Here is a 56,660-nt window from a genome sequence, read left to right as displayed (position 1 = left end):
TCCTGGGTCAGAAGTGCCCTGAGCGCGGCACCCACAGGTTCGCCGTCAGGAACAACCATGGTGGGGAAGGTGTCGAAACCGTGTTCCTTAAGCCAATCGAGAATCACCGGCCCTGTTTCGTCGTTGTACAGACCGGCCGCCGCCCGGGTGGAGGCAATCACGACGCCGGCCTTCCGGGACCCGTGTGCGTGGGGCTCGCACGCGCTCATGCGCCCGCCTCCCCGTCACGGGAATGCCCGGAAACATCCCAGCTACCACTCTTGCCGCCACTCTTGGAAAGGACGCGTATGTCGCTGAGCACCGCGTGCTTGTCCACGGCCTTGATCATGTCGTAGACGCTCAACGCCGCCACGGAGGCCGCCGTCAAGGCTTCCATCTCGACGCCGGTCACACCCCGGGTCTTGACGGTGGCCAGGATTCCCACCGAATCGGTAGACAGTTCGAAGTCCACAGTGACCTTTGAAATGGGCAAGGGATGGCACAGCGGGATCAATTCGGGGGTCTTCTTGGCCGCCATGATGCCGGCGACCCGCGCCACTGCCAGGGCATCGCCCTTGGGCAGTTCGCCCGCGCCCAACAGGGCCAGGACTTCAGCGGTGGAGCGGACCGTGGCCGTAGCTGTGGCTTCGCGGGTGGTCACGGCTTTGTCGGAGACATCCACCATCTGGGCAGTGCCGTCCTGCCGCAGATGGGTCAGGCCCGTGGTGCCTGCCGGGTTTTCGGGAGTGTGGTTCACAGCATCCATACTTCCACTTCGTCACCTTCGGTGAGTTCCGTGACGTCTTCGGGAATCTGCACCAAAGCATTGGCACGGGCCAAGGCATGGACCAGGTGGGAGCCTGCACCGCCCTCCATGCGTACGACACCGTCCAAGGCGGTCCCCCGGCGCACCTGATGTTTGCCTTGGGGAGATGTGAGGCCCTCAGCGAGGCGCGCCTTCAGCACTGGCCGGGGTGCGGGGGCCCCGGTCACCTGGGACAAGGCGGGGCGCAGGAACATCTCAAAGGAGACCAGGCAGCTGACCGGATTTCCCGGGAAGCCAATGAACGGTACCCCGTTGTAGGTTCCCAGCCCCTGGGGCCCGCCCGGTTGCATGGCGACATGGAGGAAGTCCACCGGCTGCCCTGCCGTGGCAAGACGAACGACTTCGTAGGCTCCTTTGCTGACTCCCCCGGTGGTGACAATGACGTCAACCGGGGTGCCGCCGTCGTTCCCGCCTGCGAGGTGACGGTCCAGGACCGCCAGCAGACCCTCCGGTTTGTCGTCCGAAATACCGGTGCGGACTACCTCCAACCCGGCCTGCCGCATTGAGGTTTCCAGCAAAGTGCCGTTGGAGTCATAGATCTTGCCAGGTGACAGTTCCGCGCCCGGCTCGAGGACCTCGTCCCCGGTCGTGAGCAGCAGGACACGTACAGGCTCGCGGACCTCCACCTCCACCATCCCCAAGGCTGCCAGCAGACCCAGCTGACCAGGACCCAGCAAAGTGCCGGCAGCCAGCGCCAGCGCACCCTTGTCAATGTCACTGCCGCGTCGGCGCACGTACGTCCCTGGTTCGACCACCGGCAGCCCGACCTCTGCGTCCAGCACGGTCGGCGCCGGGAAGCTGCTGGGCGTCGCCTTCTCGACAGGTACGACGGCGTCCGCGCCCTCAGGCATCATGGCCCCGGTCATGATGGGGGCAGCGTGGCCCGGCTCCAGGGCCGCCGGAGCGGCACCTGCCGGAACGGGCGCCAACACCGGAAGCTTCGCGCCGCCGTCGGGAATGTCCGCGGAACGGACGGCAAAGCCGTCCATTTGGGAGTTATCGAACGGCGGCAGGGCCAGCGGTGCGTGGACGTCGACGGCGAGCGCCTTTCCGAGCGCGTCCACCAGCGGAAGCCGCAGTGTTCCCTTCCTGGCGGTGACGGCCGTCAACAGTTCCACCACTGCCTGGCGATGGGCTGCAACAGATCGGGGCACGGGTATCCTCCTGGGGCACGTGGGCTTCCGGCAAACAACCGGACGTTCCCAGAGTAGATGCTCAGGCCACTTTGACGCTGATGGTGTGGTAGCCCGTGGCGCCGTCAGGGGCAACCGGAGCTTTGTCTTCGGTTTGGGGCTGGCCGCTTGAGTCTGTGGCCCGGACCTGGACTTCGTAATCGCCGGCGGTGAGATCGATCCCGATCTGCCACTGATACCACGTGTCGGTGGAGATGGCGCTCGCAAGCTGTGCTTTCTGCCATGGCCCACGGTTGACGCGCACTTCGACCCGTTCCACGCCGCGATGCTGCGCCCAGGCAACGCCGCCGAACTGCACCTTTCCCGCTTGGACAGTCCGTCCATTGCGTGGCACGTCGATGCGGGACTGTGTCTTGATGGGCCCGTGGTCACTCCAGCCCCGGGTGGTCCAATACCCGGTGTCGTCGGCAAAGCGGGTCACTTTGAGTTCAGTCAACCACTTTGTGGCGGAAACGAAGCCGTAAAGTGCGGGCACGATCATCCGGACAGGGAAGCCGTGTTCCAAGGGCAGCGGTTCTCCGTTCATGCCGACCACCAGCAGCGCGTCACGGTCGTCGGTCAGCGCCTCCAGCGGCGTGCTGGCGGTCCAGCCGTCGTTGCTGGTGGACAGCACCATGTCCGCACCGGCCTTGGGCCCGGCCATGGCGAGCAGCTCACGCACCGGCCACCCCAGCCACAGGGCGTTGCCGATGAGGTCCCCACCCACGTTGTTCGAGACGCAGGCGATGGTGATGTGGCGTTCGGTCATGGGTTTGGCCAGGAGCGCGGCAAAGTCCAGTTCGACTTCCCGTTCCACCATTCCGGTGACTTTCAGCTTCCACGCCGGCGGGTCAATGGCAGGAACCGTCAAGGCGGTGTCGATCCTGTAAAAGTCGGAGTTCGGGGTTACCAGGGCGCTGATGCCCGGCAGGGAAAGCGAGGCCCCCGCCGGAACGGTTTGTGGCGGTGTTGCAGCTGCCGGCAGCTTCAGTGAGCTACGGAACCCCGCGGCCACAGCGGTGGCCCGGGTGAATATCGCTGTCACCGTTCCTCCCACCACAGCGGCAAGGGCCGTTCCGGTCATGGCGTTCAGGAAACCCCTTCTGGCCAGTGGCGCCTGCCCGCCCTCGTGCTCCGGGGCCGTAATGCCCGTTCCCCGGGGAACCCAAGTGTTGAGCCGCTGGATGAGCATCCTCAACAGCAGCATCGTGATGGCGGCGGCGACGATCGGTGCCAGTGCCGCCTGCGGGCTGGTTTGGGCACGGGTCACGACGGCGGTCAGTCCCGCGGCGCCCGCAAGTCCCGCCAGTGCCAGGCCAAGACCGGGGCGTCGGCGTTCAAGGATGCCCGCGAGCGCGGCCAGGAACCCGGCAACCAGCACGATGGAAGCTACCAGGACAACTTTGTCGGCCGTACCGAAGAGCTGAACAGCAAGATCCTTCACCCCCGGTGGCACGGCGTCGATTACAGCTCCGCCGAGGGCCGTCACCGGGGAAACCAAGGGGCTGAGAAGACCGGCAGTGAGCTCCCCTGCCGCAATTCCTGCCGCGCCTGCAACCAGCCCTGCCAGAGGCGCCCACAGCCGCGGGCCGCCCGTGGGGCGCCCGGTTTTAATCGTGTTGCGTACCGGCGTACTCATGATGTGCCTCCACGGACAATGTTCGGTTCAGTCGCGCCCACGGTTTGATTCGTCGCGGCAGCATTAGGAACTGAGTCCGCCGGAACTGATCCCGCCGGCAGCGTGAGCGCGAAGCGGCAACCGCCGTCGACATTGCCCACAGTCACCACGCCGCCGTGGGCGGTGACGATGCCGGCCACCATGCTCAGTCCTATGCCTGCCCCGCTGTAGCTTCCCTGCAGGGCCGCCGCCGAGCCCCGCGAGGGGTCTTTCTGCCACCCTGTTTCGAAAAGGTGCGGAAGGTCCTCTTCCGGGATACCTCCACACTGGTCCTGGACCGCGATGACGGCGTTGCCGTGGTCCCGTCCGACGCTGACATGGACGTCGGTGTCCGGCCGGCTGTAGATGATGGCGTTCAGGAGGATGTTCCGGATTGCCCTGGCCAGGCTCGGCCCGTCGGCCACCGCCATGCACTCACGGGCGCCACCGCCGTCGAGCTTGATGCCGCGCTTCGCTGCCAAAGGTGCCAGATCGGACAGGGCGTCGCTGACGAGGTCGTACAAATCGAGCGCTTCAGCGCGCAGGCGAAGGCTCCCGGCTTGGATCTTGGACAGTTCCAGGAGGTCGTTGACCATCGCGGTCATCTGCTCGGTCTGCCCGATGATTTTCCGGTAGTAGCCCTGGACATCCGGGGCCATTCCGTCTTCGAGGGCTTCCGTCATGGCTCGCATGCTGGCCAGCGGGGTCCTCAGGTCATGCGAGATCCAGGACACCAGCTCGCGCCGGGCCTTCTCAATGGCGGCCTCGCGTTCGCGGGATTCGGCGAGGCTGCGGCTGCTCGCCTCAAGTTCCTGCGCCAGTTCGGCCAGCTCCGATGTCATCGCCGGAGCCGCCTTGCGACCCTCGGCCCGGGAGTGCTCCAGCGTTTCGCCGCGACCGATCCTGCGGGCCGCGTCCACCAACCGTGCCGCGTTCCTGGACACTCCTGCCCCGAGCACGAGGGACAGGGCGACAGCGACCGCCGATGCGGTCGCGAGGATGTACCACATCACTTCGAGGTCCCTGGCAGAGATGAACATCGCGTTGAAGGCACTGACCATACCGGCCACCAACACGGCCACCGTGGCGACCACCACCATGCAGATCTGAGCCAAGACTGAGGCCCTGCGAAGCATCCGCAGCAGGGCGAGGGTCGCGGCGCCGATGAGTACGGCCCAGAAGAGGACCCAGCCCAGGATGGTCCAGAGTTCGCTACCTTCCATGCGCGGCCTCCCGTTTGCCGTCCGGAGACACGTCGAAGCGGTAGCCAACACCCCACACGGTCTTGATGAGTTCCGGTTTGGTGGGGTTGACCTCGATTTTCTCGCGCAGCCGGCGGACGTGGACGGTAACGGTCGAGAGATCCCCGAAATCCCATCCCCACACTGCCTTGATGAGTTCTTCCCGGCTGAACACCTGATGGGGCCTGCGCATCAGAAAGGCAAGGAGGTCGAACTCGCGGGCGGTCAGCGAGAGCAACTGCCCGTCCAGCGTGACGGTCCGCGACGCTGGATCAAGTTCAAGACCTGCTGCTTCGACCGATGGTTCCGGGGCATATTCCTTGATGCTTCGGCGCAGCACCGACTTGACGCGCAGGACCAGCTCCCGGGGAGAGAAGGGCTTGGTCACGTAGTCGTCTGCCCCCATCTCCAGCCCGAGGATCCGGTCATCTTCGGTTCCCAGCGCTGTGACCATGATGACCGGCACGGTCATGGTCTGGCGCAGCCTTCGACACACTTCGACCCCGTCCAGTCCCGGCAGCATGCGGTCCAGGATGACGAGGTCCGGCCTGCGCTGTGCGGCCAGGGTCAGGGCCGTGAAGCCATCGCCTGCCGTGTCCACCTGGAACCCCGCCATCACCAGGTAATCGCGGACGACATCGGCGATCGTCTCTTCGTCCTCGACCAGGAGGATACGCCGGTTTCCGGGTTCCCCTGATGATGCCGTATTAGTGGTCACGCTTTCAGCATAGATTTGCCAACGGTGCCCGGCACGCGATTCCAGCATCAGCGGCCCAACCGTAGGAATTCCGTAAGAACTCCCTGCCTGTAACCGGTGTCACTGATCACGCCCGGGTGGCGTAGCCTGAATTCATGAGTGTTCAGTTGGGCATGCCAATGCCCCCTTCCAGTGGAGCCGTCGGCGGCACGGAAAGCGGTGCGGCAACGCCGCCGCCCCGCCCTGCCGGCACTCCGGCCGGATTGTGGGACCGCCATGGTCGTCGCGCCACTGACATGCGGCTATCCCTGACGGACAAATGCAACCTCCGGTGCACCTACTGCATGCCTGCCGAAGGCCTCGAATGGCTCTCCAAGCAAGCGGTGATGACCCGGGACGAAATCGTCCGGATCGTCCGCATCGGCGTCAACTCGCTGGGTGTCCGGGAACTGCGCCTGACCGGCGGTGAGCCGCTGGTACGTGCCGATCTGGCGGAGATCATCTCCGGCATCCGGAGCGAGCATCCTGACCTTCCCATCTCCATGACCACCAACGGTGTGGGCTTGGACAAGAAGGCAGAAGCCCTGAAGGCTGCCGGCCTGACCCGCATCAACGTCTCGCTCGATTCCCTCCACGAGGAAACCTTTGCCAAACTCACCCGGCGTCCGTTCCTGGACCGTGTACTGGCCGGCGTCGATGCCGCCTGGGCTGCGGGCCTCGGCCCGGTGAAGCTCAACGCCGTGCTCATGCGCGGCATCAACGACACCGAGTCCCCGGACCTCCTGGCGTGGGCTTTGGACCGCGGTTACGAACTACGTTTCATCGAGCAGATGCCGCTGGACGCCGACCACGGCTGGACCCGCCGGAACATGATCACCGCCGCGGAGATCCGGGAGCTCCTCTCCCGCGACTTCGTCCTCTCCCCCGACCCGCGCGAACGCGACGGCGCCCCTGCCGAGAGGTTTGAAGTACGACGCCGGGACACCGGTTCGGCTGAAGCGTCAGGTCCCGTCCTGGGAACGGTGGGCATCATCGCCTCGGTCACCGAGCCTTTCTGCTCCGACTGCCGGCGTACACGCATTACCGCCGAAGGCAAGATCATGAGCTGTCTGTTCTCGCGGGAGGAGTTCGACCTCCTGGGGCTCCTCCGCAGTGGGGCAACAGATTCCGAACTCGCCGAACGTTGGCAGGACGCCATGTGGATCAAGCCCAAGGCCCATGGCATGGACCACACCGGTCTCGGCGCAGCGGACTTCGTCCAGCCGGACCGCAGCATGAGCGCAATCGGAGGCTGAAAAACTTGTTGGTCCGTTACTTCGCTGCCGCGCGCGCGGCAGCGGGAGTCGAAGAAGAACTCCATGCACTTCCGGAAGGCACCAGTCTGGAAGCGCTCCTGGAAGCCGCCCTCGCCGTCGAACGTCCTGTGCCTCCGGAAGGCACGCCGACGTTGGCCAGGATCGTGGCGCGCAGCAGCTTCCTCCGCAACGAAGTTGCGGTGCGGGACCATTCTGCGCCGCTCGGTGCCGACGACGTCATTGACGTTCTTCCGCCGTTCGCCGGAGGCTAGCGGACGGCAGGCACAGCCGTTTTCCTGAAGACGCTTTTCAACAGGGGGCTGAAGGCTGCGTGACCCTCCAACCGTAGATCGGCGGTGTGCACCAGCACGCCGTCCTCAACTCGGAAAGTGTGTCGTGCCACGCCGTCGGCCGTGCGCCGTTCCAACGTCAGCATGCCGGCACTCCACGTCCCCCTGACGGGGGCGGCCGGCGGCTTTCCCATGCTGTCGACGTAGTACCACAGGGTGCCACCGTGATCCCGGTCAACCGTGAACATGCCATGTCCCTCGAAGTGGCTTCCGTCAGGCTCCCGATGCTTGTAGCTCTGGACCACCGCGTGGCCACCGGCGGTCCCGGTGAAAACCACTTCGGCATCGGCTGTCCTAGCGGTCCCCCACGGCGAGGACGCGATTTCCGTAATGCCGGTCCAGTGGCCAAGGAACTCCCGCAGGATATCGACGGCACGACCGGTTGGGGGCAGGTCCATCACGTCTCCAAAGCCAACGGGGCAGCATCACCATCATGCTGCCTCTTTGAGGCCGCGCGCGTCCATAGCCGGTAGAAACCGGACAGGCCTCAGAGCCCGAAAGTCTCCGATTCTTCGAACGGTCCAACCACCGTGATGGTCCGGGGCGCCCCGGCCAGTTCGCGTGCGAGTTCCTGGACCTCCTCCACGGTGACCGCCTGGATACGGGCCAGGGTTTCGTCGATGTCCTGGAACTCGCCGGACACCAGTTCCGCCCGGCCAAGCCGCGACATCCTGGAACCCGTGTCCTCAAGGGCAAGGACAATCCCGCCACTGAGCTGCCCGACGGCTTTCCTGAGTTCCTCTTCCGTAATGCCGTCCTCGGCGAGCTTGTCCAACTCCACGCCCAGCAGATCAAGCACTTGGCGGACCTTGGAGGGCGTGCACCCGGCATACATGCCAAAGTAGCCGGCGTCGGCATAGGCGGCAGTGAAAGAGTATGTCGAGTACACCAGTCCGCGCTTTTCGCGGATTTCCTGGAACAGCCGCGAGGACATCCCTCCGCCCAGAACCGCATTGAGGACACTCATGACAAAGCGGCGGTCATCGGTGGCAACCATCGTCGGGCAACCCATGATGATGTTGGCCTGCTCCACGGGACGCTTGACCACATGGAGTCCCGACGTACCGGTGATCACGGCCCTGTCGGTACCGCGCCGGTTCACCGGAGCGGCATGGGGGTCAAGCTTCCAGCCTGCAGCGGTCAGGGCGTCGAGGACCAGCCCGCAGACGACGTCGTGATCCAATCCACCGGCAGCTGTGATGACCAGCTCTTCCGGGCGGTAGTAGCGCTGGTAGTGCTCCCATACGGAATCGCGTGCGACGGCCTTGATGGCGTCCGGCGTTCCCCCGATGGGGCGGGCCAGCGGATGGTCGCCCAGCACGGCGGCCACGAACTTTTCATGGGCTACGTCCGTGGGGTCGTCGCTGTCCATGGCGATTTCCTCGAGGATGACATCCCGTTCCTGCTCAAGCTCAGCGGGGTCCAGGACCGCACCGGTAATCATGTCCGCAATGACGTCGATGGCCATGGGGAGATCGGTGTCCAGCACCCGGGCGAAGTAGCAGGTGCTTTCCTTTGCCGTCGCGGCATTGGACTCGCCCCCCACCTCGTCGAAGGCGGAAGCAATTTCCAGGGCAGTGCGGCGCTTGGTGCCCTTGAACAAGAGGTGTTCAAGGAAGTGCGTTGACCCGTGCTGGCCCTCTGCCTCGTCGCGTGACCCTACTGCCACCCAGAACCCGATGGTGGCCGAACGCTGACCCGGCATCGCCTCGGTCAAGACGCGGACGCCGCCGGGAAGGACCGAACGCCGAACGACGGAACCGCCCTCGGCACCATGGATCAATTCGCCGCCGGGAAGGGTCTGCTCCAACGGCAAGGGTACGACAGTCATCAAAGCCTTTCAGGTTTCGGGTTAAGGCCGGAAGGGCCGGTGGACCTTTTCAAGTCCACCGGCCCCGCCGGGTGTACTGCTTACAGACTACTCTGCAGAAGCTTCGGCGGCTTCGGCCGGAGCTTCCTCTGCGGTGGCGCCTTCTTCTTCGGCAACAACCGGCGAGAGGGACAGCTTTCCGCGGTCATCGATCTTGGTGATCTCGACCTGGACCTTCTGGCCGACGGAGACGACATCTTCGACGTTGTCCACGCGCTTGCCGTTGGCCAGCTTGCGGAGCTCGGAGATGTGCAGCAGGCCGTCTTTGCCCGGGGTAAGGGAAACGAAGGCACCGAAGGTGGTGGTCTTGACGACCGTACCCAGGTAGCGCTCACCGATTTCAGGTACCTGCGGGTTGGCGATGGCGTTGATTGCCGAACGGGCAGCGTCTGCGGACGGGCCGTTGGTAGCGCCGATGTAGACGGTGCCGTCATCTTCGATGGAGATGTCCGCGCCGGTGTCTTCCTGGATCTGGTTGATCATCTTGCCCTTGGGGCCGATGACCTCGCCGATCTTGTCCACGGGGATCTTGACGGCGATGACGCGCGGTGCGAACTCGGAGAGCTCGTCCGGGGTGTCGATCGCTGCGTTGATGACCTCGAGGATGTGGAGGCGGGCTTCGCGGGCCTGCTTCAGTGCTGCGGCCAACACGGATGCGGGGATGCCGTCCAGCTTGGTGTCCAGCTGGATGGCCGTGACGAACTCGGACGTACCGGCGACCTTGAAGTCCATGTCACCGAAAGCGTCTTCGGCGCCGAGGATGTCGGTCAGAGCTGCGTAACGGGTCTGGCCGTCAACCTGGTCGGAAACCAGGCCCATGGCGATACCGGCGACGGGAGCCTTCAGCGGCACACCTGCGTTGAGCATGGAAAGCGTGGAGGCGCAAACCGAGCCCATGGACGTCGAACCGTTGGAACCGAGGGCCTCGGATACCTGGCGGATGGCGTACGGGAACTCTTCACGGGTGGGCAGAACCGGAACCAGTGCACGCTCTGCAAGGGCGCCGTGGCCGATTTCGCGGCGCTTCGGGGAACCGACGCGGCCGGTCTCGCCGGTGGAGTACGGCGGGAAGTTGTAGTTGTGCATGTAGCGCTTGCGCGTTACCGGCGACAACGAGTCGATCTGCTGCTCCATCTTGAGCATGTTCAGCGTGGTGACACCCATGATCTGGGTCTCGCCGCGTTCGAAGATGGCCGAGCCGTGAACGCGGGGAAGAACCTCGACCTCGGCGGTCAGCTGGCGGATGTCCGTCAGGCCACGGCCGTCGATGCGGACCTGGTCCTTGAGGATGCGCTGGCGCACGACGTGCTTGGTGACCGAGCGGAACGCTGCGGACAGCTCCTTTTCGCGGCCCTCGAACTCTCCGGCGAGTGCACCAAGGACTTCGTCCTTGAGCTCATCGGAGGCGTTGTCGCGCTCCTGCTTGTCGGCGATCTGGAAGACAGCGGCCAGCTTGTCGGCGGCAGCGGCTTCAACGGCAGCGTAGACGTCGTCCTGGTAATCGAGGAAGACCGGGAACTCGACCGTGGGCTTGGCAGCGCGGGCTGCCAAGTCTGCCTGTGCTTCGCAGAGTGCCTTGATGAACGGCTTGGCAGCCTCGAGACCCTCGGAAACAACCTCTTCGGTGGGGGCAGTGGCGCCCTGTTCCTTGATGAGGCTCCAGGAGTTGTCGGTGGCTTCGGCTTCAACCATCATGATGGCGACGTCGTCACCGGCGATGCGGCCGGCCACAACCATGTTGAACACGGCGTTCTCGAGCTGGGAGTGCTTCGGGAAGGCAACCCACTGCGAACCCTGCTCATCGGCGATGAGGGCGACGCGGACGCCACCGATCGGGCCGGAGAAGGGGAGGCCGGAAAGCTGCGTGGACATCGAGGAGGCGTTGATGGCGACGACGTCGTAGAGCTCGTCCGGGTTGATCGCCAGAACGGTGACGACGATCTGGACCTCGTTGCGCAGGCCCTTGACGAAGGCCGGGCGCAGCGGGCGGTCCATAAGGCGGCAAGCCAGGATGGCTTCAGTGGACGGGCGGCCTTCGCGGCGGAAGAACGAACCCGGGATGCGGCCGGCAGCGTACATGCGCTCTTCGACGTCGACCGTCAGCGGGAAGAAGTCGAAACCTTCGCGCGGCTGTTTGCCGGCGGTGGTTGCGGAAAGAAGCGCGGTGTCATCGTCGATGTAGACCATCGAGGCGCCGGCTGCCTGCTTGGCAAGGCGACCGGTTTCGAAGCGAATGACGCGCTTGCCGAACCGGCCGTTGTCGATGATGGCTTCGGAGAACTGGATTTCGGGACCCTCCATGGAGAGTCACCTCCGTTTCTGTTAGCGGAAGTCCACCGCATCAACCCAGGCCCCTTCTTTTTTACTGGCCTGTACTACACCCGGTCATCGATCGAGATCCACGGGCTGCACCTCCTGCGGCACACATCCCGGGAATCACTACCGAGGACCGCGAATGCGCGATGCGGTTGATTCCTGTGTTTAGTTGTTGGTGAAGAAGGCGGCCCGTTCCGCGAAGGACCGGGCCGCCAAAGACAGACTAGCGGCGCAGGCCGAGGCGCTCGATGAGCGAACGGTAGCGGGCGATGTCGGTGTCCTTCAGGTAGGAAAGCATGCGCTTGCGACGACCAACCAGTGCGAGCAGACCGCGCTGGGTGTGGAAGTCGTGCTTGTGCTCCTTCATGTGCTCAGTCAGATCCTTGATCCGCTGGGTCAGGACTGCAACCTGGACCTCGGGCGAACCGGTGTCGCCTTCAGAGGTTGCGTATTCCTTGATGATGGACTGCTTTACAGCGGCGTCAAGTGCCACGTGAACTCCTAGAGTTGTGCCGTGCTTCCCGATGCAGCGCTTCGCTGCCGGGTTGCCCTTGGTGCGTCTCCACACACAAAAACAGGTCCAGCTGCCACGGACTGCGGCCAGAACCATTCACCAGTTTACCGGCAGGCCGCCAGTGTTGTCGAAATCCCCTACCGCGGGGCGAGCAGCTCCCGCGCCTGGGCCACGTCGAGGCACATTTGTTCCACCAGCGCTTCGGGTCCACGGTATGCCACCATCCCCCGCAGGCGCCTGGTGAATTCGACCGCAACGGTTTGGCCATAGAGGTCGAAGTCTTCAACACGCTCTTCCGGACGGTCGATCACGTGCGCTTCGACCTGGCGGCTCACGCCGTCGAAGGTTGGGTTTGAACCCACGGAGATCGCAGCCGGCCAGCGCGTACCCGCTTCGTCGATCAGCCAGCCGGCATAGATGCCATCGGCCGGGATATAGCCGCTTGATTCCGGGGAAAGGTTGGCCGTGGGGAATCCGAGGTCGCGCCCACGGGCAGCACCATGGACTACTTCGCCCCGCATCCGGTGCGGCCTGCCCAGAACTGCGGCGGCCGTGACGACGTCGCCCTCGGACAAGGCCTCCCTGACCCAGGTGGAGGAGCAGCGGCGGTCGGCGTCGCCGTCGTGATGCAGCGGGAAGCCGCCGGCCCCGTATTCATTGACCACCTGCACGCCAAAGCCCAGTTGTTCGCCCAGCTCCTGCATCGTGACAACGTCGCCGACGTTCCCTGCACCGAAGCGGAGATCGTGGCCTACAACAAGGTGCGCGGCGTGAAGTCCGTCCAGCAGGACTTCCTGGACGAATTCAGTGGGCGACATCGCCGCGAGGTCCAGCGTGTACTTCATGACCAGGACGGCGTCGACGCCGGTGTCGGCCAGCGCGTCCAGCTTGTCAGGCAGGCCCATGATCAGCTCAGGCGCGGCCTCGGGACGATGCACCTGGGCCGGGTGGGGATCGAACGTCACCGCAACCGAGGGAATGCCGTACCGCTTCGCGGAGTCAGTCAGTTGCGCGAGGACATGCTGGTGGCCCCGATGGACACCGTCGAAATTGCCGATGGTGACTACGGTAGGTCCGAAGTCCTTGGGGACCTCAGTGGGATCGTTCCAGATGTGGACCATCAACCTCGCCTTTTACTGCAGATGTTCATTGCGTCCGGCAACCTCCCGGGGCCGGAACAATCTAAGGTTACCCGCAAGGGCAGGCGGCTCAGGACGGCCGGCGCTTGTTGAGCCACAAGAGCCCAAGGACCGGCAGCAGCAACGGCACGAAGCCATAGCCTCGCCCGAACAGCGACCACACGGTGTCGTGCGGGAAAGCGACGGGATCGAAGAGGCTGATCGCGCCGACCACGAGAACGCCCACCAGTTCCGTCAGTACGGCAGCCAGCGAGACCTTGAACCAGGTACGGCCCGGCTTCGCCAGCGAAACGGTCGCCACGATATAGACGACGGCGGCAAACGCCGAAAGGATGTGCGCCAGCGGAGCTTCGGCGAACTTGGTGGCAATCTGGTAGCCGGCGCGCGCGGTCGCCGACAGGGCGAACACGGCGTAGACCGCAATCAGCAGACGTCCCGGGCCGGTGTTCCGGGTGTCTTTCTGCTTCGGCTGTTGGCCGGCGGAGTTGGTCTCGGTTCCAGTCACTTCGTGTTCTTCCTTCAAGGTCAGTACCAGATCTGGTTCATGCGGGCACCCATCACAAGGACCGTCACGCCCACCGCCGCGAGGACGAAATTGCTCCAGCGGGTTCGTTCCAGGATGGCCCAATACACCGCACCCAGGGGGATGATCAGCGCGGTCAGCATGTAGCCCCAGAATTCCCAGGGTTCGCCCGCGATCTGCTCGCCCAAGGCAACGCGGACGATCGATCCCACCAGATAGACCAGCAGCACCGCTTCGACAGCCAGCACGGAGTGGATCGTGGGATCGTTCGGCGCCTTCTTCATCAAACCGGCGACGATGCAGATGATGGTCGACACCAGGCCGACGACCAGGAGTGCGTAGAAATACCCGTCCATGCCTACTCCGCCCCGGCCGTTCCCGAAGCGGCGTCCGTTCCGGAAGCGGCAGCCGTTCCCGGGCCTGTCCCCGGCGCAAAGACCAGCACCGGCTTGGCGAAGGCGCCCGTATCTGCCAGCAAGGCCACCAGCTCTCCCGACGGCGCGAATGCTGCGGCGGGTTTGTCGGCTGTCGCCGCGTCCGGAGTGCCTGCTCCAGGACCTGCGGCAATGCGGCGGCCGAAGGAGATCTCCGTGGTTTCTTCCTCGCTCAGTTCACGGTTTGGCATGAGGGCACGTGCGGCCAAGGACATGTCAAGGACTTCGAGTTCTTCTGCCAGTTCTTCGAGGGTCTTGGCCTGCTCGATCGAGTACGGGCCAACCTGGGTGCGACGGAGGGCAGTGAGGTGCCCACCAACCCCCAGCGCATTGCCGAGGTCGCGGGCCAAGGCCCGGATGTAGGTTCCGGAAGAGCATTCGACGGTGACGTCGACGTCGACTACCCTGCCGCCGTCGGGCCTGTTGACCGCATGGATGTCGAAACGGTGGATGGTGACCGGCCGGGCAGCGAGCTTGACCTCTTCGCCGGAGCGGACGCGGGCGTAGGAACGTTCGCCGTTGACTTTGATGGCGCTGACGCTGCTGGGGACCTGTTGGATGGGGCCGGTCAGCGCTGCGACGCCGCCTGCGATGGCGGCATCGGTGACGGCCGCGGCGCTGCGGGCTTCCGTGACCTCGCCTTCGGCGTCGTCCGTGATGGTAGTTTCACCCAGCCTGATGGTGGCGGTGTAGGTCTTGGACGTGCCCACGATGTAGGTCAGCAGCCGTGTCGCCTTGTTGATGCCGATCACCAGCACCCCGGTGGCCATGGGATCCAGGGTTCCCGCATGCCCCACTTTCCGGGTACCGGCCAGCCGCCGCATCCGTCCAACCACATCATGGCTGGTCCATCCCTGCGGTTTGTCAACGATTACCAGTCCAGAAAGCACGCTTACCAGTATATGGGTGGCTAGGATGGCTCCCATGCCTGAGCTTGCCACGCACGTACGCGACGTCCCCGTGAACCAGATCCGCGAAATCACAGAAGCCGCCTGGGCCACCCCCGGAGCGATTGTCTTGAGCATAGGCGAGCCGGGCTTCCCGCTTCCGCGCCACGTCCTGGATGCCGGGATAGCGTGCTTGGACCGGGACGAGACCAACTACACACCCAATGCGGGGATCCCGGCCCTCCGGGAAGCGTTTGCCACCCGGTTCCGGGAACAGCAAGGTGTGGACATCGGCGCCGACCGGGTCTACGTAGTGGACGGCGCGCAACAAGGACTGCATTTCGCCATGAGCCTGCTGCTGTCCCCCGGCGACGAAATCCTCATCCCCAACCCCGGATACCCCACATTCGCCATGACAACCCGGCTGCTGCACGCAGTTCCCGTGCAGTATCCGCTGTACCCGCACAACGACTTCCAGCCGCACATCGAGGACATTGAAGCTCTCATCACGCCCCGGACCAAAGTGTTGATGCTGAACTCTCCGTCCAATCCGCTGGGCGCGGTCATCAGCGAGGAGACCACCCGGCAGCTGGTTGCCCTTGCCGCCAAGCACGATCTGTGGATCATCTCCGACGAGTGCTATGAAGCCTTTACCTTCGACGTCCCGCACGTCAGCCCGGTCCGTTTTGACAGCGCCAAACCCGGCGAGGCCAGGGTGTTCGCTTCACTGACCCTCTCCAAAACGTACGGCCTGACCGGACTGCGTATCGGTGCGCTGGTCTGCCCGCCGGGGTTGGAGCAGAAGATGAACAACGTCATGGAGTCGATCGTCTCCTGCGTGGCCTCGCCGTCGCAGTACGCGGCCTTGGCGGCGCTGACCGGGCCGCAGGAGTATGTTTCCACCGCCCGCGAGCACTACCGGAGCAACCGCGACGCAGCCTCGGCCGTGCTGGTGGAGAAGAACATCCCCTACCTGGGTGCGCAGGGTGCCTTCTACCTGTGGGCCGACGTTTCACACGTGAGCGACGGCGATGTCCGCACCTGGGTGCGCAAGTTCCTCGCGGATTCAGGTGTGTCGTTCGCACCCGGGACGGCCTTCGGGTCGATCGGTGAGGGCTGGATCCGGATTGCGCTGTGCGGTGGCCAGGAGGAACTGCTCGAGGGCGTCAGCCGCCTTCCTGCGCGGCCCGGCTCCGGCACGTCCTGGAACGGACAGCCCTAATAGGCAGTGCGTCGGACGTGGTTCCGCCATGCTTCGAAGGGCTGGTCCGCGGCAGGGATCTCGAAGTGTTCCACGGGCAGAAGCCCTGGCCTGGATCCGCCGAAGTACTCGTAGAACAGTTCATCATCAAAGCCTGCCCGCGCCGCTCCGTGCCTGTCAGCCGCGAAGTAGACGTGCCCGATCCTGGCCCACAGCGTGGCCGAGAGGCAGAGCGGACAGGGTTCGCAGCTGGTGTAGAGCACCGAACCCGAGAGGTCGAACTTCCTGATAGCCGCGGCGGCCCGGCGGATTGCCACTACCTCGGCGTGGGCTGTGGGATCGTGGTCCCTGGTTACCCGGTTGACTCCCTCGTGGGCGGTTCCGTCCGGGGTGACCACGATGGCGCCGAAGGGTCCGCCGCCGTCTGCGACATTCCGGACGGCCAGCTGTATGGCCCGGTTCAGGTATTCATCACGCTGGTGAGCACTGTGCGCCGACATGCTCCGATCCTAACGAGTTTTTGTACAGCAAATGCCCCTAAAACGTGGTCTTAGGGGCATTGGCTGTACAAAAACTCGTCAGGTGCTAGCGGGTGGCGTCCTCGTCGAATTCCTCGTCGTCGACGTCGTCCTCGTCGATGTCGTCCGAATCATCGCCCTTGTACGGATCCGCGTCGCCTGCGTGCTTGGCGCCGGCAGCCAAAGCGGCTACCTCGGCGTCGCGACGCTTGGCTTCGCGCAACAGCTCCTCAAGGTTCGAGGCGTTGACCGGGATCTGGTCTGCCACGAATTCAAGGGTGGGCGTGAGCCGGACAGTGATGTTGCGGCCAACTTCCTGGCGCAGAACGCCCTTTGCCTTCTCCAGAGCCTTCGCGGCGTCGGAGTGGGCAACCTCGTCACCAAACACCGTGTAGTAGATGGTGGCGTGCTGAAGGTCGTTGGTGACGCGGGCGTCAGTGACCGTGATGGACTCGACGCGCGGATCCTTGACCCGGCGCCCGAGGGCCTCGGCGACGACGACCTTGATCCGCTGTGCCAGTTTGGCAGCGCGTGCGGGATCAGCCATGACTTCCTCCTGGAAAGTAGAAACGGGGACGGAACGGGTCCGCCGGGATTACCCGACGGACCCGTTCCCTGCGGAACCTAGACGCGCGGCTTTTCGCGCATCTCGAAGGTCTCGATGATGTCGCCTTCGCTGATGTCATTGAAGGAGCCAAGACCGATACCACACTCGAAGTCGGTACGGACTTCGGTGGCGTCATCCTTGAAGCGCTTGAGCGTCTCAACGGTGAGGTTGTCACCGATGACCTTGCCGTCGCGGCTGACACGTGCCTTGGTGTTACGGCGGATGATGCCCGAGCGGACGATCGAGCCGGCGATGTTTCCGAACTTGGAAGAACGGAAGACTTCGCGGACTTCGGCGGTACCGAGCTGGACTTCCTCGTACTCCGGCTTGAGCATGCCCTTGAGAGCCATCTCAATGTCATCGATGGCTGCGTAGATGACCGAGTAGAAGCGCATGTCCACGCCTTCACGGTCAGCCAGTTCAGCCACGCGCTCAGCCGGCTTGACGTTGAAGCCGATGATGATGGCGTTGTCCACCGTTGCCAGGTTGACGTCGTTCTGCGTAATGGCACCCACACCGCGGTGGATGACGCGGAGCTGAACGTCGTCGTCTCCGACATCGATCTTGAGCAGGGCGTCTTCGAGGGCTTCCACGGCACCGGACACGTCACCCTTGAGGATGAGGTTGAGGGTGTCGATCTTGCCTTCGGCAACTGCCTGGTCGAAGTCTTCCAGGCTGATGCGCTTGCGGCGCTTGGCCAGGGCGGCGTTGCGGTCTGCTGCTTCACGCTTCTCAGCGATCTGGCGGGCCGTACGCTCGTCCGGGGTCACCAGGAAGGTGTCACCTGCACGCGGCACGTTGGACAAACCGAGGACCTGGACCGGACGGGACGGCAGTGCGACGTCGAGCGCCTCACCGTTCTCGTCGAACATCGCACGGACGCGGCCGTGGGCCGTACCGGCAACGATCGTGTCACCAACAGCCAAAGTACCCGACTGCACCAGGACGGTGGCAACGGAACCGCGGCCCTTGTCCAGGTTCGCTTCGATGGCAATGCCTCGAGCGTCCTTGTCCGGGTTGGCGCGCAGATCCAAAGCGGCGTCTGCGGTCAGCAGGACTGCGTCGATCAGTTCATCGATGTTGAGGTTCTGGCGGGCAGAAACCTCAACGAACATGGTGTCGCCACCGTATTCTTCGGGAACCAGGCCGTACTCGGTGAGCTGGCCCTTGACCTTGTCCGGGTTGGCGCCTTCCTTGTCGATCTTGTTCACAGCGACAACGATCGGCACATTTGCCGCCTGGGCGTGGTTGAGTGCTTCAACCGTCTGCGGCATGACGCCGTCGTCGGCTGCGACAACCAGGATCGCAATGTCGGTCACCTTCGCACCACGGGCACGCATGGCCGTGAAGGCCTCGTGACCAGGGGTGTCAATGAAGGTGATGTCGCGGGCCTGGCCCTCATGGATGTGGCTGATCTGGTAAGCACCGATGTGCTGGGTGATGCCACCGTGCTCGCCGGCCACAACGTTGGAGTTGCGGATGGCGTCAAGCAGGCGGGTCTTACCGTGGTCAACGTGACCCATGACGGTGACAACCGGCGGACGCGGCTCAAGGACGTCGTCGCCTTCGGCGTCAAGTTCGTCCTGGATGTTGATGTCGAACTGGTCCAGGAGCTCGCGCTCTTCGTCTTCGGGCGAAACAACCTGAAGCTTGTACCCAAGTTCAGCACCGAGCAGGGCAAAGGTGTCTTCGTCCAGCGACTGGGTTGCCGTTGCCATCTCACCAAGGTGGAACAGTACGGTCACCAGCGATGCGGGGTTCGCATCGATCTTCTCGGCGAAGTCCGTGATGGACGAGCCGCGACGCAGGCGGATGATGGTCTCGCCGTCACCGCGGGGTACTGATACGCCGCCCAGCGACGGAGCACTCATCTGCTCCAGTTCCTGGCGCTTTGCACGCTTGGACTTGCGCTGCTTGCCGCGACCGGCACCGCCCTTGCCGAAGGCACCCTGGGTACCACCGCGGCCACGGCCGCCCTTGCCAAAGCCACCGCCGGCGGGAGCTCCGCCACCAGTGCCTGAACCTGGAGCACCACCGGGACGACCCGGTCCGCCACCGGGACGGCCTGCGCCACCGGGACGGCCAGCGCCACCGGGAGCCGGACGCTCAGTGCGGTTGGGCATCATGCCCGGAGTCGGACGGTTTCCGCCGCCCGGACCACCGGCAGGACGCGGAGCGCCCGGACGGGGTGCGCCAGGACGCGGGGCACCCGGACGGGGACCGCCGGTTCCTGCTGCAGGACGGGGTCCACCCGTTCCTGCTGCGGGACGGGGACCACCGGTACCGGCCGCGGGGCGGGGACCGCCGGGACGTTCGCCGTCATTGCGGCGTTCGCCACGGGGCATGCCCTGGGACGGTGCGAACGGGTTGTTGCCCGGACGCGGCGGACGGTCGCCATCGCCACCACGGCCGCGGGGCATGCCCTGCGACGTAGCGAACGGGTTGTTGCCGGGACGGGGACCGCCCGGACGCGGGGCCTGACCGCCTTGGCGGGCCGGCGAAGGAGTCTCTGCCTTGGGAGCGGGACGTGCGCCGGGCTTGGCCGAAACCGGGGTGGATGCAGCCGGAGCAGCAGGGGCTGCCGGAGCCGGCGCCGAGGGAGCGGGCGCGGCCGGGGCGGGAGCTGCAGGCGCCGGGGCAGCAGCCTTCGGTGTTGCAGGGCCCGGAGCCGGAGCAGCCGGACGGGACACGGGACGGTTAGCCGCGGGAGCGGCTGCAGGGGCGGCAGACTTGGCAGCGCCGGCACCCGGGTAGGCGTCGCGAAGCTTCTTCACGACGGGGGCCTCAATGGTGGAAGAGGCGGAGCGAACGAATTCGCCCAATTCCTGCAGTTTTGTCACTGCATCTTTGGAAGTAATACCGAGCTCTTTGGCGAGCTCATGTACGCGGACCTTGGCCACATTTCTCCTGTCTCGGTCCGCACCGAGCCAGGCACGAACCGTCTACTTCTTACTGCGGGCCTTCGCCGCTTGCGCGCATGAAAGGCCCATTGCAGAGCGCAACAAAGTTGTCATCGTTACGCACTCATCGCTGGGAACTCATCGGGTTTCCATCAGTTTTCTGACCCGCTTTCAGGTTTGGACGGTTTTCCTGTGGGTGCCTCGGCCTCCACAAGTGGCGTACCCGGCATGAGGTAGCGTTCGACGGCGCCCGTTTCAGTTGCGCCCGCAAGGGCCCTTCCGAACGCGCGACGCTTGATCGCCAATGCCAAGCACTTTTCGCTGGGGTGAAGCCACGCACCCCTGCCGGTCATCCGGCGTCGAACATCGACGAGGACAGCAGGTGAACCGCCGCCTTGAGCGACCAGCCGGACAAGCTCGGACCGGGAGCCTTGCTTCCGGCATCCAATGCACGTGCGAACAGGCCCTTGGACGCGTTCAAGCAGTTCAGCCACGACGTGTCCAACCTGCCTTACGCTACTGTCGCCCGGAGTCCAGGCCGGTCAATTCAGCCGTGGCACACCAAAACACATGGATACCGGACGTAAGCCCGGTTCCATCCATTCTAGCCCCCCGGTCCCTGAGTCCTGAAACCAGGGGCGCCGGGAGCGTGGCGTGGATATGGCGGCCGCGGGCGCGCTGCCGGCCGCTATTCGGACTTGGCGGGAGCGGCGTCGGAAACGATATCGATCCGCCATCCCGTCAGCTTGGCCGCGAGCCGGGCGTTCTGGCCCTCTTTGCCGATCGCCAGCGAAAGCTGGTAGTCGGGGACCACTACGCGCGCAGAACGGGTTGCCTCGTCCGTGATTGTGACCGAATTCACCCTCGACGGCGACAACGAGTTCGCGATGAAGGTCGCCGGGTCCTCGCTGAAGTCGACGATGTCGATCTTTTCGTCGTTCAGTTCAGTCATGACGGCGCGGACACGTGAACCCATTTCACCGATGCAGGCACCCTTGGCATTGACACCGGGAATGTTGGCCTTCACCGCAATCTTGGTGCGGTGACCAGCCTCGCGGGCCAGTGCCACGATCTCAACCGAGCGGTCCGCGATCTCCGGAACTTCCATTTCGAAGAGCTTGCGGACAAGGCCCGGGTGGGAGCGGGAGAGGGTGATGGAGGGACCCTTGGCGCCACGGTGGACGTCCACGACGAAGGCACGCAGACGGCTTCCGTGCAGGTACTTCTCGCCGGGAACCTGCTCGGGCGGCGGAAGCAGCGCTTCGATGGCCCCAAGGTTGACCTGGATCATGTGCGGGTTGTTGCCCTGCTGGATCATTCCGGCCACGAGTTCGCCTTCACGGCCCTTGAACTCGCCCAGCACGTTGTCGTCCTCAACATCGCGCAGGCGCTGGAGGATGATCTGGCGTGCAGTGCTTGCCGCGATACGGCCAAAGCCTGCCGGAGTGTCTTCGAACTCGCCGATGGCTTCGCCGTCGTCGTCGATTTCCGTGGCCCAGATGGTGACGTGTCCGCTCTTGCGGTCCAGTTCGGCGCGGGCCTTTTCGTAGGCACCGGGCGTCTTGTGGTATGCCACCAGCAGCGCTTGTTCGATGGTGGGAATCAGGAGATCCAGCGGGATTTCACGCTCACGCTCCAGGAGTCTCAGTGCGCTCATGTCAATATCCATTAGGCCTCCTCGGAAGGTCCGTTGTGCTCGTCTTCCAGCGCAGCCTCATGGAGGTGGCTGAATTCAATCTCGACTTTTCCTTGGCGGATCCTGTCGAAAGGAATAGTGATGGGGTCACCCTGCTTGGGCTTCATGCCCTTCTTGACTTCGTGCTCGGGGATCAGCGTCACATCGTTCTCACCGACGGACGTGATGCGTCCCAACACGTTCTCGCCCTGGATGACGTTGACCCGGACCATACGGCCACGGGCCCGGTGCCAGTGGCGGGGCTCGGTCAGTGGGCGGCCAACGCCCGGGGAGGAAACCTCAAGGTCATAGGGACGTCCGTCGTCGTGGGGGTCGTTGTCAAGGATATCCGACAGTCCCCGGGAGACATCGGCGATGGTGTCAAGACTGACGCCGCCGGTTTCCTCCTGCGGGAGGTCCACCACGACGTGGACGGTGCGGTGGGATCCGGCAACGTGGATGGAGACATCCTCGAGGTAGAGCCTGCTGGCAAGGACGGCCGGTTCGAGCAGCGCCTTGAGCCTGCTTTCTTCCGGGTTGTGGATGGTGGCCGTTGAGTTCGATTCAGAACGGTCTGTTGAAGTCGTGGCTTCCGAGTCACTCACGTTGCCCGCCGCCTCCCGATAGATGTTGTTGTGACTACTAGCCTAACGATTTTCCGGCGGTCATGGTGCACGGAGTCCCCCGCCCACGTGACACCATGGTGTGTTGTGAACGGGCAATCGAGCGAAAAACGACGAACACCGGCTTGGGGCCAGGTTGTGCTGGTTGCCGTGGTGGCCCTGCTGGTTGCGGGCACCGGAATGGTGCTGATTCCACGCGATTCCGCCACTCCTGCGGCCGTTTCCTTCTCCGAATCGGCCCGCGCCGGAGCCTCGGCCGATGCCTTGGGGCTGCTTGAAGCGGCTGAAGCCCTGTCCGGAGCCGAAGGTCCGGAGGCCAAAACCCCGGCTCTTGCAGGTGTTGTGACTTTGCTGACAACGCAGGCCCGGGCGCTGATGGTTCCCGACGCGGCTTCGGGCAGCTCCACCCCGGCATCCACCATCACTGCGGGCACCGTGGCGCCGACGCGTGCTTCGCTGCTGGAGCAGCTCTCCGCCAGCGGAAGGAAACGCCTGGCGGACGCGCGCGAAGCCGACGGCGGAATGGCCCGCCTTCTTGCCGCCGTCGGAACTGCCCAACTGATCCACTCCGAGAGGCTTGCCGCAGCATGGCAGTTGCCCCTCCCCGCGGACCCGTCATCCGCTGCCATGACTGTGGCCCCAACGACGGTACCTGCGGCAACGCCGACGGCGGCCGCCTGCCCGTCCGTCAGTCCGACGCCGAAGCCGTCGTCGGCTACCACGGACTCGGCCCTCGCCGCAGCGGTCCGCTCACAGCAGGAGGCCGTCTATGCCTACCAAGTGGCCCTGAAAAGGTTGGACGCCAGCGCTGCCACCGGGGCGGCCAAGGACCTGCAGGTGCACGCCCTCCTGCTCAGGCAGGCCGAGGCCTTGACCCGCGCCAACTGCGCCGACGTGCCCCCAGCCTCGGCCGGCTACCAGCTGCCGGAGCTTTTCGCCAAGGACCCTGCCGCCGCTTTGGGTGCGCTCGAGGCGTCGTCTTTGCCGGGCTTCGCGGACCTTGTTGCCTTGTCCACCGGCGAAACCCGGGCCTGGGCGGTGGATGGCCTTCTTGCGGCGGCCCGCAGGAGCGTCGCCTGGGGCGCCGCGCTTGCGGCCCTGCCCGGAATCACGTTCGACGCCGGGCAGTTGCCCGCGCTACCGACGTCGAGTACTGCTTCCACCCCGGCAACGGTGACGAACGCGGGATAGGCCAGCCTAGCCATGCTGGTCAAGGCCGTCCACGGGTGCTTGGCTTGGAACATGGCTTCTACAGAAACTGCCACCACCCACGAGAACGAGCCACACCGGGACGACCTCGCGCACCGGCTGAACTGGCTGCGGGCCGGGGTGCTGGGGGCTAACGACGGGATCGTTTCGGTCGCCGCAATCGTCGTGGGGGTGGCCGGTGCCACCACCAACACAGGCAGCATCCTGGCCGCGGGAACAGCGGGTTTGGTGGGCGGAGCGATCTCCATGGCGTCGGGAGAATACGTGTCCGTCAGCAGCCAGAGCGACACCCAGAAAGCCCTGATCGAAAAGGAACGCAGGGAACTCGCGGAGCAACCCGAGGACGAACTCAATGAGCTTGCCGCGATCTACGAATCCAAAGGCCTCAGTCCCAAGACGGCCAGGGCCGTTGCCGAGGAGCTGACCGAACACGATGCCTTGGCTGCCCACCTCTCAGCCGAACTGAACATCCACGAAGACGACATCGTGAGCCCCTGGAACGCTGCCCTTGCCTCCGCAGTGGCCTTCACTTTGGGAGCAGTGCTGCCGATGCTGGCAATCCTGCTTCCGCCACCGGAAATGCGGGTACCGCTGACGTTCGTCGCCGTGCTTCTTGCATTGGCCATCACGGGAGCCGTCGGAGCCTGGATCGGCGGGGCCTCCCGCTTCCGGGCTGCTGTCCGGGTGGTGCTCGGCGGAGCCCTGGCGTTGGCCGCGACGTTCTCGATAGGAACGCTCTTGGGCGCCAGCGGCGTTTTCTAAGGGCCTGGCCTTGCCACGGAGTTAGGCTGTTCGCGTGAGCCTTCACGCGATGATTCCCATTCCGGGCGACCTCCACGCCCGCTATAACCGCGACTCTGCGGGCCGGGACTGGCTGGCCAGCCTGCCGGGTCTCATCGCCGAAGCCCTCGACCGGTGGCAGCTCACCGTGGACCTGGCACCTGGCCACGAACCATGGAACGGCCACGGCGCCTTGGTGGTGCCGGTCCAGCAGGACGGCACCGCCGCGGCCTTGAAAATTGCCTTTCCCCACGACGAAGCGAGGGTCGAGCGGCACGCATTGGAACTGTGGGACGGCCATGGCGCTGTCCGTCTCCTGGCGTCCGATGCCGCCAGCTGCTCCATGCTCCTGGAACGGCTCGATGCCTCACGCTGGCTACAGGACGCTCCGATGGACCAGGCGGTGGACACCTGGGGCGGCATTGTCCGGGAGCTGTCCATACAGCCCGGCCACGGACTCCAGTGGCAGGCTTTTGACCACATCGCAGGGACCGCGGAGCGCTGGAGCGACGAACTGCCCGCCGAATGGGAACGCCTCGAGCGGCCCTTTCCCCGGTGGTTGCTGGAGGCGGCCCTGGAGGTGTGCCAGACGCGTGGAGCCGTGGGCCGCCGTTCTGGCAAGGACGTGTTGGTGCACACGGATCTGCACTTCATGAACATCCTGGCCACGCGTGCAGACCAGCCTGGGCGCGGGAGCTATCTTGCCATCGATCCACAACCGCAGATCGGCGAGGCGGAGTTTTCCGTGGCACCACTTCTCTGGAACCGGATTCATGACCTCTCCCGAACAGACCCGGAGGCCGCGTTGCGTGAGCGTTGCGCGGACTTCAGCCTTGCCGCAGGCCTTGATCCGGAGATCGCCCGGCAGTGGAGCGTTGCCCGCGAAGTGGCGAACGCGTTGTGGTACGCCACAAAGCCCGGACACGATGGGGATCTGGCACGCTCCCTCTGGGTGGCCAGCACCATGGCTGGCCGGACGCTGGAACACCTGCCGCGCGCCCACGAACTTCCCGACCCAACTGCGCCTAAAAGCTGAGCGCGCTCAATAGCTGAGCAGCCGCGTCAGGCGAAGTTTTCGTTCCAGACATCCACACCCAGTTTGACGATCAGCGCCGCCACCACGATGAGAAATACGAGGCGGACGAACTTGCTTCCCCTGGCCACGGCTGTTCTGGCGCCCAGATAGCCTCCCGCCATGTTGGCCAGTCCCAGGACCAGGCCGACGCCCCACAGCAATGAGCCATGCGGCAGGAAGAAGATGAGCGCTCCGGCGTTGGTTGCCATGTTGACAATCTTGGCTTTGGCGCTGGCTTCCAGGAAGGCATAGCCCATGGCCGAAACCAGGGCTATCACCAGGAACGAACCAGTACCGGGGCCGATAAGGCCGTCGTAGAAACCGATGACACCGCCAATAAGGCAGGCCACGACGTAATGCTTGTGGCCATCATGCCGCAAGGCCGTCAGCTCGCCTGCGCTGGGACGCAACGCGGTAAAGATCGCGACGGCGATCAGCGCGAGGACGATGATCGGCTTGAAAACACTCGCGGGCAGTGATGCGGCGAGGATTGCACCGCCGAAGCTTCCCGCCAGGGCAATCACCGCCATGGGAATCGCGGTCTTCAGGTCCGGCCCAACGCGGCGATAGTACGTCACTGCACTGGTCGTCGTCCCGAAAATCGAACCCATCTTGTTGGTCGCCAGCGCTTGGACGGGCGTGATGCCGGGCACCAGCAGCAGGGCGGGGAGCTGGATCAGTCCCCCGCCCCCAACTACTGCGTCAATCCAGCCGGCTGCGAATCCTGCCACCACAATCAGGATGACAGTGGTGAGCTGGATGGATTCGAAACCGGATATCAACGGGAACGAACGGCGTTGACCACGTAATCCACGGCCTTGTCCACGGAGACGTTCTCGGCCTCGCCACTGCGACGGTCCTTGATTTCAACAACGCCTTCTGCCAGTCCGCGTCCAACGGCAAGGATGGTGGGCACACCCACAAGCTCGGCGTCGCCGAACTTGACGCCGGGAGATACCTTAGGCCGGTCATCGAAGATGACGTCCAGCCCGGCAGCCTCAAGCTCGTTGGAGAGCCTCTCGGCGGCCTCGAAGATTTCCTCGCCGCGTCCGACAGCCACGACGTGGACATCGGCCGGAGCAACCGAACGGGGCCACACGATGCCGCGCTCGTCGTGGTTCGCTTCAGCCAGGGCGGCAACCGCACGGGTCACGCCTACGCCATAGGAGCCCATGGTCACGACTACCTGCTTGCCGTTCTGGTCCAGGACCTTCAGGTCGAGGGCTTCGGCATACTTCCGGCCGAGCTGGAAAATGTGTCCCATTTCGATGCCGCGTGCGGTTTCCAGGGGGCCGGACCCGTCGGGGGCGGGATCGCCTGCGCGGACTTCGGTGCTCTCGATGACGCCGTCCCAGCCAAAGTCGCGGCCGGCCACCAGGCCGAAGACGTGCTTGCCCTCGGAGTTGGCACCTGTGATCCAGCTGGTGCCGGACACAACCCGGGGGTCGACCAGGAACAGCACCTTGGAGGAGCCTTCAAGTCCCAGGACAGGCTGGTCAAGGGACAGCCCGGGTCCGATGTAGCCCTTCACGAGCCACGGCAGCTTCTTGAGGTCTTCCTCATTTGCGGCCTCAAGTCCGATCTCGCCTGCAATGGGCAGGTGGGATCCGATGTTTGCTTCCACGCGCTTGAGGTCAACTGCACGGTCACCCGGCACGCCGATCACGACGATCTGGCGCTCACCGGTGGGCAGCGTCACGGCGAGGACCACATTTTTGAGGGTGTCGGCGGCCGTCCAGGCGCCGCCGTCGGACTCGCCGCGCGGAGCGAGCTGGTTCGCTGCGTTCACCAAGGTCTCGATGGTGGGGGTGTTCGGTGTATCCAGCACCTCGGCGGCAGGGGCGTTGCTGAAGTCGATGTCATCGGGGACAACGGTGGTGACAGCTTCGACGTTGGCGTAATAACCGCCTGCGGAGCGAACGAATGTGTCCTCGCCGATGTCGGTGGGGAACAGGAATTCCTCGCTCTTGGAGCCACCCATGGCACCGGCCGTGGCGGCGACAGGAATGACTTCAAGGCCCAGCCGTTCGAAGATCTTCAGGTAGGCAGCGCGGTGGGCGGCGTAGCTGGCGTCGAGGCCGGCGTCGTCGACGTCGAACGAGTAGGAGTCCTTCATGATGAACTCGCGGCCACGGAGGAGACCCGCGCGGGGACGGGCTTCATCGCGGTACTTGTTCTGGATCTGGTACAGGCTCAGCGGCAGGTCTTTGTAGGACGAGTACAGGTCCTTGACCAGCAGGGTGAACATTTCCTCGTGCGTGGGGGCCAGCAGATAGTCGGCACCCTTGCGGTCCTGGAGGCGGAACAGGCCTTCGCCGTATTCGGTCCAGCGGTTGGTGGCCTCATATGGTTCGCGCGGGAGCAAGGCCGGGAAGTGGACTTCCTGGGCCCCGATAGCGGCCATTTCCTGGCGGATGATCTCTTCGACCTTGCGCAGGACGCTCAGGCCCAGCGGCAGCCAGGTGTAGATACCTGGCGCGGCACGGCGGATGTAGCCGGCGCGGACCAGGAGCTTGTGGCTGGCGACCTCGGCGTCGACGGGATCTTCACGCAGGGTGCGCAGGAATAACTGGGAAAGGCGAAGGACCACGGGTACGTATCCGTTTCTTTGGCAGGTGTGGCAAAACAACTGCGTACTAATCTACCGGCTTGCGGCCTTGCGCCTTTAATGTACGGATTCACCCACCGCCTTGCCCTGAACGCGGAAGAGCCACGCCTTCGCGAGTGGAAGCCCCTGGCCGCCGTGGGCTGGTCATCCTGCGAGGGCGTGGCTCAACGACCGGCCGGCCGCAAGCGTTATCCGTTGACTACTTGGTCTTGCCCTCCAGGGCGACGAGTACGCCTGCGACTGCGAAGAACTTATTGCTGCCGAGCTCGCGGATGGTGTCGATACCCAGGGAATCCTTCAAGGCCTTTGCCGTGGCATCCGTGACACCCGCCAAGGCGGCCGGAGATGCATCCAGAATTTCCTTGAGACTCTTGTCCTCGTACGCCTTGTCCAGTGCTTTGGAAAGATCAACGCCAACTGCCATTGTCACGATTCCCCTCAGTGATCATCCGCGCCCCAACGACACGGTTGGGATGAACCTATGTGATGGCGGACACGATTTCAAGGATTTTTGTACTTTCGATGGACAAGGAAAATCCTTGACCCGGATGTGAAGCAGTCTTAGCTTTAATTCATCAGTTGGTGAATTATTGGATGTTCGTGAGGCCACCATGTCGCACATTGCCCGTCACGCCGCTCCCCCGCCCTCCGCCGCCATCAGCACGGCAGGACTGCACGTTTCACTGGGACGTGCGCCCGTCCTGCGCGGGCTCGACTTTTCGGTCGAATCCGGCCGGATAGCCGGACTGCTGGGGCCATCGGGAAGCGGAAAGACCACCCTCATGCGCGCCATCGTCGGAGTCCAGAGGATCACCCGGGGCTCAGTGACCGTGCTCGGTTTGCCCGCCGGAAGCGCGCCGTTGAGGCACGACGTCGGGTACGTCACCCAGGGCGCCAGTGTCTACGGCGACCTCAGCGTCGAAGCGAATGTCCGCTACTTTGGCGCCATGCACGGCGCGACGGCGGCCGACGTCACCGAGGCGATTGCCGCCGTCGGCCTTCAGGACTTCGCACGGCAGAAAGCCGCTGACCTGTCCGGTGGCCAGTTCAGCCGTGTGTCCCTGGCATGCGCGCTGGTGGCCCACCCGAAACTGCTGGTTCTGGACGAGCCAACCGTGGGTTTGGATCCCGTGCTTCGTGCCGAGCTGTGGGAGCGTTTCGCCGCCATGGCTGAGCAGGGAACCACCCTTTTGGTCTCCAGCCACGTCATGGAGGAAGCCTCCCACTGCTCCACCTTGCTGCTGTTGAGGGACGGCCTACTGCTGGCCCAACTCACACCGGCCGAGCTCGCCGAACGCGGACACAGCGACGACCTCGAACGGGCGTTCCTGACCATAATCAAGGCCGCTGGCCGCGGCCAGCAGGAAAGCCAGGTGGCATCGTCATGAACCTTGGAATGACCATCGCAACCACCGCCCGCGTCCTGGGCCAATTGCGGCACGATCACCGGAGCGTGGCGCTGATCCTCGTGGTGCCGGCCCTCCTGCTGACGGCCGTGTACTTCCTCTACGAAAACGAAAGCCTGCCACCAGGGGCGCCCAGGACGTTTGATCGGGTGGGCCTGATGATGCTGGCCATCTTCCCCTTCGTGGTGATGTTCCTGGTCACCTCCATCACCATGCTCCGCGAACGCACCTCCGGGACCCTGGAGCGGTTGCTGACCACACCCATCCACAAAGCGGACCTGTTGTTCGGCTACGCCTTGGCCTTCTCGATCATGGCGGCCCTGCAGTCCCTCGTGGCTACCGGGGTGGCGTACTGGATTTTCAACCTTGACATCAAAGGAAGCCCCGGCCTGGTGGTGCTGATCGCCGTGATCAACGCAGTGTTGGGGGTCGCCCTCGGTTTGCTCTGTTCGGCGTTCGCGCGGACGGAGTTCCAGGCCGTGCAGTTCATGCCGGTGGTGGTGGTCCCCCAGATCCTGCTGTGCGGACTGTTCGTGGCACGCGAAGACATGAACCAGGTTTTGGAAGGCATTTCGGGCGTCCTTCCGTTGACTTTCTCGGTGGATGCCCTGAAGGAGATCGCAAGTAGTTCCGAGGCAACCTCGGCAATGTGGCAGGACGCTTTGGTGATGGCTGCGATCGTGGTGGGCGTGTTGGTCCTGGCGTCGCTGACCTTGCGGCGTCAAACGCGATGAGCCTTCCGCAGCTGCGACGCGGCCGACGCAGCCCGGGAGATCACTCCAGGGAAGCCATAGTGGCCGCCGCCCGGACGCTCTTCGCCGAACAGGGGTTCGAGGGTACTAGCCTGCGCCAAGTAGCCCGCGAGGCCGGCGTGGATCCGGCCATGGTGCACCACTTTTTCAAGGGCAAGGACGAGTTGTTTGCAGCCAGCGTCGAATTGCCTGCAGACCCCGCGGAAGTCCTGTCCGACGTCGAGAACGTGGCGCCGACCGTCAGGGCGGAGGCGATTGTCCGTGCCGTCCTGGAGCTGTGGGAGGGCCCGGCACGGCACGCGTTGGTCGCTTTCGCCCGGGGCACCATCGGTTCACAAGCCAAGACGGCCCTTCTGCGGGAAATGGTGACCAGGGCCGTCCTGCCTCGGATCACGGCCGGGTTGCCGGGCTCAGCAGAGGAAATACGCCTGCGCGGCAACCTGGTGGCTACGCAAGTGGTGGGACTCATGCTGGCGCGATACGTGATCCGGATGCAGCCCCTGGCGTCCGCCCCTCGCGATGAGGTGGTCCGGTTGGTTGCCCCGAACATCCAGCGCTACCTCACGGGCAACCTGGACTCCCCCAAGTAGCTGGCAGTTGGGCTGCTACTTGATCAGTGCCGCAGCTTGGTTGACGAGATCCACCGCCCGGGCAATCGCCTCTTCCTCGGTCTTGCCTCCGTAAGCCAAACCGGTAATCACGATGCCATCTTTTGCGCCCCGGACCATGATCATGGATTGCTTTCGCCCGTCGGCGAGGACAGAGTCGGTCCGCATCGCCATGGAGAGCGGAGTGGACACGATCGCCTCAACCTTTCGAGCCTTAAGGGTCACTGTCGTTTCCCCCATCTTCATAGTCATCCCGGAGCAATCGCTGATTTGATCCTGCTTTGCGAAGTCTGCCTTGATAAGTTCCTCGTCGACCCCGGAAGACAATGTGACGCCGGTGGAAGAGCCAGTGGAGGTATCGAGGCTTGTCCCTACAACACCTTTCACATTTTCAGTGGGGAGCAGGCTTGCCAGCATCAGTTCCTTGCACTCAGCCGGCTCGATGACAGCGCCTTCAAACATCGCCCGGCTCTGCTGTTCCACTCCACTCGCATCGGCCATGGACATAACGGACAATTTCAGCCCGTTGATGTCGCGCAACTGCAACGCAATAGCCGTGAGCTCCTCTGCGGTGTACTGCTTAGCCGCGGTGGCGGTCGGCGTGGGTGTCGCCGCCGCCGTTTCGCTGGTCGGCGCGGACGCCGCTTCCGTGGAAGTACCGGCACCGCCGCACGCGGCAAGGCCCATAACCAACAGTCCTGACACGGCAAAACCGCGCAGCGCATTCTTATTCATTTGTTCCCCAACGGAGTTTTGAGTGATGCGGTGGCATGCGCCATCCGCGATAAGACTACAAGCAGCGGACTCCAGCCCTAAAACAGGACCGTCGCGAACGTGCCAACCTGTTCAAAACCCACGCGCTCGTAGGTGGCACGGGCTTTGGTGTTGTAGTCGTTGACGTACAGGCTCGTCACCGGGGCAAACGACCTTGAGAGATTGACGACGGCGGCCATGTAACCGGCGCTTTGGCCGCGACCACGCAGCTCCGGATTCATCCACACGCCCTGGACCTGGGTGACTTCCTTGGTGACAGCCCCAAGATCGGCCTTGAAGACAACCGTTCCTGCAGCGTCGATATGAACCAGCGAATGGCCTTGCCTTATGAGGCCGGCGACCCGTTTGCTGTAGAACTCCTGGCCACCCAGGAAGGGCGAGTAGCCAACTTCTTCCTCGAACATGGCGGCGCAGGCAGGCAGGATCCTGTCGAAATCCGCCATCGAGCCAAAGGTCAGGTCAGGATTGGCGGTGATGACGGGGCCGCCGGAAATGGAAAGAAGTGGTTGCTCGGCGCGGACCTCGTGGGCAAGATGGCCCAACTGCTCAAAGCGGGAATACAAGGCCAGCACGGTTTCGGCGGGTCCGAAAATCGAAGCGTACCGGCGCCCGTTGTGATGGGCCGCGTTGGCCACGTAACCGGCAAGCCCGGGATCCAGTTGGACGGGGACCAGATTGGCTCCGGCCCAGCACGCACCCAGGAGGGTGTCGCCGTCGAAGACTCCGTACACGCTGGCGCCGCCACTGGTAGGCGCCGCGGTTCCAGTGCTTTCGAGGTGGGCCAGGATGAAGACGTTGGCCACCGCGTCCTCGTTTGCGAGCGCGCGAAGGGCCAGGGTGTCGGCGCCGCCGAGCACCCTGACCCCTAAGCCGTTCTCGTTACGAGACGCTAACCACGGGGCTACCCTTGACAGCATCTTCGCCATCGGCCTCCCCCATCTCTTCAGCGATACGCATGGCCTCTTCGATCAGTGTCTCAACAATTTCGCTCTCCGGCACAGTCTTAATGACTTCGCCCTTCACGAAAATCTGGCCCTTGCCGTTTCCGGAGGCCACGCCAAGGTCCGCTTCGCGTGCTTCGCCCGGTCCGTTGACGACGCAGCCCATGACCGCAACGCGCAGCGGGATCTCCATCCCTTCCAGACCGGCAGTCACCTGCTCCGCAAGCGTGTAAACGTCCACCTGGGCACGGCCGCAGGACGGGCAGGACACAATCTCAAGCTTGCGGGGGCGCAGGTTCAAGGACTGCAGGATCTGGTTGCCCACCTTGATCTCCTCCACCGGCGGGGCGGAGAGGGAAACGCGGATGGTGTCGCCGATGCCGCGGGAAAGAAGCGCACCGAAGGCCGTGGCCGACTTGATGGTTCCCTGGAAGGCCGGTCCGGCTTCGGTCACGCCCAGGTGGAGTGGCCAGTCGCCCTTCTCTGCCAGCATCTCGTAGGCAGCCACCATGACCACGGGGTCGTTGTGCTTGACCGAGATCTTGAAATCGTGGAAGCCGTGCTCTTCGAACAGTGACGCCTCCCAGACAGCGGACTCAACGAGTGCCTCGGGAGTGGCCTTGCCGTACTTCTTCAAGATGCCCGGCTCAAGGGAACCCGCGTTGACACCAATGCGGATGGAGGTGCCGTGGTCGCGGGCAGCGGCGGCGATTTCCTTCACCTGGTCATCGAATTTGCGGATGTTGCCGGGGTTCACCCGTACGGCGGCACATCCTGCTTCGATGGCGGCGAAGACGTACTTGGGCTGGAAGTGGATGTCGGCGATCACGGGGATCTGGGACTTCCGGGCGATGATGGGCAACGCTTCGGCATCGTCAGCGGAGGGGCAGGCAACGCGCACAATGTCGCAGCCGGACGCAGTAAGTTCGGCAATCTGCTGGAGGGTGGCGTTGATATCGGTGGTGGGCGTCGTGGTCATCGACTGAACGCTGATGGGCGAGTCAGAGCCAACGCCAACGGAACCGACCTTGATTTGCCGCGTTTTGCGTCGCGGGGCAAGGACGGGGGGTGGGGCTGCTGGCATTCCCAGGCTGACCGAGGTCACGTGGACTCCTTGGGTTGGGGTGGATCGTTGTGGTGGAGGTAGCCCGGGCTAGGAAGCGTGGGCTGCCAGGACGCCAATGATGGGGGACCATTCCGTGGTGCGGATGCCGGCGATAACTCCGGCTTCGGCGAATGGATCCTGCTTGAGGAGGTCATTGAGTTCTGCTTCTTCAGAGGACTTGAAGATCAGCAGCGCACCAGCACCGTCGCCGTACGGGCCGCTGGCGAGCAGCTTGTTGTCCTCTGCCAGTTCGGCGAGCCAGGCACGGTGTGCTGGGCGGGCTTCGTCGCGGAGGGCGTCGGAATCGGCGACGTATACATACTCAACAGCGAAAACAGTCATGGTGCTAGCCTATCCCCCTTGCCCGGCAGGAAATGTTCACAGTGGCATGAATAGTCATGGCTCAACCGAAGATGTTCACGGGCTTGACGATGTCCGCGTATATCAGCAGGACGCTCATGCCAAGCAGCAGCGCCGCCACGACGTAGGTCACGGGCAAGAGCTTGGCAATGTCGAAGGCTCCGGGGTCCGGCTTGCCACGCAACTTGGCCACCCGGCGTCGTACTCCTTCGTAGAGCGCACCGGCCACATGGCCGCCGTCGAGCGGCAGGAGCGGGATGAGGTTGAAGATGGCCAGGGCGAAGTTCAGCCCCGCCAGCAGCCCGATCAGGGTTCCGATCCTGGTCTGCAGGGGTACCTGCTCCATGGCTGCTACTTCACCGGCTACCCGGCCTACGCCCACCACGCTGATGGGTCCGTTGGGATCCCGTGGCTCTTCGCTGAAGGCTGCCTTGGCAACCCCAACCACCCTTGCGGGAAGGTTGAAGATCACACCGGAAATCTGCTTGATGTTCTCTCCCGCCATGGGGAGAACGGCCGACGCCGGTTGGGGCACCAGGGCGCTTTGCGCGCCGATGCCCAGGAAGCCGACTTCCTGGTACTGCAATACGCCGTTGGCGTCCTGGGCCTGCCGGCCATCGGACCCGATGACAGGGCGCGATGAGAGTACAGGTGTCACTGTCGTCTCGACGGACGCGCCGTTCCGTTCCACGGTGATGGGGACTTCCCTGCCGGCGGAGGCCCGGATCCAGCCGGTCAGCTCGTCCCAGTTGGTGACGGGCTTGCCATCAAAGGAGGTGACGGTGTCATTGGGCTGGAGGCCCGCCGCCGCCGCCGGAGTGAGCTTGCAGTCGGCAGAGTCGGGGTCGACGGTTTCCCCCACCGCTACCTGGCACTTGGAAACATCGGCGATGGTGGTGGTCGCTTTGGCAACGCCGAAGCCCATGAGGAGAACTGCCAGCAGGACCAAGCCAATGATCATGTTCATGGCCGGCCCGCCAAGCATGATGATGATTTTCTTCCACACGGGCAGCTTGTAGAAGACCCGTCCTTCATCGCCGGGTCCCACCTCTTCATGGGCCACGGAGCGCGCCTCGGTGGCGAGCGTCTGGAACATGCCCGTGCTGGAAGGGCGGACGCCGCCGTCGTCCCTGTTGGGCGGGTACATGCCGATCATGGAAACGTAGCCACCCAAGGGCAGCGCCTTGAAGCCGTACTCCGTTTCGCCCTTCTTCTTGGACCAGAGCGTGGGCCCGAAACCGATCATGTACTTGGTGACGCGCACCTTGAAGAGTTTCGCCGGCACCAGGTGGCCTACCTCGTGCAGCGCAATGGAGACAGCAACGCCGATTGCGACGAAGATGACTCCAAGAATGAAGAGAAGGACGGGACTCATGCCGGTGGGACTGCTTCCGTAAGGGGTTTGGGGGCTACAGGGCGCTGCTTGAAGCTAAACGATCGTGGGTTCGGGCTCGTGCCCACTTCTCAGCATCCAGCACGGACTCCACAGTCAGCTCAGAGGAACCTGAATGTTCGCTGAGGACGGATTCGACCGTATCCACGATGTCGGTGAAGCGGATGCGGCCCGCATGGAAGGCTTCTACGGCTTCTTCATTGGCCGCGTTGAACACAGCCGGGAAGGTGCTGCCCTGCTTGGCAGCGTCCTTGGCGAGGTCGACGGCGGGAAAGGCCACCGCGTCCAACGGTTCGAACGTCCAGCTTGTGGCCTGCGTCCAATCGCAGGCCTTCGCAGCGCGCGGAACCCGGTCCGGCCACGCCAATCCAAGGGCGATGGGAAGGCGCATGTCCGGCGGCGAGGCTTGGGCGATGATGGATCCATCCACGAACTGGACCATCGAATGGACCACGGACTGGGGATGGACCACCACATCGATCCGGTCCAAGGGCACATCGAAAAGCAGGTGGGCTTCGATCACTTCCAGGCCCTTGTTGACCAGGCTGGCTGAGTTGGTGGTCACCATGAGCCCCATGTCCCAAGTGGGGTGGGCCAACGCCTCCTGCGGGGTGACATGATGGAGCTCTTCGCGGGTGCGGCCGCGGAAGGGACCCCCGGAAGCTGTCAGGATGAGCTTCTCCACTTCCTGGCCTGTCCCGGACCGAAGGCATTGGGCGATCGCGGAATGCTCTGAGTCCACTGGAACGATCTGGCCCGGACGCGCTGCGGCTTTGACCAAGGCACCACCAACGATCAGCGATTCCTTGTTGGCAAGGGCAAGAGTCGCTCCGGTGCCGAGCGCAGCGAGCGTGGGGGCAAGTCCGATGGAGCCGGTGATGCCGTTGAGGACAACATCGCACTCGATGGCAGCTATTTTTGTGGAGGCCTCGGGGCCGGCAAAGATGTCAGGGGCGAAGTTCTTCAGGCCCGCTTCAGCCGCGGCGGCCTCGATCAGTCGCTGCAGGAGGGCAGGATCACCCTGCGCAATGCCCACTGCCTGGACCCGGGTGTGGACCGCCTGCTTCGCCAGGAGGTCCAGGTTTCCTCCGCCGGCGCTCAGCGCCACAACCTCGAAACGGTGCGGGGCTGCGTCGACGACGTCAATCGCCTGTGTGCCGATGGAACCTGTGGACCCGAGGATGACGATCTTGCGCGGCTGCATGGCTTAAGTATCCCAGCCGGCACCGGCAGCGGCGAACGGGTTCGCCCGGACGGAAGGCCGCTTGGCTTGACCGCGGGACTCCCCTGCGTACCGTGGAATTGTGGAATGGCTGTCCTGGTTTGATGCGTGGGACCACGAATTCGCCCGGCAAGTGCTGCAGCGCGGCACGGCGGCACTCTATGCCGTGGCCTTTCTGTCAACGTTGAACCAATTCCCTGCCCTGTTGGGCGAGCGGGGACTGTTGCCCGTTCCGGATTTCCTGGATGTTGCCCGACGGATGGGCAGGCCCACGCTCTTCCGCCGCTTCTACTCCGATGCCATGCTTAGGGCGGTGTGCTGGGTGGGAATCGCCGTGGCAGCACTGTTGTTGATCGGCGTCCCGCAAGCAGGTCCTCCGTGGCTGCCGATGCTGGCCTTTCTTGCCCTGTGGATTCTTTACATGTCGATCGTCAACGTCGGCCAGACGTTCTATGGGTTCGGTTGGGAGATCCTGCTTCTCGAGACCGGATTTGTCGTGGCTTTCCTTGGCTCGGACCAAACGCCACCGCCGACCCCCATCCTGGTCCTGATCACCTGGCTGGTGTTCCGGCTGGAGTTCGGCGCGGGCATGATCAAGATCCGTGGCGGAAGGGAGTGGCGGGACATGACGGCGATGTTCTACCACCACGAGACCCAGCCAATGCCCGGCCCGCTCAGCAGGCAGGCCCACCTTCTGCCCCGATCGCTGCACAAGGTTGAAGTGGTGGGCAACCACTTTGCACAGCTGGTGGTGCCGTTCTTCCTCTTTGCGCCGCAGCCGCTGGCCAGCATCGCCGCAGGGATCATCATTGTCACGCAACTGTGGCTCGTGGCATCCGGGAACTTCGCGTGGCTGAACTGGGCGGCAATCGTGCTGGCTTTCGCCGCCGTAAGCGACCCCGTTGCCCACGCGGTCTTCCCGCTCATCCCGCTTGAGTGGCACCCGGGCGCCCAAACCCCGGTGTGGTGGCTCGCCGTCGTCGTCCTGGTGACCGGCTTGCTGCTGGTCCTGAGTTATCGACCGCTCCTGAACCTCTTTTCACGCCAGCAGCTCATGAACGCCAGTTTCAACCGGTGGCGCCTGGTCAACGCCTATGGAGCGTTCGGGACCGTCACCAAACAGCGCATCGAGATCGTGGTGGAAGGGACCATGGACGTGGAGCCGGACGCTCCCGATGACAACTGGCAGGAATACGGCTTCAAGGGCAAGCCCGGCGACGTTCGCCGCCTGCCCCGGCAATGGGCGCCATACCATCTGCGGCTGGATTGGATGATGTGGTTCCTGCCGCTGCGGACCGTGCACGAGGATTGGTTTTACGCTTTCCTCAACAAACTGCTGGAGGCGGACGCGCCAACGCTTGGGCTGCTTCGCCATGACCCGTTCGACGGCGAGCGCCCCCGTTGGGTGCGGGCGCGCAGCTACCTGTACCGCTTCGCCACCCGGGCCGAGTTCCGCGAAACCGGCGATCGCTGGGTGCGGGTGCTGCTCTACGAAGCCATTCCACCGCTGGGGCTCCGCCCTGGTCGGCGACACTCTGCGTAGCGACCCACTAGCCCTTTAACTGCCCACTTTTGCCGGTGAAGTGCCCAGCCCGCGCGGGGCCGCGGTGGACTCGCGGACAACCAGGTGCGTGGCCAGTTCGACCCGGCGGGAGTCGATTTCCTCGCCGCTCCTCTGGCGGAGGATGAAGTTGAGCGCCGACCGGCCCATGTCCTGCAGAGGTTGGGACACAGAGGTCAGCGGCGGGAGCGACTCTTCCGCTTGCGGCGTGCCATCGAAGCCGACAAGGCTCATGTCCTCGGGGATCCGGATGTTCTGCCGCCTGGCCTCAGCCAGCACGCCAAGGGCGATGCTGTCGCTGCCCGCGAAGATTGCCGTGGGCGGTTCCTCCAAGGCCAGGAGTGACTTCATTGCAGCAACTCCGTTCGTGGACCGGAAGGGGCCTGCTGAAATGTACTCCTCCACGACAGGTACCCCCACCGCCATCAGCGCGGCCATGTACCCGTGCAAGCGGGCTTGGCTGCACTCGGCACCGGCCGGACCCCCGATATAGGCGATGCGGCGGTGTCCAAGGTCAAGCAAGTGCGTAGCTGCGGCCTTTCCGCCGGCCCAGTTGCTGGCTCCAACACTGAATACGTCTCCCGGCGGCGGGTTGAGCGGGTCGACCACCACAACCGGTATCCGGCGACGCTGGAACGCCTCCAGTTGCCCCGAACCAAAAGCTGACGTAACGACGATCATGCCGCTGCGGCCTTCGTCGAGCAAGCGCTGGGCGCGCTCTTCCGGGCCCAACGGCGAGCCCGTTTGCCGGCTGGTGACAGAGAGGATGACCTCCATGTCCGAGGCCGCGGCCTGCTCGAGGATTCCGTTCAGCACTTCCACGGAATAGGCGGAGTTGAGGGAGTCGAAGACCACCTCAACAGCCTGCTGCGCGGGAGGGCTCTTCCGTTGGAGCGGGGACCTGTAGCCGGTCCTCTGCAATGCGGCGAGAACGCGGTTCCTGGTTTCCTCAGCGACATCCTGCCGGCCGTTGACCACCTTGGATACCGTCGGGGCTGAAACGCCCACTTCCTTGGCGACGGCGGCCAAGGTCAACTTGGGCGGACGGACTTCTCGAACCATGGTCCCCAACTTTCGAAATCTTTCGATGTGCAATTCAGTATGGATGGGTTCCAAGCGTTACGCAAACGCTGACCAAACTGCCGCGACAACACTCTTGACGGACCGTAACAGAGGCTTTAGTTTAGACCGTGACCTAAATCATGGTCTCGAAATATTTCGAGAAATTTCGAAGCCTGTCACTCTTTCTCGGCAGTAAGCACCAAGGCTTGCTCGATGATGCGACTACCCCTGGAGAAGCAATGAAGCAGTTCCAATCAACCCGGCGTTCCTTCCTGGCCCTCGCGGCTGTTACTCCCTTCGCCGTCATGGCAACGAGCGCCTGCGGCACGTCCGGTCCAGGTGGTGGTGCCAGCGGAGGCGGAGCAAGCATGTGGTTCCTTTCGGGTGAGCCAAACCAGACCACCATCCAGAAAGCCGTGGACGCCTTCGGGTCGGCGAACCCCAATGACAAGATTGCCGTAACGTACTTCCAGAACGATGCGTTCAAGACCAAGATCAAGACCGCCATCGGCGCGGGGCAAGCTCCCACCATCATCTACGGCTGGGGTGGCGGTGGCTTGAAGACCTACGCCGAGGCCAACCAGGTGGAAGACCTGACCAGCTGGTTCGACTCCAACCCGGACCTCAAAAAGAAGTTCTTCCCCGCATCCTTCGGGGCAGCAACGGTCAACGGCAAGATCTATGCCCTTCCCAACCAGTACGTCGCACCGATCGTCCTGTTCTACAACAAAGAACTCTTCGACAAAGCCGGAGTCCAGCCGCCCAAGACCTGGGACGAGCTGATGTCCCTGGTAAAGACCTTCAACGACATGGGCGTCGCCCCCTTGTCCTTGGGCGGGCAGTCCCGGTGGACCTCCATGATGTGGCTTGAATACCTTCTGGACCGCATCGGCGGACCCGAAGTTTTCAACGCAATCTTCGAGGGAAAGCCCAACGCCTGGATGGATCCGGCCGTCATCGAGACGGGCACCAAGATCCAGGAGCTGGTTTCCGCGGACGGCTTCATCAAGGGCTTCTCTTCCATCACTGCAGATTCCAAGGCCGACCAAGCATTGCTCTTCACGGGCAAGGCAGCCATGATGCTGCAGGGTTCCTGGACCTACGGTGCCATGAAGAAGGACGGGCAGAACTTCGTCCAGAACGGCAAACTCGGCTTCGTCAACTTCCCCACCGTCGCCGGCGGCAAGGGCGACCCCAAGAATGGTGTCGGCAACCCGGCCCAGTACATGTCGATCTCCTCCAAGGCCACGGACAAGGAGAAGGAGACCGCGAAGAAGTTCTTCAAGGATGGCATCATGACCGACACCGTCATCGATGCATACATCAACTCCGGCTCGGTTCCGATCGTCAACGGCATTGAAGACAAGCTGGCTTCCTCACCGGACAAGGACTTCCTGAATTTCGTTTATGCCTTGGGCAAGGACGCCCCCAGCTTCCAGCAGTCGTGGGACCAGGCCCTCAGCCCGACGGCCGCCGAAGCCCTGCTGAACAACATTGACCAGCTCTTCCTGAAGTCGATCACGCCGCAGCAGTTTGCCGAGAACATGAATGCAACCCTGGGCAAATGAGCGCAATAACTTCGCACCGGGCTCCCTCAAGCAGGCAGAGGACCCAGGGACCGGCCGAGCGTAAGTCTGCGCTTCCCTGGCTGACCGTTCCGGCTCTGTTCTTCTTCGTCGTCTTCGCAGTCGTACCCCTGGCCGGGGTGCTGATCCTGAGTTTTGCCAACTGGGACGGGATCGGCGCGATCGGCGCCGCGGGAATGGAGAACTGGACGTCGGTGTTGTCCGACCCCGAGCTCTACAACTCCCTGGGCCTGACGTTCATGATCATGATCGTTTCCTGGCTCGTCCAGACTCCCATCAGCCTCTTGCTGGGCGTCTTCACCGCTGGAACCCAGCGTTACAGGGCAGTCCTGGCCGTGCTGTACTTCCTGCCGCTGCTGCTCTCCTCGGCTGCTGTCGCCATCGCCTACAAGGCCCTTCTCGACCCGAACTTCGGACTGGCCATGGGCTTGGGCCTTCCGTTCCTCGCCCAGGACTGGTTGGGCGTCCCCCAGCTCGCCCTTTCCTTGGTCATTTTCGTGATTGCGTGGCAGTTCGTGCCATTCCACACGCTGATCTACCAAGGTGGCGTCCGACAAATCCCCAAGTCGCTCTACGAAGCGGCCCAGATCGACGGCGCGGGAACCATTAAGCAGTTCTTCCACATCACCCTCCCGCAGCTGAAATACACCATCATCACGTCCTCAACGCTGATGGTCGTTGGGTCGCTGACCTACTTCGACCTCATCTTTGTCCTCACGGGCGGCGGTCCGGGAAACTCCACCCGCATCCTGGCCCTGGACATGTATTTGCGCGGCTTCCGGGCCAATCTCATGGGTCCTGCCAGCGTCATCGCGGTGATACTCGTCGTCATAGGCCTGGCGCTGGCTTTGTTCCTCCAACGCCTCGGGGGCAAGGACAAACAGGGCAGCCAATTGGAAGGTATGTAACGTGAGTACTGTCCTCAAGAGTGATTCGAAACCTGGAACGCGCGCGTCAGCTGCCCAACCTGCAAGGTCCAAGCAAGGCCTCGGCACACGGATCAGGCGGCTCAATATCCCCGGCGGCCTCGGTGGCTGGATATGGCTCGCCATCATCATCATTCCCGTCTATTACATCGTCATCACCAGCCTGAAGACTTCCGAGGGATACTTCGGTCAGAATCCGCTGGCCCCGCCGACGGCTCCTACGCTGGAGAATTACCAAATGGTCCTTGAGGCCAACTTCTCCACCTACTTCATGAACAGTGTCATCGTGACGCTGGGCTCCGTGGTCCCAACGGTCCTGATTGCCTTCATGGCCGCCTTCGCGATCGTGCGTGGACACGGTAGATACCTGAAGTTCGTGAACGGCCTGTTCCTCATGGGCCTGGCAATTCCGCTGCAGGCAACGATCATTCCGATCTACCTCATGATCATCCGCCTGAACCTCTACGACAGCCTCTTGGCCATCATGCTTCCGTCCATTGCGTTCGCCATACCGCTGACGGTCCTGATCCTGTCCAACTTCATCCGCGACGTCCCGAACGAACTCTTCGAATCGATGCGCCTGGACGGCTGCACCGAGTGGCAGACCATGTGGCGTTTGGCCCTTCCACTGACCAAGCCGGCGATCGTAACGGTGGCGATCTACAACGGCCTTCACGTCTGGAACGGCTTCCTCCTCCCGCTGGTGCTCACCCAAAGCCCTGGGCTGCGCGTCCTGCCCTTGGGGTTGTGGACCTTCCAGGGCGAGTTCAGCGTCAATATCCCTGCTGTCCTTGCCTCAGTGGTACTGAGCACGCTGCCCATCCTGGTGATTTACGTTCTTGGACGCCGCCAGCTGGTGAGCGGCCTGACAGCCGGCTTCAGCAAGTAGAAAGGTCTCTGCTGTGACACAAGCAAAACCACTTCGCGTCGGAATGGTGGGCTACGCGTTCATGGGCGCCGCGCACTCCCACGCCTGGCGCACGGCACCACGCTTCTTTGATTTGCCACTGGCACCCGAGCTCACTGCCGTGGCCGGCCGGAACCCGGACGGTGTCAAGGCAGCGGCCGCGAAAAACGGCTGGGCATCCACTGAAACTGACTGGCGGCGGTTGATCGAGCGTGACGACATCGACCTGATCGACATCTGCACACCGGGCAACACGCACGCGGAAATTGCCATCGCTGCCCTGGAAGCAGGCAAGCATGTGCTGTGCGAGAAGCCGTTGGCCAACTCCGTGGAGGAGGCCGCCAAGATGACAGCCGTTGCCAAGTCAGCGGCCGAGCGCGGAGTCCTGTCCATGTGCGGCTTCAGCTACCGTCGTACCCCTGCCCTGGCCCTTGCGAAACGAATGGTGGAAGAAGGCCGGCTGGGCGAGATCCGCCACGTCCGTGCCCAGTACCTTCAGGACTGGCTCAGCGACGCCGATGCTCCCCTGACCTGGCGGCTGGACAAATCCAAGTCCGGCTCGGGCTCACTAGGCGACATCGGCGCACACAGCATCGATGCCGCACAGTGGATCACAGGACTGAACATCACCGGTGTCTCAGCGCTGCTGGAGACGTTCGTGAAGGAACGCCCGATCGGTGGGGATTTCGTGGGGCTCGGCGGACACGGCGGTTCTGACGGACCCCGTGGCCCAGTCACCGTGGATGATGCAGCGCTGTTCACGGCACGTTTTGGGACCGGCGCTGTTGGAATCTTCGAAGCCACCCGCTTTGCTCTCGGACGCAAGAATGCGATGCGCCTTGAGCTCAACGGGACCAAGGGTTCTCTGGCGTTCGACTTTGAGGATATGAACTCGCTCCAGTTCTACGATTCCGCACTGGAACCGGACGCCGGCTTCCGGAAGATCATGGTCACGGAACCCTCCCATCCCTATACCGCCAACTGGTGGCCGACAGGACATGGCCTTGGCTACGAGCACGGATTCACGCACCAGGTGGTGGATCTCGTCAATGCCATCGGCGCAGGCGAGCAGCCCACGCCGTCGTTCGCTGATGCGTTGCAAGTGCAAAAAGTACTGGCCGCCGTCGAGACCAGTGCAAACAACTCCAGCCGCTGGGAAAACGTCGAAAAGGAACCATCATGACCCGACCCATCACCCTCTTCACCGGCCAGTGGGCCGACCTGCCCTTCGAAGAAGTGGCGCGGCTCGCAGGCGAATGGGGCTTTGACGGCCTGGAAATCGCCTGCTGGGGCGACCACTTGGATCCCCAGCGTGTGGTGGAGGACGACGCCTACCTTCAGAGCAAGCTGGACATCCTGGACAAGCATCACCTCAAGGTCCACGCCATCGCCAACCACCTAACGGGCCAGGCGGTCTGCGATGACCCCATCGACGAGCGGCACCGGGACATCCTCTCCCCCGAGGTCTGGGGCGACGGCGATCCCGAAGGCGTGCGCCAACGTGCGGCGGAGGCGATGAAAACCACTGCCCGCGCGGCGGCGAAGCTGGGGGTCAAGACAGTCACCGGATTCACCGGCTCATCCATCTGGAAGTGCGTGGCCATGTTCCCACCCGCTTCGGAGGCCATGATCGAGCGCGGCTACCAGGACTTCGCCGAACGATGGAACCCGATTTTGGATGTCTTTGACGAAGTCGGCGTCCGTTTTGCCTTGGAGGTCCACCCGTCAGAGATCGCCTACGACTACTGGACGGCCAAGCGCACCCTCGAAGCCATAGGGCCGCGCGATAGTTTCGGCCTGAACTTCGACCCGTCGCACTTCATCTGGCAGGACCTGGACCCGGTGATGTTCCTGCAGGACTTCGCCGAAAAGATCTTCCACGTCCACGTCAAGGAATCCGTCCGGCAACTCAATGGACGGAACGGGCGCCTCGGTTCGCACCTGCCGTGGGCCGATCCCCGCCGCGGTTGGGACTTCGTCACTGCCGGGCACGGCGACGTGAACTGGGAACCGATTTTCCGCACCCTCAACGCCGTTGGATACGACGGACCGACCAGCATCGAGTGGGAGGATGCCGGCATGGACCGGCTGGTGGGAGCTCCCCAGGCTCTTCGAATGGTCCGTGAACTGGCCGCCATCCGTCCCCCGGCCGCTGCCTTTGACGCGGCTTTTGCAACACGCTGAACACTCCAACCCGACTCGAACGACAACGCCCCGACACGAAGGAAACCATGACAAGCAATAACAAGACCGCGTTGGTGGTCCGCGGCGGCTGGGATGGACACCAGCCCATTGAGGCCACCGAGCTCTTCATCCCGTATTTGCGGGAAAACGGCTATGACGTCCGCGTCGAGGAATCCCCCAAGATCTACGCAGATGCCGAGTACATGGCAGGGGTGGATCTGATAGTGCAGTGCATGACCATGTCCACCATCGAAAAGGATGAGTTCCAAGGTTTGCGGACCGCCGTCGAGAACGGCACGGGGCTTGCGGGCTGGCACGGCGGCATCGCCGATTCCTACCGCAACACTTCCGACTACCTCCACCTGGTCGGCGGACAGTTCGCCTGCCACCCGGGCAAGCACGTGGACGAGCAGACTGGCGAACAGTCGGACAACTATGTTCCCTACACCGTGAACATGCTGCCTGCTGCCGCCGAGCACCCCATTACGCAGGGAATCGGCGACTTTGACCTGGTCACGGAGCAGTACTGGGTTCTGAGCGACGATTACATCGATGTCCTGGCCACCACTACCCAAAAGGTACGTGAGTGGGATCCGTGGCACCGCGAAGTGACCTCACCGGCAATCTGGACCCGCCAATGGGGCAAGGGCAAGATCTTTGTCTGCACCCCCGGCCACCGGGTGGAGATCCTCCAAGACAACAATGTGCGCACCATCATCGAAAGGGGCATGCTGTGGGCATCCCGCTGATCCCCGCCAAGCCGCTCAATGTGGGCATCATTGGCTGCGGCGCCATCATCGCCCAGTACCTGGCCAACTTCCGACGACTGGATTCGGTGAACCTGGTGGCCGTGGCAGACCTGGATCCCGCACGGGCACAAGCGGTAGCCGACTCCTATGAGGGTGTTCGGGCCTTGGGCGTCGACGAACTCCTGGCCGCGGACGACGTTGAACTGGTACTCAACCTGACTATTCCGGCTGCCCATGCGGAGATTGCACTCAAGGCGATCGCCGCCGGCAAATCCGTCTACGGCGAAAAACCGCTCGCCGCTACTACGGAAGAGGCCAAGAAAGTACTGGAGGCGGCGGCCGCGGCAGGCGTAGTGGTTGGCTGCGCACCCGATACTGTGCTGGGCACAGGCATCCAGACAGCCAGGAAGGCGATCGACGACGGATTGATCGGGGCGCCGGTATCGGCAACAGCCACCATGGCAACCCCGGGACATGAGCGCTGGCACCCGAACCCCGACTTCTACTACCAGCCCGGCGGTGGTCCACTCCTGGACATGGGGCCTTACTACGTCTCGGCCTTGGTCACCTTGCTGGGACCGGTCGTATCAGTCGTGGGCGCCGCGAGCCATACACGCTCCGAACGCACGATTGGCTCAGGGCCACGCGAAGGGCAAACCGTGCCGGTCGACATCGACTCACACGTCACTGGTGTCCTGGTCCATGCCTCCGGCGCGCTCTCCACGCTCTTCATGAGTTTCGACGCCGTGAAGACCAAGAGTCCAAACATCGAGATCCACGGCGAAAAGGGTTCGTTGATCGTACCGGATCCCAACCATTTTGATGGGGATGTCCAGCTCTTTGCCCTCGGCTCCGAGGACTGGGAAACCCTGCCGGTCTCCGCAGGCTACAAAGATTCAGGACGCGGCTTCGGCATCGCCGACCTCGCAGCGACACCTGCAGGGCAAGAGCCGCGGGCCGGTGGCCAGCTGGCCTTCCACGCGCTGGAAGTCATGGAATCGGTACTGGCATCAGCCAAGAGCGGGCACGCCGTGGCTATCAAGAGCACCACGTCGCGGCCCGCCGCAGTGGAACTCACGGAACTCGCGACGGCGGTCCACGCCTAGGTCCTCAAACTCCCGCCGAGTTGGCAGTTAATGACAATGTTGTGGGGAAACATTGTCATTAACTGCCAACTCGCGGGTGGCCGGCCCTGCGGAGTGTGGCCTCCGCATGCTTCAGGATGGGCCCGTCAATCATCTTGCCCTTGAACTGGAAGACGCCTGTGCCCGCCGAAGCAGCTGCTTCCAGGAGTTCCGTGGCGTGGGCAATGGCTTCGGGGGCGGGCGCATAGGCTTCCCGGACCACGGCGACCTGGTTCGGGTGGATGCACGCCTTGGCTCCGAAACCGCTGGCCACGGAATCGCGGGACTCTTCCTTGAGCCCGTCGAGGTCGGGAATGTTCACGTACACCGCGTCGATGGCTTCCTTGCCTGCGGCTTTGGCGGCAAGCAGCACAGCGGACCGCGCGTGCAGGGCGACGGCCCGGTACCCGCCGTCGTCGTTCCTGCTGGAGAGCCCGCCCAGCGACGCCAGCAGGTCCTCCGCACCCCACATCAGGGCTGAAACATTCGGTTCGGCGGCGATCGCGGATGCATTGACAATCCCGGCTGCTGTTTCGCAGAGTGCGATCACACTGAACCCCGCCAAAGCCCGCAGCTGCTCCGCGCTCTCGGCTTTGGCCAGCATGACGGTCCGGTACGGTGTCTTCTCCAAGGCCCGAAGATCGAGGTCGAATTCGGGAGTACCCACGGGATTTACCCGGACGATGGTACGGCTCGGGTCCAATCCTTCAGCTCCGGCCTGTTCCAGGACAGCATCACGGGCGCGCTCCTTGTCTGCGGGAGCGACGGCGTCCTCGAAGTCCAGGATGACCGCATCCGAGCGGTCCGCGGCCTTCGAGTACCGCTCCGGACGGTCGGCGGGGCAGAAGAGAAGGGCTGGGCCCATGGTGAAGGGAGAGTGCATGGATTTCCTCGCTGCTGGGCCTACTGATGTTCCGAAACGGTTGCCGCGTGCGCTTCCTTGGTCCACATCAGGCAGGTTCGCGTGGCCAGTGCCACCACTGTTCCGTCCTGGTTGCGGCCGGTGTGCTGCATGGTGACAACACCCTGACCGGGCCGGGACGAAGACAAACGCTTTCCAGTGACCACCGTTTCCGTGTACAGCGTATCTCCGTGATACAGCGGGTGCGGAAAGGTGACATCCGTCAGCCCCAACTGGGCGATGATGGTGCCCTGGGTCAACTGGGTGACTGACTGACCCACCACAGTGGATAAGGTGAACATCGAATTCATGAGCCGCTGCCCAAACGGTTGGGTGGAGCTCCACGCCGCGTCCAGATGAAGTGCCTGGGTGTTCATGGTCATGGTGGTGAAGAGGACATTGTCCGTCTCCGTCACCGTGCGGCCCGGCCTGTGGGCGTAAATCACGCCTTCTTCAAGTTCGTCGAAATAGAGGCCCCGCTGTTCCACGACCCGCGTCATACAGTGAGCTCCTGGTCCTCTTCGAACAGCTCGGCACCCGTAGCCGCCAAGACATCGTCGAGGGTGACGTTCGGTGCCAGTTCGCGCAGCACCAGCCGCGGGTCGCCTTCGTCCTTGACGACGTCGATCACCGCCAGGTCGGTAATGATCCGGTCCACACATCCCTTTCCGGTGAGCGGAAGCGTGCAGTCCTGGACAATCTTCGGCCTGCCGTTCCGGTCCACGTGTTCCATCATGACAATGACCTTCTTGGCACCGAACACGAGGTCCATGGCACCTCCCATGCCCTTGACCATTTTGCCGGGGACCATCCAGTTGGCGAGGTCGCCGTTCGCTGCCACCTCCATGGCGCCGAGGACTGCCACATCGACATGTCCGCCGCGGATCATGCCGAACGAGGCCGCAGAGTCGAAGAAGGCAGCACCCGGGTTCGTGGTGACGGTCTCTTTGCCGGCGTTGATAAGGTCCGGGTCAATCTTGTCCTCGGCAGGATACGGGCCGACGCCCAGGATTCCATTCTCGGAGTGGAGGATTACCTCCACATCGTCCGGAATGTAATTCGGGATGAGCGTAGGCATCCCGATACCGAGGTTCACATACTGGCCGTTGACCAGTTCCCGGGCGACGCGGGCCGCCAGTTCGCTGCGGGTCCAGCCTTTGGCCTCGTGATGGTCGACGTCGGCCCGCCGGTATTCGTGCCGCACGGCTTCGGGGCGGGGCGGGATGTCGTGGTAACTGTTGTCGGTCATCCTCGCGCTCCCGTCTGCCCGCTGGTCGTCGGTGTCAACGCCACCGTGCGTTTTTCGATCCGTTTCTCGCCATTCCCGGCCAGCACCACCCTCTGGACGAAGATTCCGGGAGTGTGGATGTGCTCCGGATCCAGTTCGCCCGGCTCCACGAGTTCCTCGACCTCGGCAATGGTCAGCCGGGCCGCCATGGCGCACAGAGGATTGAAGTTCATCGCTGTCGCATGGAAAACCAGGTTGCCGTGGCGGTCACCCTTCCAGGCATGCACCAAACCGAAATCCGGGGTCAGGGACTCTTCGAGCACGTAGTCGCCGTCGTTGAACGTCCGGACCTCTTTAGGTGCCGATGCGATCGCAACGGTTCCATCGGCGTCGTACTTTTGCGGAAGGCCTCCCTCGGACACCTGCGTTCCCACACCTGCCTTCGTGTAGAACGCTGGGATACCGGCGCCGCCGGCACGCAGCTTTTCGGCCAGCGTGCCCTGCGGCGTGAGGACCACTTCCAGTTCCCCGGCCAGGTATTGCCTGGCAAACTCCTTGTTCTCGCCGACGTAGGAGCTGATGGTGCGGCGGATACGCCCGTCCTTGAGGAGGATGCCAAGGCCCCAATCGTCGACGCCACAGTTGTTGCTCACCGTTTCCAGGTCGGTGGTTCCTTGCCGGTGCAGGGCCTCGATGAGCGAGACCGGAATCCCGCAAAGGCCGAAACCGCCCACAGCCAAGGACGCACCGTCCGGAATGTCCTTCACCGCTTCCGCGGCGCTGGCAACAACCTTGTCAATCATCCTTGATCCTTCCCTGCCACTGCCGATACAACGTGAGGTTACAGACCCAGTTCGCGGGCGATCAGCATCAACTGGACCTCGGTGGTGCCCTCCCCGACTTCAAGGATCTTGGAGTCGCGGTAATGGCGTGCCACCGTGAATTCGTTGATGAAGCCATAGCCGCCGAACACCTGGGTGGCGTCCCGCGCGTTGTCCATGGCTGCCTCGCCTGCGACCATCTTAGCGATGGCCGCTTCGGTCTTGAACGGCTTGCCCGCCAGCATCCTGGAGGCCGCATCGTAATAGGCAAGACGCGCTGTATGGGCCCTCGCCTGCATGCGGGCGATCTTGAACTGGATGGCCTGGTACTTGCCGATGTTCTGTCCGAAAGCACTGCGTTCCTTGGCGTACTTCACCGACAGATCGACGCAGCCTTGGGCGGCACCAGTGGCCAGGGCTGCGATCGCAATTCGGCCCTCGTCCAGGATTGAGAGGAAGTTGGCATAGCCACGACCACGCTGGCCCAAGAGGTTTGCTTCAGGAACCCGGACGTCGTCCAGGGTCAAGGGGTGGGTGTCTGAGGCGTTCCAGCCGACCTTGTTATAGGGCTTTTCGGCAGTGAAGCCGGGCGTGTCCGTGGGTACCAGGATGGTGGAAATTTCCTTCCGGGTGCTGCCATCGGCGCTCTCTTTGTGGCCTGTTACTGCCGTTACCGTGACCAAGGTGGTGATGTCCGTACCGGAGTTGGTAATGAACTCCTTGTTGCCGTTGATGATCCACTCGCCGTTTTCCAGGCGGGCCTGGGTCTTGGTGCCCCCGGCGTCGGAGCCGGCCTCCCGCTCGGTCAGTCCGAAACCCGCCAAGGAGCGGCCGGATGCCAGTTGGGGGAGCCACTGCTCCTTCTGGGCCTCGGTGCCGAACCGGTATACGGGCATAGCCCCCAGCGAGACCCCCGCTTCCAGGGTGATGGCCACCGACTGGTCCACCCGGCCAAGTTGCTCAAGGGCGAGGGCCAAGGCGAAATAGTCTCCGCCCATGCCGCCGTACTCCTCCGGGAAAGGCAGGCCAAAGAGGCCCATCTCCCCCATCTGCTTCACCACCTCATAGGGAAAGCTGTGCTCTTCATCGTGCTTGGCGGATACGGGGGCCACTACTTCATCGGCAAACTCACGCACGGAATCGCTGAGATCCTGGTATTCCTCGGTGAGTCCGAAAGTGCTGTTCAGGTCGGAGGTGCTCATGGTTGGACGTCCTTGTCTGTGGGGTTTCCGGCCGCCGGTTCTTCAGCGGCTCCGGCTACGTGAATGGTGGCGAGCACCTGGTCGGCTTTGACCAAGTCGCCTGTTGTGCTGGTCAGGTGGACCCGGCCCGCGACCGATGCCTGCAACTGGTGTTCCATCTTCATGGCTTCCACAGCCAGGAGGACCTGGCCTTCCTCCACGAGATCTCCATCCTTGACGGAGACCGAGACCACAGTTCCAGGCATCGGCGAGCGCACTTCGGGATCGGCCGCTCCCTCCACCCGATGGATACCGGCCAGCATCCTGCGCAGGCGTTCTGCCCGGTCCAGGACCTCCAAGCGGCAGGACCACCCGTTGTTTCCCAGGAAAATCTCACGGATTCCGCCGCGCTCACCGGGAGCGACGCCTACCGCGTAGGTGACCGGGGCGCCGTCGAACTCCATGGCGATGGTGTCCGGGGTCCTGCCGGCGAGGCGGACGTCGGCCGGTGTTCCGCCGTCGACGGTCACGGTCAAGACACCCTGGCGCTCCGTTATGGACACGGTCGCGGCCGTACCGCCGGGAAGGCCGAAAGCGGCCGTCCACGCTCCGGGAGCCCCGACACGCCAAGCGTCCGGTGCGCTCCATGCGTCGCCCGCCGACGACGAGCCAGTGCGCTGAAGCCAGAGAGCGAGGGCGGCTGCGGTCAGTTCCCGGTGTCCGGGATGCCTGAACTCCATGGACGCCAGCTTCCGCTCGATGAGGCCGGTGTCGAGGTGGCCTTCGCGGACCTCGGGGTCGTTGATGAGCAGCCTCAGGTACTCCACGTTCGTGTCGACACCGAGCAGGGTGTACTGTCCAAGCGCGGCGTCGAGGGTATCCAACGCGGCGGCGCGATCATCGCCCCAGGAAATGACCTTCGCGAGCATGGGATCGTAATCGCCGGTGATATCCAGTCCCTCCCGCATGGCCGAATCAATGCGGACATTTGCCTGGCCCTGCTGCACCCCCGTCACGCCGGGATCGCCGGCCCCGTGTTCGGCCAGCGCCACGACGCGGCCCATGGAGGGCATGAAGTTCCGCTCGGGTACTTCCGCGTAGACGCGCGCCTCGACCGCGTGGCCCTTCAGTTCGACGTCGGACTGCGCAACGGTGAGCACCTCACCGGCGGCGATCCTGACTTGCCATTCGACAAGATCGATCCCGGTGACCATCTCGGTGACCGGGTGTTCGACCTGTAGCCGAGTGTTCATCTCCATGAAGAAAAACTCGTCGGGGTTCTCATCCGAGACCAGGAACTCCACGGTTCCTGCGCCACTGTAGTTGACGGAGCGTGCCGCATTGCAGGCAGCCTCGCCGATCCGCGCCCGCTGAACGGCGCCGTCGGGCATGGACTCAAAAAGGGCTGACGGGGCTTCCTCGATAACCTTTTGGTGCCTGCGTTGGAGGGAGCATTCCCGCTCGCCAAGGTGGATGACGTTGCCATGGTTGTCGGCGAGCACCTGGACCTCGATGTGGCGGGGAGTCCGGATAAGACGCTCCAGGAAAAGCGTGTCATCCCCGAATGCCGAGGCAGCCACGCGCCGGGCTGTCTGCAGGATGGAAGCCATGTCCTCGAGGCGTTCGACCACATGCATGCCTTTACCGCCACCACCTGCCGATGGCTTGATGAGCAACGGGAAGCCGACGTCGGGAGCTGCCTCGATCAGTTGCTGGTCGGTGAGGCCGGGCCGGGCAATTCCGGGCACACACGGGACGTCGTAGGCCATCACGTGGTTCTTGGAACGGATTTTGTCGCCCATGACTTCGATGGCGCCGATGCCCGGGCCAATGAAGGTGATTCCCGCGGCATCGAGGGCCTTTGCGAACTCCACGTTTTCGGAGAGGAAGCCATAGCCGGGGTGTACTGCCTGCGCGCCGCTGCGACGGCAGGCCTCGATGATGGCGTCGATCTTCAGGTAGCTTTCCGAGGGCGCCGTGCCGCCGATCGCGACTGCGGTATCGGCGAGCGCCACGTGCTTGGCTTCTTTATCCGCATCCGAGTAGACCGCCACGGAGCGGATACCCATGTCTTTGAGCGTGCGGATCACCCGGCAAGCAATCTCCCCACGATTGGCCACAAGGACGGCACTGAAGGGTTTCGCCACGGTACGGGGCACGGTGCTGGTTGTTGGCGTTGTCATGGCTACATCCTGAAGAGGCCGAAGGAGGTCTCGGGCAGTTGTTGGCGGGAGACGACATCAAGGGCCATTCCGAGGACCCTTCGGGTGTCGCCCGGGTCAATGATGCCGTCGTCCCACAGCCGGGCAGTGGAGTAATACGGGCTTCCCTGGTCTTCGTACTGCTGCTTGATGGGAGCCTTGAAAGCTTCCTCGTCTTCGGCCGACCATTCCTCACCGGCTGCCTCGTACTGGTCCCGTTTGACCGTGGCGAGGACGCTCGAAGCCTGGTTTCCGCCCATGACGGAGATGCGGGCCGCGGGCCACATCCACAGGAAGCGTGGCGAGTAGGCCCGGCCGCACATGGAGTAGTTGCCGGCACCGAACGACCCACCAATGACCACCGTCAATTTGGGCACCCTGGCCGTGGCTACAGCGGTCACCATCTTGGCGCCGTTCTTTGCGATACCGCCTTGTTCGTAGTCCTTGCCGACCATGAATCCGGACAGGTTCTGCAGGAAAATCAGGGGGATGCCGCGCTGGTCACACAGCTCGATGAAATGCGCGCCCTTAAGCGACGATTCACTGAAAAGGACGCCGTTGTTGGCAACAATGCCCACGGGGTGGCCGTGCAGGTGGGCGAATCCGGTCACCAAGGTGGTGCCGTAGTTCTTTTTGAATTCATGGAATTCCGACCCGTCGACGATCCTCGCAATCACTTCGCGGACGTCGTATTGGGCGTTGACGTCCACCGGAACCACGCCGTAAAGCTCTGAAGGCTCGACGGCGGGCGGCAGGACGGCGTCGAGCGTTTCCCAGGCTGGCTGCGCCGGCTTTGGCAATGTCGCCACGATGTCACGGACGATTTCCAGCGCGTGTTGATCGTTCTCGGCCAGGTGGTCGGTGACTCCGGAGATGCGCGAGTGCACGTCACCTCCTCCGAGTTCCTCTGCCGTGACGATCTCCCCGATGGCGGCTTTAACCAACGGCGGACCGCCCAGGAAGATGGTGCCCTGGTTCCGTACGATGACGGTTTCATCGCTCATGGCCGGCACATAGGCCCCACCGGCAGTGCATGAACCCATCACGGAGGCGATCTGCGGAATCTTGGCCGCCGACATCCGGGCCTGATTGTAGAAGATCCGCCCGAAGTGCTCCTTGTCGGGGAAAACCTCATCCTGCTTGGGCAGGAACGCTCCCCCGGAATCCACCAGGTAGATGCACGGCAGTCTGTTTTCCATAGCGATTTCCTGGGCACGGAGATGCTTTTTCACGGTCATGGGATAGTAAGTGCCGCCCTTGACCGTGGCGTCATTTGAGATGACGAGGACATGGCGTCCGTGCACCAGCCCGATGCCTGCGATCACGCCGGCACCTGGTGAATCGTCGTTGTACATGCCGTTGGCGGCCAGTGGTGCGATCTCAAGGAAAGGACTGCCTTCGTCCAAGAGGAAATCTATGCGCTCCCTGGGCAGAAGCTTGCCCCGCGCGAGATGCCTCTCGCGGGACTTCGCGGGTCCGCCCAGGGCCGCTTCCGCCAATCGGCCCCTCAATTCCTCCACCAGAGCCAGTTGCGCCCGTTCGTTGGCCTCGAAGGTGGCCGTCGCGGCTCCCCTAAGGCTGGCAATTGTCTCCATCGACCCCTGTTCCATTCCCGGCCACAAGCCATTTCGGTTAGTGCCACGTAACTGAAATTTAGGTTAGTCTGTATTAACTGTGATGTCCAGCACAACAGGCCCATGGCCCAGTCGCCGGCATCAGCACCAAGGAGGACAACGTGACAGCAGGCCCGGAAGCAAACACCGAGAACCCCCGCGCCACCACCACGCAACGGAGCCAAGCAAAAGAGCTTCGCCGGTTGGCGCTGTTGTCGGCTGCTGCAGGCCTCTTCGCCGACAACGGATTCAGCCGGGTGTCCCTGGAGGATCTAGGGGCTGCCGCCGGTGTCAGCGGCCCGGCCGTATACCGTCACTTTCCAGGCAAACAGGCGGTGCTCGGCGAACTGCTCCTCAGCGTCAGCCGTGACTTGCTGGCCGGCGGATTGCGCGTAGTGTCCGAGTCCGGCGATCCCCTGTCCGCCCTGAAAGGCCTTATCCAGTTCCATGTGGACTTTGCCTTGAGCAATCCCGATGTCATCCGCGTTCAGGACAGGGACTTCAGCAGCCTCAGCGCCACCGACCAAGCAGAAGTGAGGTCGCTGCAGCGCAGTTATGTGGAGACCTGGGTTGATGTCCTGTCGCGCATCCACGACGGGGAAGATCCCTCCGGACTCCGTGTCCGGGCACACGCCGCCTTCGGCCTGATCAACTCGACACCGCACTCGGTGCGCCAGCATGGGAGGAAGATCGCAGCGAAGTCAGCCCGGCCGATCCTTGAGCAGATGGCGTATGCGGCGCTGACATCGGAATGACTGACGTGGGGGCCCCGGGATGGGCTGGGTACTTCCGTGCCATCTAATCCCTGCGCTCAAGATATTTTGCGGGTTTTCCACATAGGGAGGTCGGGGACTGATAACTGTTGCCGGGCGGTGACAGGCTTTTGGTATGGGAACAAGCGGGCGGGTGTTTAGAAGTCAGACCAACGTGCCCGACGCGCCCCACCAGTCCTTCCCTTCCCTGGAAGACACCACGCGTCGACCGGGTCCAGGTGCCAAACCCAGTCCTGCGGCCCTGGACGTGGGCTCGGTCCTGGAGGTGGGCGCTTTCCTTGATGATGCGGTGGAGGCGTTGGCCGGTTTGCGGGGTGCTGCTGTGGCGGATGCCCGGTTGTTCGGGTTCGTGGAGGCGGCGGATTTCGCGGGCAGGGTCGAGGAGATCTCACGGGTCCTTGAGTACGTTCAGATCATCGCGGCCCAGGCCGTGGAACGGACCCGGAACCAGGCGCGGTTGCAGGTGCAGGGATCGGGCGGGCCGGAGTGGCGGACAGGGTGGACCGAGCCTGCAGCAAATGGGGGCGCGACTGGTGCTGGGGCGGGCACTAGTCCTAGTGCCGGCGCTAGTGCGGGCAGTGTCCTTGATGATGGGTACCGGAACGCTGCGGAGTTCCTGCGGGCACGGTTGCGGATCGGCATCAGCGAAGCCCGCCGCCGGTTATCACTGGCCGCAGATGCCCTGCCCGGGGAGGGCATAACCGGCCAACAGGTCCCGGCACGGCGCGAACACCTCGCCCAAGCCCTTGCCGCGGCCCAGATACCGTCCCGGTCCGCCACGATCATCGCCACGGCCCTGGACAAGATCCAACACCTCACCGACCAGGACACCATCACCCGGATGGAACACGCCCTGACCCGCACCGCCACCCAGTCCGACCCCGACTTCCTCACCACCATGACCCGACGCTGGACCGACCGCATCGACCAAGACGGCCCCGAACCCTCCGAAGAAGCCCTCCGCCACACCCAAGGCGCGTTCCTGCGCCGCCGACACCGCTACGGACTCCACCACCTCGAAATCTTCGCCACCACCGAACAATACGAAACCCTCACCACCGCCATGAACACCGCCACCAACCCCCGACTCACCACCACAGGGGCCGACACCACAAAACCAGACACCAACACCAACACCAGCACCGGCACCGCAGACCCAGACACTGCCCCCGAGGCCAACCACGGT

The 56,660-nt window shown here is 63.7% G+C and carries 57 protein-coding genes (1 of these 57 running past the window's edge); 19 read left to right on the top strand and 38 right to left on the bottom strand.

The genetic code is table 11. The annotated features are described in order from the left end of the window. The 6 genes in view from PQ627_RS16370 to PQ627_RS16345 are tightly spaced (at most 55 nt apart) and all read right to left on the bottom strand, a layout consistent with a single transcriptional unit that may run on beyond the window. A protein-coding gene (locus PQ627_RS16370; protein ID WP_274262539.1) for a MogA/MoaB family molybdenum cofactor biosynthesis protein crosses the window boundary here: on the bottom strand, positions 1–209 show its start. 295 nt of this gene lie to the left of the window's left edge; the window shows 209 of its 504 coding nt (coding positions 1–209); it begins with the start codon at positions 207–209; its stop codon lies beyond the left edge, outside the window. Then, positions 206–745, bottom strand: a complete 540-nt coding sequence (moaC, locus tag PQ627_RS16365) for a cyclic pyranopterin monophosphate synthase MoaC (RefSeq protein WP_274262538.1) — start codon at positions 743–745, stop codon at positions 206–208. Before moaC ends, PQ627_RS16370 begins: the two co-directional genes overlap by 4 nt. Next, a complete protein-coding gene (locus tag PQ627_RS16360) occupies positions 733–1,965 on the bottom strand; it encodes a molybdopterin molybdotransferase MoeA (protein ID WP_274262588.1) in 1,233 nt (410 codons plus the stop codon). The genes moaC and PQ627_RS16360 overlap by 13 nt, the downstream gene beginning before the upstream one ends. 55 nt (positions 1,966–2,020) lie before the next feature. Continuing rightward, a complete protein-coding gene (locus tag PQ627_RS16355; protein ID WP_274262537.1) occupies positions 2,021–3,616 on the bottom strand; it encodes a molybdopterin-dependent oxidoreductase in 1,596 nt (531 codons plus the stop codon). Then, positions 3,613–4,857 (bottom strand): sensor histidine kinase, encoded by a 1,245-nt coding sequence (locus tag PQ627_RS16350; RefSeq protein ID WP_274262536.1) that lies wholly within the window; start codon positions 4,855–4,857, stop codon positions 3,613–3,615. Before PQ627_RS16350 ends, PQ627_RS16355 begins: the two co-directional genes overlap by 4 nt. Continuing rightward, positions 4,847–5,593, bottom strand: a complete 747-nt coding sequence (locus tag PQ627_RS16345; protein WP_274262535.1) for a response regulator transcription factor — start codon at positions 5,591–5,593, stop codon at positions 4,847–4,849. Before PQ627_RS16345 ends, PQ627_RS16350 begins: the two co-directional genes overlap by 11 nt. Positions 5,594–5,727: 134 nt before the next feature. Between PQ627_RS16345 and moaA the strand changes: the two genes are divergently transcribed. Further along, positions 5,728–6,867 (top strand): GTP 3',8-cyclase MoaA, encoded by a 1,140-nt coding sequence (moaA, locus tag PQ627_RS16340; protein ID WP_274262534.1) that lies wholly within the window; start codon positions 5,728–5,730, stop codon positions 6,865–6,867. Positions 6,868–6,872: 5 nt separating this feature from the next. Then, on the top strand, positions 6,873–7,139 hold the full coding sequence (locus tag PQ627_RS16335) for a MoaD/ThiS family protein (protein WP_144663028.1): 267 nt from the start codon (positions 6,873–6,875) through the stop codon (positions 7,137–7,139). Here PQ627_RS16335 and PQ627_RS16330 read toward each other — a convergent pair. The 8 genes from PQ627_RS16330 to truB form a co-directional block, all read right to left on the bottom strand. Then, the gene (locus PQ627_RS16330) at positions 7,136–7,615 is read right to left on the bottom strand and encodes a DUF1579 family protein (RefSeq protein ID WP_274262533.1); all 480 of its coding nucleotides are present in this window, start codon (positions 7,613–7,615) and stop codon (positions 7,136–7,138) included. The genes PQ627_RS16335 and PQ627_RS16330 overlap by 4 nt on opposite strands. 89 nt (positions 7,616–7,704) lie before the next feature. Continuing rightward, entirely contained in the window at positions 7,705–9,048 is a 1,344-nt protein-coding gene (locus tag PQ627_RS16325; RefSeq protein ID WP_144663026.1) for a M16 family metallopeptidase, read from the bottom strand. 87 nt (positions 9,049–9,135) lie between these two features. Continuing rightward, entirely contained in the window at positions 9,136–11,388 is a 2,253-nt protein-coding gene (locus PQ627_RS16320) for a polyribonucleotide nucleotidyltransferase (protein ID WP_144663025.1), read from the bottom strand. Between the two features lie 238 nt (positions 11,389–11,626). Then, positions 11,627–11,896, bottom strand: coding sequence for a 30S ribosomal protein S15 (gene rpsO / locus PQ627_RS16315; RefSeq protein WP_144663024.1), 270 nt, complete (start codon positions 11,894–11,896; stop codon positions 11,627–11,629). A 158-nt stretch (positions 11,897–12,054) separates the two neighbouring features. Next, complete coding sequence (locus tag PQ627_RS16310) at positions 12,055–13,038, bottom strand: bifunctional riboflavin kinase/FAD synthetase (RefSeq protein WP_274262532.1); 984 nt, start codon at positions 13,036–13,038, stop codon at positions 12,055–12,057. Between the two features lie 88 nt (positions 13,039–13,126). Next, positions 13,127–13,561, bottom strand: a complete 435-nt coding sequence (locus tag PQ627_RS16305) for a hypothetical protein (RefSeq protein WP_260842532.1) — start codon at positions 13,559–13,561, stop codon at positions 13,127–13,129. Positions 13,562–13,581: 20 nt separating this feature from the next. Next, the gene (locus PQ627_RS16300) at positions 13,582–13,935 is read right to left on the bottom strand and encodes a hypothetical protein (RefSeq protein ID WP_274262531.1); all 354 of its coding nucleotides are present in this window, start codon (positions 13,933–13,935) and stop codon (positions 13,582–13,584) included. A 2-nt stretch (positions 13,936–13,937) separates the two neighbouring features. Beyond that, the gene (gene truB, locus PQ627_RS16295) at positions 13,938–14,903 is read right to left on the bottom strand and encodes a tRNA pseudouridine(55) synthase TruB (RefSeq protein ID WP_274262530.1); all 966 of its coding nucleotides are present in this window, start codon (positions 14,901–14,903) and stop codon (positions 13,938–13,940) included. Between the two features lie 34 nt (positions 14,904–14,937). On the opposite strand from truB, the gene PQ627_RS16290 reads away from it, so the two are divergent. Further along, a complete protein-coding gene (locus PQ627_RS16290; RefSeq protein ID WP_274262529.1) occupies positions 14,938–16,122 on the top strand; it encodes a pyridoxal phosphate-dependent aminotransferase in 1,185 nt (394 codons plus the stop codon). Here the strand turns inward: PQ627_RS16290 and PQ627_RS16285 are convergent. From PQ627_RS16285 to rimP, 7 genes are all read right to left on the bottom strand, one after another. Beyond that, positions 16,119–16,601: a nucleoside deaminase gene (locus PQ627_RS16285; protein WP_274262528.1), complete on the bottom strand. Its 483-nt coding sequence runs from the start codon at positions 16,599–16,601 to the stop codon at positions 16,119–16,121. The two genes, PQ627_RS16290 and PQ627_RS16285, sit on opposite strands and share 4 nt — an antisense overlap. Positions 16,602–16,686: 85 nt before the next feature. After that, entirely contained in the window at positions 16,687–17,166 is a 480-nt protein-coding gene (rbfA, locus tag PQ627_RS16280; RefSeq protein WP_144663017.1) for a 30S ribosome-binding factor RbfA, read from the bottom strand. 77 nt (positions 17,167–17,243) lie between these two features. Further along, positions 17,244–20,126 (bottom strand): translation initiation factor IF-2, encoded by a 2,883-nt coding sequence (gene infB, locus PQ627_RS16275; RefSeq protein ID WP_274262527.1) that lies wholly within the window; start codon positions 20,124–20,126, stop codon positions 17,244–17,246. A 152-nt stretch (positions 20,127–20,278) separates the two neighbouring features. Further along, entirely contained in the window at positions 20,279–20,533 is a 255-nt protein-coding gene (locus PQ627_RS16270) for a YlxR family protein (protein ID WP_337993565.1), read from the bottom strand. After that, complete coding sequence (locus PQ627_RS19945; protein WP_337993566.1) at positions 20,476–20,607, bottom strand: hypothetical protein; 132 nt, start codon at positions 20,605–20,607, stop codon at positions 20,476–20,478. The genes PQ627_RS16270 and PQ627_RS19945 overlap by 58 nt, the downstream gene beginning before the upstream one ends. A gap of 207 nt (positions 20,608–20,814) precedes the next feature. Continuing rightward, entirely contained in the window at positions 20,815–21,795 is a 981-nt protein-coding gene (gene nusA, locus PQ627_RS16265; protein ID WP_144663014.1) for a transcription termination factor NusA, read from the bottom strand. Continuing rightward, complete coding sequence (gene rimP, locus PQ627_RS16260) at positions 21,795–22,406, bottom strand: ribosome maturation factor RimP (RefSeq protein WP_274262526.1); 612 nt, start codon at positions 22,404–22,406, stop codon at positions 21,795–21,797. The genes nusA and rimP overlap by 1 nt, the downstream gene beginning before the upstream one ends. 105 nt (positions 22,407–22,511) lie before the next feature. Between rimP and PQ627_RS16255 the strand changes: the two genes are divergently transcribed. From PQ627_RS16255 to PQ627_RS16245, 3 genes are read left to right on the top strand one after another with little or no spacing between them, the layout of a single operon-like run. Further along, positions 22,512–23,615 carry a DUF4439 domain-containing protein gene (locus PQ627_RS16255; protein ID WP_274262525.1) on the top strand — a complete coding sequence of 368 codons (1,104 nt, stop codon included), beginning with the start codon at positions 22,512–22,514 and terminating at the stop codon, positions 23,613–23,615. Positions 23,616–23,666: 51 nt separating this feature from the next. Beyond that, on the top strand, positions 23,667–24,395 hold the full coding sequence (locus tag PQ627_RS16250; protein WP_274262524.1) for a VIT1/CCC1 transporter family protein: 729 nt from the start codon (positions 23,667–23,669) through the stop codon (positions 24,393–24,395). A 49-nt stretch (positions 24,396–24,444) separates the two neighbouring features. Next, positions 24,445–25,449, top strand: coding sequence for an aminoglycoside phosphotransferase family protein (locus tag PQ627_RS16245; RefSeq protein ID WP_443192763.1), 1,005 nt, complete (start codon positions 24,445–24,447; stop codon positions 25,447–25,449). A gap of 26 nt (positions 25,450–25,475) precedes the next feature. Here the strand turns inward: PQ627_RS16245 and PQ627_RS16240 are convergent, their stop codons facing one another. The 3 genes from PQ627_RS16240 to PQ627_RS16230 all read right to left on the bottom strand — a co-directional run bounded on the left by PQ627_RS16240 (position 25,476) and on the right by PQ627_RS16230 (position 28,520). Continuing rightward, entirely contained in the window at positions 25,476–26,270 is a 795-nt protein-coding gene (locus PQ627_RS16240) for a sulfite exporter TauE/SafE family protein (RefSeq protein ID WP_274262522.1), read from the bottom strand. Next, the gene (locus PQ627_RS16235) at positions 26,267–28,078 is read right to left on the bottom strand and encodes a proline--tRNA ligase (protein WP_144663009.1); all 1,812 of its coding nucleotides are present in this window, start codon (positions 28,076–28,078) and stop codon (positions 26,267–26,269) included. The genes PQ627_RS16240 and PQ627_RS16235 overlap by 4 nt, the downstream gene beginning before the upstream one ends. Before the next feature lie 217 nt (positions 28,079–28,295). Continuing rightward, positions 28,296–28,520, bottom strand: coding sequence for a hypothetical protein (locus tag PQ627_RS16230; RefSeq protein WP_262278536.1), 225 nt, complete (start codon positions 28,518–28,520; stop codon positions 28,296–28,298). A 187-nt stretch (positions 28,521–28,707) separates the two neighbouring features. On the opposite strand from PQ627_RS16230, the gene PQ627_RS16225 reads away from it, so the two are divergent. Genes PQ627_RS16225 through PQ627_RS16215 form a run of 3 tightly spaced genes read left to right on the top strand, consistent with a single transcriptional unit; the run spans position 28,708 to position 30,844 of the window. Beyond that, positions 28,708–29,484, top strand: a complete 777-nt coding sequence (locus PQ627_RS16225) for an ABC transporter ATP-binding protein (protein WP_274262521.1) — start codon at positions 28,708–28,710, stop codon at positions 29,482–29,484. An 8-nt stretch (positions 29,485–29,492) separates the two neighbouring features. Beyond that, entirely contained in the window at positions 29,493–30,236 is a 744-nt protein-coding gene (locus tag PQ627_RS16220) for an ABC transporter permease (RefSeq protein WP_274262587.1), read from the top strand. Further along, positions 30,233–30,844 carry a TetR/AcrR family transcriptional regulator gene (locus PQ627_RS16215; protein WP_274262520.1) on the top strand — a complete coding sequence of 204 codons (612 nt, stop codon included), beginning with the start codon at positions 30,233–30,235 and terminating at the stop codon, positions 30,842–30,844. The genes PQ627_RS16220 and PQ627_RS16215 overlap by 4 nt, the downstream gene beginning before the upstream one ends. Positions 30,845–30,859: 15 nt before the next feature. Here PQ627_RS16215 and PQ627_RS16210 read toward each other — a convergent pair whose 3' ends face one another. The 6 genes from PQ627_RS16210 to dxr all read right to left on the bottom strand — a co-directional run bounded on the left by PQ627_RS16210 (position 30,860) and on the right by dxr (position 36,639). Then, positions 30,860–31,597, bottom strand: a complete 738-nt coding sequence (locus tag PQ627_RS16210; RefSeq protein ID WP_274262519.1) for a hypothetical protein — start codon at positions 31,595–31,597, stop codon at positions 30,860–30,862. A 77-nt stretch (positions 31,598–31,674) separates the two neighbouring features. Continuing rightward, on the bottom strand, positions 31,675–32,553 hold the full coding sequence (locus PQ627_RS16205; RefSeq protein ID WP_274262586.1) for a GNAT family N-acetyltransferase: 879 nt from the start codon (positions 32,551–32,553) through the stop codon (positions 31,675–31,677). Further along, positions 32,516–33,682, bottom strand: a complete 1,167-nt coding sequence (gene ispG / locus PQ627_RS16200; RefSeq protein WP_144663005.1) for a flavodoxin-dependent (E)-4-hydroxy-3-methylbut-2-enyl-diphosphate synthase — start codon at positions 33,680–33,682, stop codon at positions 32,516–32,518. Before ispG ends, PQ627_RS16205 begins: the two co-directional genes overlap by 38 nt. A 48-nt stretch (positions 33,683–33,730) precedes the next feature. Continuing rightward, positions 33,731–34,024, bottom strand: a complete 294-nt coding sequence (locus PQ627_RS16195) for a YciI family protein (RefSeq protein WP_144663004.1) — start codon at positions 34,022–34,024, stop codon at positions 33,731–33,733. A 61-nt stretch (positions 34,025–34,085) separates the two neighbouring features. Next, the gene (locus tag PQ627_RS16190) at positions 34,086–35,417 is read right to left on the bottom strand and encodes a M50 family metallopeptidase (RefSeq protein ID WP_274262518.1); all 1,332 of its coding nucleotides are present in this window, start codon (positions 35,415–35,417) and stop codon (positions 34,086–34,088) included. 34 nt (positions 35,418–35,451) lie between these two features. Beyond that, positions 35,452–36,639: a 1-deoxy-D-xylulose-5-phosphate reductoisomerase gene (dxr, locus tag PQ627_RS16185; RefSeq protein ID WP_274262517.1), complete on the bottom strand. Its 1,188-nt coding sequence runs from the start codon at positions 36,637–36,639 to the stop codon at positions 35,452–35,454. Positions 36,640–36,739: 100 nt separating this feature from the next. Between dxr and PQ627_RS16180 the strand changes: the two genes are divergently transcribed. Continuing rightward, positions 36,740–38,200 (top strand): lipase maturation factor family protein, encoded by a 1,461-nt coding sequence (locus PQ627_RS16180; RefSeq protein WP_274262516.1) that lies wholly within the window; start codon positions 36,740–36,742, stop codon positions 38,198–38,200. 15 nt (positions 38,201–38,215) lie between these two features. On the opposite strand, the gene PQ627_RS16175 is transcribed toward PQ627_RS16180, so the two are convergent. Further along, complete coding sequence (locus PQ627_RS16175; RefSeq protein WP_144663000.1) at positions 38,216–39,280, bottom strand: LacI family DNA-binding transcriptional regulator; 1,065 nt, start codon at positions 39,278–39,280, stop codon at positions 38,216–38,218. A gap of 239 nt (positions 39,281–39,519) precedes the next feature. Between PQ627_RS16175 and PQ627_RS16170 the strand changes: the two genes are divergently transcribed. Genes PQ627_RS16170 through PQ627_RS16140 form a run of 7 tightly spaced genes read left to right on the top strand, consistent with a single transcriptional unit; the run spans position 39,520 to position 46,738 of the window. Further along, positions 39,520–40,848, top strand: coding sequence for an extracellular solute-binding protein (locus PQ627_RS16170; protein ID WP_144662999.1), 1,329 nt, complete (start codon positions 39,520–39,522; stop codon positions 40,846–40,848). Next, entirely contained in the window at positions 40,845–41,774 is a 930-nt protein-coding gene (locus tag PQ627_RS16165) for a carbohydrate ABC transporter permease (RefSeq protein ID WP_144662998.1), read from the top strand. The genes PQ627_RS16170 and PQ627_RS16165 overlap by 4 nt, the downstream gene beginning before the upstream one ends. A gap of 1 nt (position 41,775) precedes the next feature. Then, positions 41,776–42,681, top strand: coding sequence for a carbohydrate ABC transporter permease (locus PQ627_RS16160; RefSeq protein WP_144662997.1), 906 nt, complete (start codon positions 41,776–41,778; stop codon positions 42,679–42,681). A 13-nt stretch (positions 42,682–42,694) separates the two neighbouring features. After that, on the top strand, positions 42,695–43,882 hold the full coding sequence (locus tag PQ627_RS16155; protein ID WP_274262515.1) for a Gfo/Idh/MocA family protein: 1,188 nt from the start codon (positions 42,695–42,697) through the stop codon (positions 43,880–43,882). Then, positions 43,879–44,883, top strand: a complete 1,005-nt coding sequence (locus PQ627_RS16150; RefSeq protein ID WP_274262514.1) for a sugar phosphate isomerase/epimerase family protein — start codon at positions 43,879–43,881, stop codon at positions 44,881–44,883. The genes PQ627_RS16155 and PQ627_RS16150 overlap by 4 nt, the downstream gene beginning before the upstream one ends. A 47-nt stretch (positions 44,884–44,930) precedes the next feature. Further along, the gene (locus PQ627_RS16145) at positions 44,931–45,632 is read left to right on the top strand and encodes a ThuA domain-containing protein (RefSeq protein WP_144662994.1); all 702 of its coding nucleotides are present in this window, start codon (positions 44,931–44,933) and stop codon (positions 45,630–45,632) included. Beyond that, complete coding sequence (locus PQ627_RS16140) at positions 45,617–46,738, top strand: Gfo/Idh/MocA family protein (protein WP_274262513.1); 1,122 nt, start codon at positions 45,617–45,619, stop codon at positions 46,736–46,738. Before PQ627_RS16145 ends, PQ627_RS16140 begins: the two co-directional genes overlap by 16 nt. A 58-nt stretch (positions 46,739–46,796) precedes the next feature. On the opposite strand, the gene PQ627_RS16135 is transcribed toward PQ627_RS16140, so the two are convergent. The 7 genes from PQ627_RS16135 to PQ627_RS16105 are packed head-to-tail and all read right to left on the bottom strand — an operon-like array spanning position 46,797 to position 54,683. Next, a complete protein-coding gene (locus PQ627_RS16135) occupies positions 46,797–47,639 on the bottom strand; it encodes an HpcH/HpaI aldolase/citrate lyase family protein (protein WP_144662992.1) in 843 nt (280 codons plus the stop codon). Between the two features lie 20 nt (positions 47,640–47,659). Beyond that, positions 47,660–48,157: a MaoC family dehydratase gene (locus tag PQ627_RS16130; RefSeq protein WP_144662991.1), complete on the bottom strand. Its 498-nt coding sequence runs from the start codon at positions 48,155–48,157 to the stop codon at positions 47,660–47,662. Further along, on the bottom strand, positions 48,154–48,906 hold the full coding sequence (locus PQ627_RS16125) for a CoA transferase subunit B (protein WP_274262512.1): 753 nt from the start codon (positions 48,904–48,906) through the stop codon (positions 48,154–48,156). Before PQ627_RS16125 ends, PQ627_RS16130 begins: the two co-directional genes overlap by 4 nt. Continuing rightward, the gene (locus PQ627_RS16120) at positions 48,903–49,688 is read right to left on the bottom strand and encodes a CoA transferase subunit A (RefSeq protein WP_274262511.1); all 786 of its coding nucleotides are present in this window, start codon (positions 49,686–49,688) and stop codon (positions 48,903–48,905) included. The genes PQ627_RS16125 and PQ627_RS16120 overlap by 4 nt, the downstream gene beginning before the upstream one ends. Before the next feature lie 38 nt (positions 49,689–49,726). Continuing rightward, positions 49,727–50,908 (bottom strand): acyl-CoA dehydrogenase family protein, encoded by a 1,182-nt coding sequence (locus PQ627_RS16115; RefSeq protein WP_274262510.1) that lies wholly within the window; start codon positions 50,906–50,908, stop codon positions 49,727–49,729. Next, complete coding sequence (locus PQ627_RS16110) at positions 50,905–53,070, bottom strand: ATP-binding protein (RefSeq protein ID WP_274262509.1); 2,166 nt, start codon at positions 53,068–53,070, stop codon at positions 50,905–50,907. Before PQ627_RS16110 ends, PQ627_RS16115 begins: the two co-directional genes overlap by 4 nt. 2 nt (positions 53,071–53,072) lie before the next feature. Further along, positions 53,073–54,683, bottom strand: coding sequence for a carboxyl transferase domain-containing protein (locus PQ627_RS16105; protein WP_274262508.1), 1,611 nt, complete (start codon positions 54,681–54,683; stop codon positions 53,073–53,075). A gap of 140 nt (positions 54,684–54,823) precedes the next feature. Between PQ627_RS16105 and PQ627_RS16100 the strand changes: the two genes are divergently transcribed. Both PQ627_RS16100 and PQ627_RS16095 read left to right on the top strand, forming a co-directional pair. Then, a complete protein-coding gene (locus PQ627_RS16100; protein ID WP_274262507.1) occupies positions 54,824–55,456 on the top strand; it encodes an SACE_7040 family transcriptional regulator in 633 nt (210 codons plus the stop codon). Between the two features lie 172 nt (positions 55,457–55,628). After that, positions 55,629–56,660, top strand: a 1,032-nt coding sequence (locus tag PQ627_RS16095; protein ID WP_274262506.1) for a DUF222 domain-containing protein, incomplete at its 3' end; no start/stop codon positions are given.

The sequence above is a fragment of the Paenarthrobacter sp. AB444 genome (assembly GCF_028736865.1).
Taxonomy (GTDB): Bacteria; Actinomycetota; Actinomycetes; order Actinomycetales; family Micrococcaceae; genus Arthrobacter; species Arthrobacter nicotinovorans_B.
The sequence above is the reverse complement of the archived record's forward strand: the minus strand, read 5'-3'. Positions and strand labels throughout refer to the sequence as shown.

What these genes read in the sequence shown, in the direction of transcription:
- dxr (WP_274262517.1), bottom strand. Translation starts at nt 36,639, where the DNA reads ATGCAGCCGCGCAAGATCGTCATCCTCGGGTCCACAGGTTCCATCGGC.
- PQ627_RS16290 (WP_274262529.1), top strand. Translation starts at nt 14,938, where the DNA reads ATGCCTGAGCTTGCCACGCACGTACGCGACGTCCCCGTGAACCAGATC.
- PQ627_RS16310 (WP_274262532.1), bottom strand. Translation starts at nt 13,038, where the DNA reads ATGGTCCACATCTGGAACGATCCCACTGAGGTCCCCAAGGACTTCGGA.
- PQ627_RS16165 (WP_144662998.1), top strand. Translation starts at nt 40,845, where the DNA reads ATGAGCGCAATAACTTCGCACCGGGCTCCCTCAAGCAGGCAGAGGACC.
- rbfA (WP_144663017.1), bottom strand. Translation starts at nt 17,166, where the DNA reads ATGGCTGATCCCGCACGCGCTGCCAAACTGGCACAGCGGATCAAGGTC.
- PQ627_RS16300 (WP_274262531.1), bottom strand. Translation starts at nt 13,935, where the DNA reads ATGGACGGGTATTTCTACGCACTCCTGGTCGTCGGCCTGGTGTCGACC.
- PQ627_RS16205 (WP_274262586.1), bottom strand. Translation starts at nt 32,553, where the DNA reads ATGCTGTCAAGGGTAGCCCCGTGGTTAGCGTCTCGTAACGAGAACGGC.
- PQ627_RS16355 (WP_274262537.1), bottom strand. Translation starts at nt 3,616, where the DNA reads ATGAGTACGCCGGTACGCAACACGATTAAAACCGGGCGCCCCACGGGC.
- PQ627_RS16350 (WP_274262536.1), bottom strand. Translation starts at nt 4,857, where the DNA reads ATGGAAGGTAGCGAACTCTGGACCATCCTGGGCTGGGTCCTCTTCTGG.
- moaC (WP_274262538.1), bottom strand. Translation starts at nt 745, where the DNA reads ATGGATGCTGTGAACCACACTCCCGAAAACCCGGCAGGCACCACGGGC.
- PQ627_RS16120 (WP_274262511.1), bottom strand. Translation starts at nt 49,688, where the DNA reads ATGATTGACAAGGTTGTTGCCAGCGCCGCGGAAGCGGTGAAGGACATT.
- PQ627_RS16195 (WP_144663004.1), bottom strand. Translation starts at nt 34,024, where the DNA reads ATGACTGTTTTCGCTGTTGAGTATGTATACGTCGCCGATTCCGACGCC.
- PQ627_RS16115 (WP_274262510.1), bottom strand. Translation starts at nt 50,908, where the DNA reads ATGAGCACCTCCGACCTGAACAGCACTTTCGGACTCACCGAGGAATAC.
- PQ627_RS16320 (WP_144663025.1), bottom strand. Translation starts at nt 11,388, where the DNA reads ATGGAGGGTCCCGAAATCCAGTTCTCCGAAGCCATCATCGACAACGGC.
- PQ627_RS16220 (WP_274262587.1), top strand. Translation starts at nt 29,493, where the DNA reads ATGACCATCGCAACCACCGCCCGCGTCCTGGGCCAATTGCGGCACGAT.
- nusA (WP_144663014.1), bottom strand. Translation starts at nt 21,795, where the DNA reads ATGGATATTGACATGAGCGCACTGAGACTCCTGGAGCGTGAGCGTGAA.
- PQ627_RS16245 (WP_443192763.1), top strand. Translation starts at nt 24,445, where the DNA reads ATGATTCCCATTCCGGGCGACCTCCACGCCCGCTATAACCGCGACTCT.
- PQ627_RS16175 (WP_144663000.1), bottom strand. Translation starts at nt 39,280, where the DNA reads ATGGTTCGAGAAGTCCGTCCGCCCAAGTTGACCTTGGCCGCCGTCGCC.
- PQ627_RS16105 (WP_274262508.1), bottom strand. Translation starts at nt 54,683, where the DNA reads ATGGAGACAATTGCCAGCCTTAGGGGAGCCGCGACGGCCACCTTCGAG.
- moaA (WP_274262534.1), top strand. Translation starts at nt 5,728, where the DNA reads ATGAGTGTTCAGTTGGGCATGCCAATGCCCCCTTCCAGTGGAGCCGTC.
- PQ627_RS16330 (WP_274262533.1), bottom strand. Translation starts at nt 7,615, where the DNA reads ATGGACCTGCCCCCAACCGGTCGTGCCGTCGATATCCTGCGGGAGTTC.
- PQ627_RS16285 (WP_274262528.1), bottom strand. Translation starts at nt 16,601, where the DNA reads ATGTCGGCGCACAGTGCTCACCAGCGTGATGAATACCTGAACCGGGCC.
- PQ627_RS16150 (WP_274262514.1), top strand. Translation starts at nt 43,879, where the DNA reads ATGACCCGACCCATCACCCTCTTCACCGGCCAGTGGGCCGACCTGCCC.
- PQ627_RS16130 (WP_144662991.1), bottom strand. Translation starts at nt 48,157, where the DNA reads ATGACGCGGGTCGTGGAACAGCGGGGCCTCTATTTCGACGAACTTGAA.
- PQ627_RS16170 (WP_144662999.1), top strand. Translation starts at nt 39,520, where the DNA reads ATGAAGCAGTTCCAATCAACCCGGCGTTCCTTCCTGGCCCTCGCGGCT.
- PQ627_RS16325 (WP_144663026.1), bottom strand. Translation starts at nt 9,048, where the DNA reads ATGACTGTCGTACCCTTGCCGTTGGAGCAGACCCTTCCCGGCGGCGAA.
- PQ627_RS16145 (WP_144662994.1), top strand. Translation starts at nt 44,931, where the DNA reads ATGACAAGCAATAACAAGACCGCGTTGGTGGTCCGCGGCGGCTGGGAT.
- PQ627_RS16110 (WP_274262509.1), bottom strand. Translation starts at nt 53,070, where the DNA reads ATGACAACGCCAACAACCAGCACCGTGCCCCGTACCGTGGCGAAACCC.
- PQ627_RS16230 (WP_262278536.1), bottom strand. Translation starts at nt 28,520, where the DNA reads ATGGCAGTTGGCGTTGATCTTTCCAAAGCACTGGACAAGGCGTACGAG.
- PQ627_RS16135 (WP_144662992.1), bottom strand. Translation starts at nt 47,639, where the DNA reads ATGCACTCTCCCTTCACCATGGGCCCAGCCCTTCTCTTCTGCCCCGCC.
- PQ627_RS16210 (WP_274262519.1), bottom strand. Translation starts at nt 31,597, where the DNA reads ATGAATAAGAATGCGCTGCGCGGTTTTGCCGTGTCAGGACTGTTGGTT.
- PQ627_RS16225 (WP_274262521.1), top strand. Translation starts at nt 28,708, where the DNA reads ATGTCGCACATTGCCCGTCACGCCGCTCCCCCGCCCTCCGCCGCCATC.
- PQ627_RS16190 (WP_274262518.1), bottom strand. Translation starts at nt 35,417, where the DNA reads ATGAGTCCCGTCCTTCTCTTCATTCTTGGAGTCATCTTCGTCGCAATC.
- PQ627_RS16215 (WP_274262520.1), top strand. Translation starts at nt 30,233, where the DNA reads ATGAGCCTTCCGCAGCTGCGACGCGGCCGACGCAGCCCGGGAGATCAC.
- PQ627_RS16250 (WP_274262524.1), top strand. Translation starts at nt 23,667, where the DNA reads ATGGCTTCTACAGAAACTGCCACCACCCACGAGAACGAGCCACACCGG.
- PQ627_RS16125 (WP_274262512.1), bottom strand. Translation starts at nt 48,906, where the DNA reads ATGACCGACAACAGTTACCACGACATCCCGCCCCGCCCCGAAGCCGTG.